Genomic DNA, 52,426 nt, shown 5'->3' with positions numbered 1-52,426 from the left:
ACACTGCACCGCTCTGCTTATGCTTGTCGTGTCTTTCAAGGCGCTTACGCTTTTCTTATGCAGTTGTGGTATATATTTCATTAAGGGAGTGGTGTTGATGATAATTGGGGTTCCTCGGGAGATAAAAAACAATGAACGACGGGTAGCGCTTACTCCATCAGGTGTTACAGCTTTTGTAAATGCTGGGCATAAGGTCTTGGTAGAGAGTTTAGCAGGAAATGAAAGCGGTTTCCTTAATGAGGATTATCAACTTTCGGGAGCTGAAATCGTTTCAACCGCTAAGGAAGTCTGGTCGGCTGAGATGGTGGTGAAGGTGAAAGAGCCACAGCCAGAAGAGTATACCTTTTTTCGTGAGGGGTTAATTTTGTTTACGTATTTGCACCTGGCTGCAGAGCCTGGGCTAACGGTTGCACTCGTGGAGAAAAAAGTTACCGCTATTGCCTATGAAACGATTCAGAATACTGATGGATCATTGCCGATTCTTGCTCCAATGAGTGAAGTTGCTGGGCGCATGGCTGTGCAAATTGGTGCTCAATTTTTGGAAAATGCAAAAGGTGGTAAAGGGATTTTATTAGGGGGCGTACCGGGGGTTCAGCCTGGAAATGTTGTCATTATAGGTGGCGGTGTTGTCGGAACGAACGCGGCTAAAATCGGACTGGGACTCAGAGCAAATGTGACAATTATTGATAATAATGCAAAGCGCTTACGTGAATTGGATGATTTGTTTGGCGGAGCTGTTACAACAGTAATGTCTAATCCATTGAACATTCAAGAAGCGGTTAAACAGGCTGATTTATTAATTGGCGCTGTTTTGATACCTGGTGCTAAAGCACCGCAACTGGTTACTGAAGATATGGTGAAAGGAATGATGCCAGGTTCGGTCATCATTGATGTTGCAGTAGACCAAGGGGGATCTATTGAAACAATCAACAGGATTACCACACACGATGACCCTGTTTATATGAAACATGGTGTACTTCATTATGCCGTTGCAAATATGCCTGGTACAGTAGCTCGAACATCTACATTATCACTAACAAACAACACTAGTCAGTATGGCGTTTTTCTTGCGAATGAGGGACTACAAAAGGCAGTTGAATTAAATGATACGTTGGCAAAAGGCGTGAATACTCATGCTGGAACTATAACGCACGAAAAAATTGCTAATGCACACAACATGTCTTTCAAACCTTTAGCATCCGTATTAAGTAATCCAGTTTCTGCTTATTAGGCTTTACAGTTTTACAATCATTTTACGAAATGGAATGGAGGCCAAAATGATGAAGACGGAGGCAGATATGGGAAATGTAGTGGAAAAAACAACATCCCATTTATGGAATGCAATGCACCGGTTTAATCCGGATGCAGAACAAGTCGTAGCATCCTCAGGACATGGATCATGGTTCACTGACGAAACTGGCAATCGGTTTCTTGATGGTGTATCAGGCTTGTGGTGTTTGAATCTGGGACATGGTCAGCAGGAAATCGTGGATGCAGCAGCAGAACAAATGAAAAAACTTTCTTATTCTCCTTTAACGATGAGTCATGAGCCAGCAATTAAACTAGCAGGTAAAATTAGTGAACTTCTAGGAGCAAACTATCAGACTTTTTTTTCAAACAGTGGTTCTGAAGCTAATGAAACAGCTTTTAAAATTGTGCGACAGTATCATAACCAAACTGGAAATCCGGGGAAATTCAAGTTCATTTCCCGTTATCGTGCTTATCATGGTTCAACACTTGGTGCATTAAGCGCAACTGCCCAAGCGAATCGACGAGTGAAATATGATCCAGGTGTTCCAGGATTTTTGCATGTATATCCACCATACAGCTATCGATCTATTTTTGGCGGTGAACCCGAGGAATCCGATTTAAAGGCTGCTCAATTACTTGAAGAAATGATTATTTGGGAAGGCGAGGAAACAGTTGCTGCATTTATTATGGAGCCGTTTATATCAGGTGGCGGGGTGATTATTCCTTCGCCAAAATACATTCAGCGTGTGGAAGAAATATGCAAAAAATATAATGTACTGCTGATTATGGATGAGGTTGTTTCTGGTTATGGACGAACAGGAGAAATGTTTGGCTTTAAGCATGCAGATGGGGTTCAGCCTGACATTGTAACAATGGCTAAAGGATTGACTAGTGGCTATTTACCACTCGGTGCCACAGCAGTTAAATCTGAAATTTACGAAGCTTTTAAAGAAGCTGGTAAAGATAATCATTTCCGCCATGTATCCACATATGGGGGTCATCCTGCAGCATGTGCGGTAGCCCTTAAAAATATTGAGATTATCGAAAGAGAAAATATTGTTGATAGGGTACGAGAGCTCGGGAAATCAAAATTAGGTAAACTTCACCAGTTAATCGATCATGAAAATGTTGGTGAGGTTCGACAAATCGGATTCCTACTGGGACTGGAAATGGTAACAACTAAACAATTCAAAGTGCCACTTGACGACGTAAAGATGGCTGAAATAATCGGGGCATGTAAGGAAAAAGGGCTGATCATCGGTAAAAACGGTGATACTGTGCCGGGTCAGAACAACGTCATTATTGTTGCACCACCATTAACTAGTACGGAAGAAGATTTGGATTTTCTTGTGGAAACGGTAGATTCAGTGATACGAAGTCTATAGGGTTCAATGCGGTTAATTTGGAGGAAGTTTTAGGGGGGATAGGCATGAATTATGAAAGGTTAAAAACGTTTATTGCAGTCGCTGAAAAAAAGAGTTTTTCAGATGCTGCAAAAATATTATTTGTTACCCAACCTACGATTACCTCTCAGATTAAAGCATTAGAAGAAGAATTGAATACCAAATTATTTGAGCGAACGACTAAGAAAGTAGAGATGACTGATTCGGCGGCCATTTTATATAAATACGCTAGGGAAATTATTCGATTAAGTGATTCCGCACAGAAAGAAATACTGAAAATCGAGGACATCATGCATGGCGATTTAAGTATGGGGTGCAGTCTTACAATTGGGGAATACATTCTCCCTTTGTATTTAAAGAGATTCAAGGATTTGTATCCGTTGATTCGAATGAATGTGGATATTTCCAACTCAAATAAAATCGTTGCCAATCTTAAAGATCAGTTAATCGATGTTGGATTAATCGAAACACCAATAGACGATCCGCAAATCATAGTCGAACCCTTTCTTGCGGATGAGTTAATTTTAATTGCCGCACCAAATTACTTTTCTACTAAGGAAATAAAAGTATCTATGGATCAGTTAAAGCATACACCTCTTATTATGCGGGAAAAAGGTTCCGGCACCCGGGCCGTTGTAGAAGAGTATTTGAACCAGGCGGGTATGTCAATTGATGAGTTGAACGTAGTAATGGAACTTGGCAGCACGGAGGCGATTAAAGCTACAGTTGAATCTGGTTTAGGAGTTTCTATTATTTCTAAAAATGCGATTATAAAAGAGGAACAGCTGCAATTATTGACAGCTTATCAGGTCAAGGGGCTATCTTTTTACCGTTATTTCTATATTGCCTTTCGAAAGGAACAGATTTTAAAATCAACAACAGAGTTATTTATTGATGAGTTAAGAAAAATGACATGTACACAAGAAATAGAAGTTTCTTAATAGGAAAGCAGTTTTTGGCGTTTATCTGTCTAGCTCTAGCGCCTAGACACTCGAGACATCACACTGCACCGCTCTGCTTATGCTTGTCGTGTCTTTCAAGGCGCCCTGGAGTTTTCTTAATAGATTCATATAAAATTTTTATTATAGGAGGAATTTTAAATGGCAAAGCAACAAGTTGAAGTAAAAGAAGCAATATCTCAAAAGGTGAAAATGACTCCAAGTGAAGCAATTGTGGAAACTCTAGTCGCGGAAAATATAAAGGAAGTCTATGGTATTGTCGGCTCTGCCTTTATGGATATGCTCGATTTATTCCCAACAGCCGGAATTCGGTTTTTGCCAGTTCGCCATGAACAAAGTGCGGGACATATGGCAGACGCATATACACGCGTTTCTGGTGTGGCAGGCGTTATCATTGGGCAAAACGGGCCCGGGATTACGAATATGGTAACATCTGTCGCGGCAGCGAATCAGGCACATACGCCGATGGTTGTTATATCACCATCAGCAGGGACTCCTACCATTGGATGGGATGGATTTCAGGAGGCGAACCAAGTATCTATTTTTGAAGATATTACAAAAGAAACAGTACGAGTAACACATAAAAGCCGAGTAGCGGACTGCTTACGAACTGCCTTCCGTATTGCCTATGCTGAGCGTGGACCAGTATTATACGATATACCACGTGATCTATTTTATGGAGAGCTTGAGGACCAAATTCTAAAGCCAAATCAGTATCGTGTGGATGCAAGAGGAAGCGGCGATCCAGCATCGATTGAGAAAGGTGTGGAACTATTAAAAGACGCAGAATACCCTGTTATCATCTCGGGTCGTGGAGCTGTCGATGCAGATGGCGTTGATACTGTTGGCAAAATAGCTGAGCATTTAACAGCACCTGTTGCCGTATCTTATATGCATAATGATGCTTTTCCTGCTGATCATCCGCTTGCAGTTGGCCCAATTGGATACATGGGGTCGAAAGCAGCGATGCACACTTTGAAAAAGGCAGATGTGGTATTAGCTATTGGTACACGATTATCTGTTTTCGGAACGTTACCATGCTATGATATCGATTACTTTCCGAAAAACGCCAAAATCATTCAAGTGGACATAAATCCGCGTCAAATTGGGAGAACACACCCGGTTGAAGTAGGATTGATTGGAGATGCAAAAGCAGCGAGTGATGAAATATATAAACAATTAAAAGCGGCATTGCCTTCACCAAAACGACAGTCAAATCGTCTCGAAGAATTGAGTAAAGTAAAGGAGGACTGGGAACAGGAATTGGTCGATCTAGCTATGGAAGATGGAAGTCCAATTAACCCACGACGCGCATTACTTGAACTAACGAAAACATTACCAGAAAACACGATTATTTCATCCGATATTGGAAACGTTTCGTCAACTGCAAACGCATACTTGAAGTTCAATCAAACAAGGCGTCATATCGCAGCATTAACCTTTGGGAATACTGGATTTGCTTATCCAGCAGCACTTGGCGCACAGCTTGCAGAACCGAATTCACCGGTTGTAGCAATCATTGGTGATGGTGCATGGGGCATGAGCCTGCATGAAGTAAGTACGGCTGTTGAACAAAACATTCCTGTTATTGCTTGTGTATTTAATAATAAATCATGGGCAGCGGAGAAGAAGAATCAAGTAGATTATTACGACAACCGTTTTATTGGTTCCGATATCGAAGCTCCTGATTTCGCTGAAGTAGCTAAATCGATGGGTGCACTAGGATATACAATTGACAAACCAGAAGATATTGCTCCAGTTGTAAAAGAAGTTTTGGAGAAAAGACAGCCGGCTGTTCTCAACATTTATGTGGATGGTACACAACTCGCTCCACCATTTCGTAGAGACGCATTACAAATGCCTACACGTTTCTTAGATAAATACAAACACTTGGATCATGGGGTTTGGGGCAAGTAGAGAAATAATCGAAATAACCATAAAATCTCCGTACCAGTTTTTAACTGGTACGGAGATTTTATTTGGAGTCAAAGAGAAGAGCTATAGATGCGCTTAAATAGTTCCGATACTGTGGATAAAATGTAAAAAAGGTTGGAAATCACAACTGAATATAGAAGGATAAATAACAATATAAGTAGCACACAAAAACGCATGGATACTATTAAAATCCCTGGGTTTTAAATTTACTTGTCTTATTAATAAAAAACCTAAAATTTGCTGAATAAAGCCAAAGAGAGTAACGGATCCATTGCTAAGAATAGAGAAGGGAACAGGAAACTGCTCACTTTCCGCGGCCCAGTGGATATTTTAAGAGCAAAGAAAGTATAAAATTTTGGCGAAAATCTGTCTAGCTCCAGCGCCCATTGCCTAGTGCCCTTCAGGCGCCTCCTTACGATAAGGTCAACATCGAATCGCTTATGCTCTTCGTGTTTCCTTTATCTTATACGGAGCCTTCCAGGGCATACGGCAATTAACGGGCGCTTGCGCTTTTCTTAACTGTCTAGCTCCAGCGCCTAGACACTCGAGACATAAGCAGTTCGCTTACGCGCGGGCAAAGCACCCACACTGCACCGCTCTGCTTATGCTTGTCGTGTCTTTCAAGGCGCATGCGCTTTTCTTATCTTATTTACTTGCAGTGTGTGCAGCAGGGTCCGACGCAGTTTCTTTATCTACATAATCTCCTAAAACTAAGTAATCCAACTCGGCTTTAGGTATGGCCCGAAAGGTTTTATGTCGAGTAAGGAAGAAAATAGCACCAATACCGATCCAAACGAATAAAGCAATCCAGGATGGTTTTCCTAGAAATCCAGGAGAACCTGGTACGACAAGTAATAGGAAGAAGGCTACACTGCTAATTACCCCTAGTAAGGAGCAAAACTTTCTTCCAGGTGAGACAATCGATACCTCAGTGTCACCTTTAACTGTATGGTCGGACCATCTAAAGAGCTTATATGCAACATAACATGCATAAAAGTAAGCGATTGTAACGCCAAGTGCAGACATATCTACGACCCATAATAATGCTTCACGGCCAAAAAAGGGAGCTGAAACTGTTACTGCCATCGTGAATAGAATGCCTATGTGCGGTGTTTTATGCTTGGTATGCAGTTTTCCAAAAGCGCTTGGAATTGCCTTGGCTCTTCCCATTGCAAATAATAAGCGGCTCGTAGACATATAAAATCCATTTAATCCAGTAAATACTCCCATCATTAATGCAAAAGATAACAAAATGATCCCAAATGCTCCATAAGCATTTTCAACGATCATTCCTGTTCCCCAAACTGATCCAGTTGCCACTGCACCCATCCATGATTGTCCGACTCCTGTAGCAATAATGGTCATGGAATACGTAAATCCAGCACAAAGGAGTGCGAGAACAATTATTTTAAATGACTTTTTAGGAGAAAAGTCAAATTCCTCTGCCGCTTGTGGAATATTGTCAAAGCCGACATACGCCCACGGTGCTATCGCGACTATGGCCAAAATAGCTGATATCGATCCTATCCCCGGTTTGAAGGCAGGCTGCAAGTTTGAAAATGAGCTAGAAGGATGGAGTATCATTGCAATTGTTAGTAAAATTACCCCCGCAATTAAAAATAAACAAAAGACAAACTGCGTAAAACCGGATAAACCTGCTCCACGTATATTCAAAAATGCGAAAACAACCAGTGCCACACCTGCAATGATAACTTCACCGGCATAAACTTCCCATCCAGCGATGTTGTACATAAAACCTTGTTTTATAACGGATGGTAATACAAATTTACCTAAAAGTGCAAGTGCAGATGCATTTAAGGCTACGATTGACATATAGCCTAAGGTTAAAAACCAGCCACATAGGAAGGCGTGGTATCTGCCTAACCCATAGTAAGCATAAGCAAATTCTCCCCCAGATACAGGAAGCTTCTCAACAAGAAAACCATAGCTTACACCAATGATTATCATCAATGCTGCCCCAATCAAAAATCCGATAATAACTCCAAGCGGTCCAGCCATTGACATCCAATCAACGGGTAAAACAAATGCCCCCCAACCTACTGCTGAACCAAAAGCAATTGCCCAAACCCAATGTGGTTTCAACGACTTTCCTAATTGTTCACGCTGTTCCATATTCTCATAATCCCCATTTCCTCTCTGATTTTTTTGAAAGCGCTATTAAAAGCGATTTTAACGTCAACCTACATAAAGTAAACCATTTGTAGGTTGACAAATCAATTGTTTCAGAAATTTCAATCATTTAAATGAGTGATAGTATTTATGGGGAAATTTTATAAGCTTTATGGGGACTCCAAATTGATTAGTTGGCATCTTAAGACAATCCTCTTTTTAAACCAAAAAACACGGATTATCTGATGTAAGATAATCCGTGTTTTGCAGACTTTATCGCAGTTTGACGGGCAGTAAAACCCCCACGTCAAAAATTGAGGTTAGACCGGGAATTTTAAGTGGGGATAACTGCCCGTCAAGCCCGATTGGTTCAATATGAAGTTTCACTTTATGTAGTGACAGATTCGAGTTCAATTATTTTTGCGGCAACCGCTTCAGTTAAGTCCCTTGTGGTTTTTGGAACGAAAGATTTAAGAAAAGAGTTTACCATTGGTCCCATCATACCTTTTGCAGAGATTGCAATGTAGCCTGTTATTTTGGTTTTTCTCCCATTAATTGCTTCAGCTTCGAAATAGCCATCCCCTTTGAAGTTTTCATTCAATCCAGTTAAGTCAAAGGTTACTTTTGTTGGTTCCTGCCATTCCGTAATGTCTATTTTGAGACTAACTGTTTTTTGTATAATCCCGACTTCTCCTTTGAACTTCCATGTGGATTGTCTGTCACTTACAATTTTATGATCCATATAGCCTGGAACCAAGGGAGCCCAGTTGTTCATATCACTAACGAAAGACCAGACATTTTTAATTGGAATATCCAATTCTAGTTGATAAATCCCGTTTGGCATTACGATATCCTCCTTGACTAGCTTTTTCATACAGTGTTACCGATTTCAATTATTATCAAACACCAATGTGAGAAATAATAAATGTATAGAAGAAAGAGGGATACGTAATTGAAATCTACATAATAATCATTTTGTAACTGTTTATCGTATGTTTACACCGTTTCATTTAGACCACTTTTTCGTAATTTTGCAGATTAGCTCGTGCGTTTTAATGTAAATTGATTGTTTTTAAAATCGTCAATTGGGTAATAGTATAAATAGGATTGATTGGAAGAAAGGGTGAGGAAAGCATGCAAAAGATTGAGGCGTACTATACGACAGAAAATAACGCGGAAAGTGCAAAGGCTAAGCTTGAAACACTTAAAGTTGATAAGGTGTTTGTTGAGCGAATAACAGATTCTTCAAGAAATGGGTTAGTGGAAATTATGAAAAATATGTTTACTGATAATGAGAAAGTTACGCATGACCCACAGATTCTGAATGCTGAAGTTGCGGATGAGGATTATGAAGAAGCCAACAAGATCGTTCAGGAAAGTAACGGCTACATGCCAAAAGAATAATCGTATCTTTACTAACCATCCGGGATAACGGGTGGTTATTTTTTTCGTGGAAGTCTGCACCCTTTTACCTTTTCCTGAATTTCCCTCCATTCACTTTACTTATCGGAACGTATGTTCTATAATAATGTAAATTACTAATAAAGCAGGATTGCTTGAACATTTAAGTAGAAAGTGTTGCTTACATACAGGAGGATAATGATGAGCAAAAATAAAAATTTTGAAAAAACGTGCAAACAGAATCGGTTTCGAATTCGTAATCAGATCTATAAATTAAACCTGAAGGAACAAGAATTTCATATGGAAGGTTTTGTTGCAATGTGGAATGTGTATGAAACCTGCCGGCCAGATAAAGGTTTACTTGCAACGTACTTCACCTACATGATCCGTGATCGGATGATTGACCTGCTGAGAAAACAACAAGGAGAGCAGGAACAGGAAACACGGCTTGAAGATAGTGACCTCTATATGAAAAGCGAAGCATCCTATCCAATTATGCGGGTTGCAGAGAGCCCTTTGGGTGATACTGGTTTATGGGAAAAACTTAAACCTCAGTTAACTGAAAACCAATCGAAGTGGATGCAGTACTATATTATTGAGGAAATGTCGGTAAAGGAAATTGCTGAACGGGAGAAGGTTTCCATTAATGTCGTGCAGGATTGGGGGCGTTGTGTAAGAAGGAAGCTGCAGGTTGCCGTTGTTGAGCGAAGAGGGCTTCAGGTGCCTTCGTAATACTTTTTTAGAACACACGATAAAAATGGTACGACCTACTTTATGGGTACGTACTATTTTTTTTGGAATAAATTGGGCTAGTAGCTAAGTCTACAGCCTCTACATGAGTAAACTTTATAATAATAAATCGTCCAACCCCCTCATACATATAATTAGAGAGACGCAGACATGGTCGTTTTTAAGAAAGCCAAGATCATTTAACTAATGAAACGTACGATGGGGAGGAATTAATTTGAAAAATTTGATTGAGTTAGACAAAAAGCATTTTATCCATCCTACTTCTTCTATACAACAGCAACAAGAATATGGAGCAAAGGCAATTTTTGAAGAGGGAAATGGTATTTATTTAAAAGATGTTGAAGGAAACACCTACATTGACGCCATGTCGTCTCTTTGGAATGTGAATATTGGACATGGCAGAAAAGAAATTGCGAAAGTAGCTTTTCAACAGATGAAGAAAATGGCGTATAGTTCCGCGTTTGCAACGTTTAGTCATGAACCTGCTATCGTTTTGGCTGAAAAAATTGCTGATATTGCGCCTGGAGATCTCAATGCTGTTTTTTTTACTTCAGGTGGTTCGGAATCGAATGATACGGCAATAAAATTGGTGCGTCACTATTGGAAAATACAAGGTCAATCTGAACGCAGGAAAATCATTTCCCTTAAACGTGGCTATCATGGAGTTGCCATTGCCTCGACAAGTGCAACGGGGATTCCTGAATTTTGGGAGATGGCAGGGCATAGAGAGATTGACTTTCTCCATGCTGATACACCATACGAAGTAAGCACTACCGAGGCAGTCAATTCGATTCGGAAATTGGTTGAAGAAGAAGGTTCAGAGACGATTGCAGCATTTTTGGTGGAACCAGTGCAAGGATCTGGTGGTGTATTAATTCCCCCAGGGGACTATTTTGAAGAAGTCCGTAAACTCTGCGATGAATACGGAATTCTATTTATTGCTGACGAGGTGATTACTGGATTTGGCAGAACGGGAAAAATGTTTGGACTTGAAAATTGGGGAGTTCTTCCGGATATGATGACTTTTGCTAAAGGGGTTACGAGTGGTTATTTTCCTCTTGGTGGAGTAGTTGTGTCAGATAAGATACATGAGGTTTTGAAGGAAAAATCGGTGGGTACTTTGTTCCATGGATTTACGTATAGTGGCCATCCAACTGCTGCTGCTGTGGCGTTGAAAAATATTGAACTGATTGAAGAGGAGGGGTTGGTAGAAAACGCCAGGATAATGGGGGAGGAACTGTTAAACGGTTTCAGGGAGATGAAAGAGGATCTATCGATTGTCGGAGATATAAGAACTATTGGTCTCCTGGGAGCAGTAGAACTCGTTCAGGATCCCGGAGCAAACAAGCGTTTCTCGCCAGATCTGCGGGTGGCACTAAGAGTGATTGATGCATTACATGAAAGAGGCGTAATTTGTCGGTCTGTTTCATATGGCGGCACAGATATTATTTGTTTTGCACCACCTTTAATCATTAGCCAGACACAGGTTAATACCATAGTTGAAAAACTTCATGACGCAATATCGTTTGTTCAAAAGCAACTGTAGGGTAAGGGGGAGACTTTTTGGAAGTTTATCTGTCTAGCTGCGGCTCCTAACCAGTCTCCTACGCTTTTCTTATGAGGGGGAGAATTAATGAGCGAACAGAGATTAATGAAAATTCTGGGGAGAAAGGATGTTCTTGCTCTAGCGTTTGGAGCAATGATTGGTTGGGGATGGGTAGTAACAACTGGACTTTGGATAACGGAAGCGGGTTCTCTTGGTGCCATATTTGCTTTTGCAATTGGTGGTATGTTGGTTATATTTGTCGGTCTCACTTATGCAGAATTAGCTTCAGCTATACCACTTGCTGGTGGGGAACATGCGTATAGTTATTTGGCAATGGGAAGGCTCGCCTCATTTATCACGACTTGGGCAATCATCCTTGGTTATGTTTCTGTAGTAGCTTTTGAGGCAGTTGCCCTTCCAACGGTATTTGAGTATTTAATTCCGGGGTATAGCATGGGCCATTTATACACAATTGCAGGTTGGGACGTCACGATTACTTGGGCAGGTGTTGGTATATTAGGATCTGTTCTTATAGCCTGGATCAATTATCGTGGGATTAAGCTCACTACTGCCATAACGTTTATTCTGACACTGCTGCTTATTATAGCGGGGTTACTATTAATCACAGGAAGTACAGCTGCAGGAAATGTCCAAAATATGCAGCCATTGTTTGAAACAGGGATAGCTGGAATATTAACGGTGGTGATTATGACGCCCTTTATGTTTGTCGGGTTTGACGTCATACCTCAGGCTGCAGAAGAAATCAATTTACCTCGGAAAAAAATAGGTCAATTTTTAATTATCTCAGTGGTACTCGCAGTATTCTGGTATATTGCAGTTATCTTTGGTGTATCAAGAGTATTAAGTCCCGCTGAGATCAGTGAATCAAGTTTAGTAACAGCTGACGCTATGGCGAAAGCCTTTGGAGATAGCCGTATGATGGGTAACATTCTTGTCCTAGGTGGTATTGGGGGCATATTGACAAGTTGGATTGGCTTTTATGTAGGTGGAAGTCGAGCAATTTATGCACTTGCCAGGGCTGGTATGTTACCTAAATCGTTGGGAGAGCTCCATCCAAAGTATAATACGCCACATAAAGCAATCTTATTGATCGGTGTATTATCGACTATCGCACCATTATTCGGTCGTCCTGCGCTTGTCTGGTTAGTTGATGCTGGTGGTCTTGGATTAGTTGTTGCATGGTTAATGGTAGCTATATCTTTCATTATTTTACGTAAAAAACGTCCAAATATGGATCGTCCGTTTCGTCTACGGGGTGGTACAACAATTGGATGGATTGCGGTTGTCATGGCTGGCGGAATAACGTTGCTTTACATGCCAGGGATGCCTTCAGCACTTATTTGGCCATATGAATGGATTATTGTTTTAGTATGGGTTGTGTTAGGTACGGTTTTGTATAAAGTATCGATGGCTAAATATGGAACAAAGAATTCGGATAATCATATGGAAAGTGAAACTAATCGCGTTATTAAGAACAAATAAGTTAGGAAAGAGCTCAACTTTTGGTTTTCGTGTCATTATGACAGTGCCAAAGTTGAGCTTTTTTAACGAAGCAATTATCATAGTAATAATAAAGAATGGGAGGTTATCAAGTGGTTATACATAATATTGCAGTGATTCCAGGTGACGGTGTTGGAAAGGAGGTTGTCCCTGAATCAATAAGAGTTTTAGAGAAACTAGCTGAAATTCATGGTGGTATCAAATTTAAGTTTACCGAATTCCCATGGGGTTGTGACTATTATCTGGAGAATGGATTGATGATGCCTGAACATGGAATGGATGATCTTAAAGGATTCGAACAGATTATCTTAGGTGCTGTCGGTAATCCTGAATTAGTTCCTGACCACATATCGTTATGGGGGTTATTGATAAAAATTCGCCGGGAATGTGAGCAGGTTATTAATCTTCGCCCAGCTAAATTTATAAAAGGGGTCGAGTCTCCACTTGCAAATCCGAAAGACTTTGACTTTATCGTTGTTAGGGAAAACAGTGAGGGAGAATATAGCGAAGTAGGGGGAACTATTCATCAGGGCGCGGATGAAATTGCTATTCAAAATGCTGTTTTTACGAGGAAAGCTATCGAGCGGACTGTCCGCTATGCTTTTAAACTAGCGGAGTCTCGAAATAAAAAGATTACAAGTGCAACCAAATCAAATGGAATTGTTTATAGTATGCCTTTTTGGGACAGGGTCTTCCATGATGTTGGACAAGAATTTACCGAAGTAAATACAGATACAAACCATATCGATGCACTATCTTCCTTCTTGGTGACAAAACCGGCGAGCTTTGACGTTATCGTTGGCAGCAATCTTTTCGGAGATATATTAACGGATATCGGAGCGGCGATAATGGGTAGCATTGGCATAGCACCAGCCGCAAACATTAATATAGAAGGTAAGTTCCCTTCTATGTTTGAACCTGTTCATGGATCAGCCCCGGACATCGCAGGAAAAGGGGTAGCCAATCCAATTGGTCAATTATGGACGGCAAAAATGATGCTGGATCATATGGGTTATGATGAACTAGGATCACTGTTATTAAATACAATAGAAGAGACAATAGGTGCGGGGATTAAAACACGCGATTTGGGTGGAACGTCTTCTACTAAAGAAGTAGTTGATGAGGTAATGGAGAGGTTGAACCAGTAAAAAAATAAAGGAATGTACATACCTTTGCCGAATAATGAGATAGGGTATTTTTTAAGGAGGAATAAACATATGAAACAATTAATTAAAAATATAGAATCTATCATAGATCAGGCAGGTGGGACGTGGGGGATTGCACTTGAAGATCTTGACACACAGGAAACTTGGACAAGTAATGGAGATGAAATCTTTTATGCTGCCAGTGTTATTAAAGTACCTATTTTAATCGCAGCATTTTCTGCATTCGATCAAAGGGCATTTTCATTGAGTGATACAGTGGAATTAAGAAAGGAAGATTTAGTAGGCGGATCTGGTGTGCTGCAATACATGACGCCTGGAACTCATCTATCAATTTATGACCTATTAACGTTAATGATCATTCAAAGTGATAATACTGCCACCAATATGGCCATTGATCTAGTTGGCACAGAAAAAATTCAACAGACAATGAAAGATTTGAACTTAAATAAAAGTGAGTTTTACAATAAGGTGATGGTTGTACCAGCCAATCTTGAAGGTCGTAACCAAATTACAGCATCGGATATGACCTCGATGCTAAAGCAAATGGTAATGGGAAAAGTTGTGTCGATGCATGCCTGTGAACAAATGATAGATATAATGAAAAAACAACAATTACAAAACTGTTTGCCTGCTAAACTTCCAGAACAAGATTCAGAGATCATAGGTTCTCCAAATGAATGGCAGTTAGCGCATAAGACGGGGTCTATTTCTCGGGTTTGTCATGATATTGGTATTTTTTATGTTGGGAAACGGTCCATGGTAGTTTCGGTTCTATCGAAAGGGGTAGAGGACCTAACAACCCCCAAAGTTATGGCGGATATTGGAGGGGAAGTTTACTACTATTTGAAGAATGGTAATCGCAAATAGGATAAAAGTCCTGCTTGTATAATTGACTGAAAAATAATATAATTAAAACAATAAGTTTAATGTAAGCATTATGGTAGGTTAGTTATTAACAAGGGGGATTATTACAGATGAAATTATCAAAATTTTCATTACTTTTGGTGCTAGGTTTGCTTCTTAGTCTATTTATAGCTGGGTGCTCCAATGATGAGAGTACTAGTGCAGGCGACGATGACTCGAACGAGGCGGCAGAAGAATCTAGCGATGTAGAGCAAGTATTTAATTTAGCTGCATCAGACGTTATCCCAACAATGGATTCTTCATTGGCAACGGATTTATTAGCATTCCAAGCCTTGAGTAGTACAACAGAAGGTTTATATCGTCTAGGCGAGGATGCGGAAATTGTTGAGGGAATTGCAACAGAACATACGGTTAGTGAAGATGCACTTACCTGGACGTTTACCTTGCGTGAAGATGCGGTTTGGTCAAATGGTGAACCTGTAACTGCACATGACTTTGTGTACGCGTGGCAGCGTGCGGTAGACCCTGCAACTGGTTCTGAATATGGACCATATATGATGGGTGGCGTACTTAAGAATGCAACTGCAATAAGTGCAGGCGAAGAGCCGGTTGACTCCTTGGGTGTTAAAGCAGAAGGTGATTATACTTTGGTTGTTACTTTAGAAAAACCAATTCCATACTTTGAGTCACTAACAACTTTCGGTACATATTACCCATTAAATCAAAAGTTTGTTGAAGAACAAGGCGCTGATTACGCAACAAATTCTGATGCTTTATTATCGAATGGACCTTTTAAATTAACAGATTGGGAAAGTACTTCTCAGTCCTGGACTTTTGAAAAAAATGAAGATTACTGGGACGCGGAAACAGTTACATTAGAAAAAATGACGTATGATGTTGTGAAAGATCTGCAAGTCGGGGTGGATTTATATGAAAAAGAAGAACTCGACCGTACTGATTTAGCTTCAGAACTAGTAGATGTATACTCTACGAATGAGGATTATGAGGTTACACTTGGAACGGGCGTCTATTATCTTAAAATGAATCAAACCACATCGGATGCACTTGCAAATGAAAATATTCGTAAAGCAATTAGCCAGGCATTTAATAAGCAGGCTTTAGTTGATGAAATTTTGAATGATGGATCCATTGTCGCAAAAGGATTCGTTCCTAAAAATTTCGTATCGCTGCCTGAATCTGGTGAAGACTTCCGCGAAGCTAGTGGAGAACTATCGACTTTTGATGCGGAGGCAGCTAAAGAACTTTGGCAAAAAGGTCTAGAAGAACTGGGTCAAGATACAATAGAAATTGAATTTTTATCCAGTGACAGCGAAACATCAAAAGACATGGGTGTATTCATTGAAAGTCAGCTAGAGGAGAATCTTGCTGGTTTAGAAATCACGTTGAAACAAGTACCATTTGAACAACGGTTGGCGCTGGATGATGAAATGGACTATCAGATTCAATTTGCATCCTGGTTCCCTGATTACTTGGATCCGTATACATTCTTGAATCTATTTATAACAGATGGTGGTAACAACAAAATGGGATATTCTAATCCTGAATATGATGAATTACTTGCAAAAACGGCAGGAGAACTAGCGCTTAAACCTGTTGAACGTTATGAGGCGTTTTTAGAAGCAGAAAAAATTCTATTTGAAGATGCTGCAATTGCACCGGTTTATCAAAGTGCTCGAGCACAATTGATTTCTCCTAAGATGCAAGGCGTTGTAAATAATACATTTGGCGCACTTTATGAATACAAGTGGGCTTCAGTAGCAGAATAATTCCTTTTTTATAGGAATATAATAGCCGTTAGTTGTCATGTGGAGTTCTTCTGCATAAGAACTAACGGCTTTGTTTTTCGAGAAATTTAGGAGGCAGGCAAATGAAAGCGATGATAGGAGTTACTTCTTCAATGGATATAAACGAAGAAGAATATATGGTTGCATCGGAAAATGTCAATGGGATTGTTCAGGCTGGCGGGGTACCAATCATGTTACCTAATCTGGTTGATGAAGCAACTATTACACAGATTGCAAATTCAATCGATGGCCTATATGCGACAGGTGGTGGTGACATTGATCCAACATTATTTGGAGAGGAGCCGCACCCAAATCTCGGAATTATTATACCTTCAAGGGACATATTTGAGATTTTATTGATGAAAAAAATGCTTGAAATGGGGAAACCGATATTAGCAATATGTCGTGGCTGTCAGATCTTAAATATTGCTGTTGGTGGCGATATGTACCAGGATATTTATTCGCAGATTGATCGTGATTTATTACAGCACCAGCAGAAGGCACCAAAAGGACATGGATCTCATTATGTAACTGTATTGGAAGGAAGTCTTTTGCATCGTCTAACTGGTGTAGATACGTTAAAGGTGAACACAATGCATCATCAGGCAAATCGAAAGGTGATTGCCCCTTTTGTTGTTAGTGGGAAAGCGAATGACGGGATTATCGAAGCGATTGAAAGTGACGCACATGGATTTGCGCTTGGACTGCAATGGCACCCCGAAAGGATGGCAGCTTTTGGTGATGAGACTTCAATGAAGATTTTTCGAGGATTTATGGAGGCGTGCCGATTATAAGTAGATAGTCACGTGTGAGAGATGAGCCACCAGCGAATTAGCGCTGGCGGCCTTTTTTTAGAGCAAATAAAGTATAAAATCTTGGCGATTATCTGTCTAGCTCCGGCGCCTAGACACTCGAGACATAAGCAGTTCGTTTCCGCGCGAGCAAAGCACTCACACTGCACCGCTCTACTTATGCTTGTCGTGTCTTTCAAGGCGCCCTGAGCTTTTCTTTATGCATCTTGTTTGTCATTTCCCGGGAAATATCGACTTAGAGCGACAATAAGTCTTTCACGAAGATACAAATTTATATGTGTTATACGGTTTATGAACAGCGAAATACGATCCTTAGCAGGTAAAATAATCTAGTATAATTAATTGTTTGTTTGATTGGAACTACAATACCCAGAAATTTGGAACGATAGAGAAGCTTTATAAATAAGATATAACTAAATTGATATATGAATGAATTTTTTTTTGGCCATTTTTTTTGAGGGGTGTATGTATGCCAGCTATAACTGGAAATGACTATATTAATCGAATTGATAAGTTGAAAAATAATGTATGGGTTGATGGGAAACAGGTAACCGGGGATATTTCTGAACATCCTGCATTTAAGGGTGTAATGAAAAGTCAAGCAGCTTTATATGACTTGCAACATGATGAAATGATGAAGGATGTTATGACATATCTGTCACCGTTGACAGGGAAAAAAATAGGGATTTCGTATTTACAGCCAAAGACTCAGGAGGATCTAGTTAAAAGACGAGCGATGGTTCAGCAATGGGCTAAGTTAAACAATGGAATGATGGGGAGAAGTCCTGACTATATGAACACTGTTTTAATGGCGTTTGCTTCTTCAGCGAAGTTGTTAGAGGGAAAAGAAAATTGCTTTCCTGAGAACATAACAAAGTTCTATGAATACGCACGCGAAAAAGACTTATCCATGACACATACTTTTATTGATCCACAAGTAAATAGAACGCAATTTTATTTTGAAGACTCTGAAGAACCAATTGCGGCAAAGGTTGTTCAAAGGACTGAGAAGGGAATCGTGGTTAAAGGTGCCCGACTTCTGGCGACGCAAGGCGGAATAACGGACGAAATATTAGTCTTTTCAGCTGGAGGAGTTGTTGATAAAGCGAATGGATTTGCCTTTTCTATACCTAGTAATAGTGAAGGACTTCGGTTCGTTTGCAGGGAATCATTTGTGGGAGGCGTCTCTGCCTTTAATTACCCATTAAGCTCCCGGTTTGAGGAAATGGATACGATTGTTGTATTCGACAATGTATTAGTACCATGGGATCGTGTATTTTACTATGACAACATGGAAGTTTCGAATTCATTTATGGGAGCAAGTTCGTTTCAGCCTTTTACATTGCATCAAGCTGTTTCCAGACAGATTATCAAAACGGAATTCGTATTAGGAGTTGTACAATCTATTATCGACACGATTAACATCAGTGAATATCAGCATGTTCAGGAGAAAGTATCTGAAATCATTGTAGCGTTGGAAACGATGAAGGCTTTGGTGGTAAAGTCAGAAGTTGATGCGCGCATAGATAATTGGGGATTTATGCGACCAGACCGAACCACGCTGCAAATTGCGATTAATACATTTCCACGTGTCTATCCACGGTTTACTGAGATCATACAATTATTGGGGGCAAGTGGGTTAATGTCGATTCCTACTGAAGATACATTTAAATCTGGTGTGCGTGCGGATTTGGATCAATATTTACAGTCGAAGTCTCGTAATGCAGAGGATCGCGTACGGATTTTTCGATTAGCTTGGGATTTAACAATGAGCTCATTTGGTACGCGCGAAACATTATATGAACGGTATTTCTTTGGCGATCCTGTTAAGCTAGCGAGTCAACTGTATTTTTCCTATGATAAGAGTAAGTATGTGAAGCGCGTAGAGGATTTTTTGCAATAACGTGTGGTGCATTATCGGGCGATTCCTGGTCACAGTCGATATGTTGACAAAAAAAGGATAGGACACATATTTGTGTTACCTATCCGTATTTTTTTGCCTTGCGATGGAAGTTGTGGCTAGTTGCACGATGGTCATATCGTCCATTGGCGGGTTGTGTAATCCAGCACGGACGTCTCGATAATAGCGTTGCAACGGGTTTTGTTTGGATAAACTGCGGGCGCCAGCAATACGCATGGCTAAATCCACTGTTTCTACAGCTTGATTTACGACTGAAAGTTTAACCGCTCCAAGTTCTGGCTTCATCGCCTGACGGATTTCATCGCTGCTTTCATCCCATTTCTTTGCTACGGAATAAAGGAAATGCTGTGATTGCATGACTTTTAATTCCATTTCACCAATTTTTTGCTTAACATTAGGCAGGTCAGAAATAGTCCCCTCAATACTGTTTGGCGAATAGCTTGTAGCAAATTCTATCGCGTATTCCTGTGCTGCGCGAGCTATTCCAAGATAGCATGCTGGTATATGCAACAGCCAACCAGTAGCTGGTTTATTGCCAGGTGTCAAGTATTGCACAAGGTCGTCTTCATTTACATGGACTTCTTTCAATACAAGGTCATGACTACCAGTCCCACGCATCGCTATAGAGTCCCATGTCTCATCTATTTCGATGCCTTCTCTATTTCGTTTGATTAAAAAGTTTGCCACTTTGTCGGACCCATCAATAGAGGCGCTAACAACAAAGTAATCTAAAATTGGGGCAAGTGTTGTGAAGGTTTTTCTCCCATTAATCACCCATTCATCGCCAACTTTTTTAGCAACTGTTTCAGGCTTCCCACCTCTAGTAGGACTCCCGGTAGCTGGTTCTGTTGCAGCGTTATTTAAAAGGGCTCCAGTCTCCATAACATCCTTCGCAAACGCCTGATACTTTTCCTCAACCCAAATATGATGTTCACCCAGATATTTAGTGATCCCCATATGCCAGCCTATAGAAAGTGCTGTGGAACCGTCTGCTTTTGCTAGGGTTTCTTGAAGACGGAGCATTTCATATAGTGAAATACCTAAACCGCCATATTCTTTTGGAACGGTTAATGCTGGATAACCAATATTTTTTAAGTCGTCAAAGTTTTCAAATGGAAATGAACCATCTTCATCGTATGTTTGGGCTCTATCTGTAAAAGGTTTTATTTTCTTCTCTAATGCTTCTATTCGCTCTTTAGTTGTATTAAGGTCAGTCAACTTCATTAGTAAACCTCCTAGTTTTATTCCTACAATATTAGTCGGATTTATAGGTTATATTATTTCATTAACCTAATTCAAGTGTAAAGGAATAAACACTGTTTCGGAAATTTGGGCTAATTCGGTTAAAGTCAGATGCTGCAAAAGTTCAGGCTACTGAAAAAGTGGTGGATTTTAAAAAATCAACTGGTCACCTTAACTTAGCATCTCGAATATACGGAGACTCCTGCGGGAAGCAAGGGATCGGTGAGACCCCGCAGGACGGCAGTCCGAAGAGGCTCGACACTCGCCCGCGGAAAGCGTAGTATATTCGAAGTTGCGATGGCAAATCCATATATTTTGTACTATATTTAACTTTTTCAGTGGCCTCGCTAAAGTTAGGGGTTCTTTTTCCTTTAATTTCCCTTTAGTTGTTAATTTTTTATATTTAATACCGATATAGTTTATATGAATGTAGTTGAAATCGGGGGTTAGATAGTGGACAAGGCATCGATCATTGGCGTGATATTAGCAACCATTGCTATTGGAGTTGGGATGACTTTAAAAGGGGTCAGCCCAGTTGCATTAATAAATCCAGCAGCACTTTTGATTATATTTGGAGGGACTGCCGCATCCGTTTTTATTGCATTTCCAATGCGTACACTCAAAAAAGTGCCAACACTTTTTAAAATTATTTTTAAACAAGGTAAAAACAAAAGCATAGAAGAAGTCATTGACATGTTTACGGAATGGGCAGAGCTTAGCCGCAGGGAGGGTGTTTTGTCACTAGAAGGTAAACTAGAGGAGACAGATGATACGTTTCTATGCTCTGGAATGCAATTAGTGGTAGATGGTCAATCTCCTGACTTCATTCGGGATGTTATGTTGGAAAAGATTGATGCGATGGAGGAAAGGCACCAGGAAGGCGCATCGATTTTCACACAAGCAGGTACATATGCCCCTACTTTAGGTGTGCTTGGTGCCGTAATTGGCTTGATTGCAGCACTAGGGAATATGCAGGATACAGATGCGTTAGGTCACGCAATTTCCGCAGCCTTTGTTGCAACACTACTGGGCATTTTTACAGGTTATGTATTGTGGCATCCGTTTGCAAATAAATTACGAGAAAAGTCCAAGAATGAAGCGAAGATTAAATATGTAGTGGTGGAAGGGATATTATCGATAGCAAATGGCGAATCTCCACAAATCATTAAAGATAAATTAGGTTCCTATCTCTCACCAAAAGAATTAATGAAAATTAAACAGGAGGAAACCAATGCGCAAAAAGAAACAGCGTAAAGAGACGCATATAGATGAGTCATGGTTAATCCCATATGCAGACCTTTTAACCCTGCTACTTGCATTATTTATCGTTTTATTTGCCATGAGCAGTATCGATGCACAAAAATTCGAGGAGCTTGCGCGTGTTTTTAGCGGTGAATTTTCAGGTGGGAATGGTGTGCTTGAGTACAACGATAGTCCCGTAAATAATCAAAATGAAGTTCCGATTGAGACAGAAACAGAAAAAGAGGAAGAAAAAGAAATGGCAGTAAGCGATAAGGAAAAAGAAATAAATGAATTAAAAGATCTTGAAAAAAAAATTAAAGCATATATTATTTCTAATAACTTATCAGATGTGTTAGAAACGCAACTGGGTGACGAAGGCTTACTGATCACCATTTTGAATGATGTATTTTTTGATTCTGGAAGTGCTGAAGTTAAAGAAGCGGGAACTAAAATTGCAACAGAGGTCTCTAACTTCTTAGTTACTGATCCACCGAGAAATATTGTAGTTAGTGGGTACACGGATAATCGTCCAATGCATAATGATGAGTTTGATTCTAATTGGGAGCTAAGTGCTATACGAGCTGTTCACTTTATGCGTTTATTGCTTGAAAATGCAGAACTTGATCCTGAAAAGTTTAGTGCAAAGGGTTTTGGGGAATACCATCCAATCGTGCCTAATACCAGTGAAGTTAATAAGGCCAGAAATAGGCGTGTAGAAGTACTGATACTGCCAAATTATGAATAAGATACATCTGACTAGAACAATTTTTCTGTAAATAAAAATCGTAGGTACTTGAGTAGTTAGCGCTACTGGGTACCTTTTTTTCTGGCATCGAATATGGTAACGGAACTATTCAATACTGCTTTACCTAATTCTAATTATTGATTTTTTATCTGTGTCACTCTAGCATATAGATTAATAAGCTAACAAGAAGGGGCTATTAAATGAAAATTATTGATACACATTGTGATGCGTTACTGAAAATGCAACTTGCTAAACGAGGTAAATTTATTAAAGTCGGTACACTTGATTATTTGGCTTCGAAACACTTGAATAATAACCTAACCAATTTAAGGGCCGGACAATCAATGGCACAGTTTTTTGCCATATTTATTCACCCGGATGTCCCAGCTAACGAAAAGTGGCAGCATGCCTTAGAACAAATTGATTTATTTTACACAGAGGTTCTTGAAAATAATCCGGATATGAAACACATTAAGTCGTGGAAAGATCTTGACGCATTACAAGAAAATGAAATTGGTGCTGTTCTAACATTAGAAGGTGCAGATGCTTTTGGTAATGATTTGAGTAAGCTACGTCATTTATATCGTCTGGGCGTTTTGTCAGTAGGTTTAACTTGGAATAACGCAAACCTTTGTGCCGATGGAGCAGAAGAGCCGCGTGGCGGAGGGTTAACACTTCTCGGGAAAGAAGTAGTGAAACTCAATAATGAAAATTATGTATATACCGATGTTTCCCATTTAACGGTTAAGGGATTTTGGGATATCATGGAGTTAGCAAAATACCCAATTGCCAGCCATTCAAACGCTCGAGCAGTTTGTGACCATGTTCGAAATCTTGATGATGACCAAGTCAAAGCAATGTTTGCAAAAAATGGTACGATTCATGTTGTTTTTAATCCACCGTTTATTAATTTTGAAAAAGATACTGCGACGATACCTGATTTACTAAAACATATCGATCATTTATGTTCACTTGGTGGAGTGAAGCATGTTGGTTTTGGTTCTGATTTTGACGGGATCACATCATTCGTTACGGGCTTGGAAGATGCTGCAAACTACCAAAATCTAATTAATGAGCTACTTAAACACTACTCTGAGGATCAGGTTAAAGGATTTGCTTATCGAAATTTCTTGGATAATCGACCTGGACTGTAAATTAACAAAAACCCCCGAATATGAACGCATTCGTAAGCGTCTATATTCGGGGGTTAGCATTGTTTGACTAGAGGCAACCCAATTATTCAACAGGGGCGACTTTTGCCCACTTGAATTCATAGGTAGCCCCGGCAGGATTGGTAATCACCCCTTCAATCTTAGGTGAAATTAATTGTGCACGGGCGCTCTGGTATAGTGGTGCAACTGCGGCGTCTTCAGCCAATAGTTTCTCAGCTTCTAAGAACGCCTCAAAACGTTTTGCCGGATTAAGCGCTAATTTATTTACGGTACTTTGGATTAACTGATCATATTCTGGATTTGAATACCCCATATTGTTGTTTGCCCCATCAGTTAACCAAACGTTTAGAAATGTGTATGGGTCAAGGTAAGCTGGGGACCATCCCCCGAGTAAAATATCATAATTTTTACTCGTACCTAGTTCAATACGCTGCTCAAACGGTACTTGTTTTAATGTGATTGATAGTCCTGGTAGATTGGTTTCTAACTGATTAGCAAGATATTCGGTCATCGTTTTTGTCGTGGCACTGTCACTACTTACAATCTCGATTTCAACCTTTTCCTTGCCGATTTCCTCAAGACCCTTTTTCCATAATTTTTGCGCCTTTTCTTTATTATAGGTTACTAGATCTCCATTAATTTCACGGAAACCTTTGTCAGTTTCGGGGTGTTTTACAAAACCTTTTGGAATGAATCCATTGGAAACCGTCGATCCATTATTTAGTATCTCGTTTACTAAATTTTGTTTGTTAATTGCTGTACTCATTGCTTTACGAATTTTTTTGTTCGCAAGTGCTTCAGAGCTGGTTTGATTGAACTTTAGATAAAATAGCCCTGCTTCTGGTGTGACGGTGAAATCTTCATGTGACGAATATCTATCTACTAAATCAGAAGAAATTGCAGCACGGTCTACTTCACCTTTTTCATATAAATCTACTGCCGTTTGTGGGTCCTTTACAACATCATAGGTTAGTTTTTCGAGTGACACCGTTTCAGCATCCCAGTAATCAGGATTCTTCTCTAAATTCCAGGAAGTCGATGTGCTTTTCCACTCTGTTAGTTTAAATGGTCCATTGAACAACAACGTTTCGGTGCTTGTACCGTATTTACCATTTTGTGCTTCAACGAATTCTTGATTTAACGGTAAGAAAGTACCGAAAGCTGTAAGAGATTCGAAATATGGTATCGGCTTTTGAAGCGTTACTACTAACGTGTAATCACCCTTAGCCTTTACACCTAATTCTTCGATTGGCATTTCTCCCTGGTTGATGGTCTTTGCATTTTTAATAACATCACCCATCATGTAAGGACCATATTCAGAGCCAGTTTTTGGGTTCACAACACGCCTCCAAGCATATACGAAGTCATGTGCTGTGACAGGGTCTCCGTTTGACCATTCAGCATCTTCGCGTAGGGTGAACGTCCACGTTAGGCCGTCCTTGCTTATTGTGTGATCCTTCGCGATTCCTGGCTTAAGTTCCGCGTCTTCACCTAAACGATATAAACCTTCCATACTGGCATTTAAAAATTGCATTGCATATACATCAGAGGCAAGTGCAGAGTCCATTGTGGGAATGGTGTCTCCATTTATTAAATTAAGAACCTGTTCAACTTCTTCGCTTCCTTTTGATGATTCTGCTGACTTTTCTTCTGGGTTGTTAGACGATTTCTCGTTGTCATAAGTCGAGCATGCTGCCATAAAGACACTTAGCAAAAGTCCTAACGTTACAAGTAGACCGAATTTTAATCGTTTCATGGGTTATCGTCCTCTCTCTTTATAGTTTGTCTTAGTAAAATAGGAAGTCTGATTTCCGATTGTCATTTTTTATGAAGGCGGTCAAAAGTTCTTTAACGGACTCCAAGTCATTAAGATCAATCACCTCAACTGGAGAATGAGCGTTTCTTGAAGGAATCGATAACACTCCCGTTGGAACACCTTTATTTGCTAAGGTAACTGCACCTGCATCCGTTCCAATTCCAGTAAATATTTCGAGTTGATACTGTATCTTTTCTGCTTTTGCTAATTCAACGAGTTTGTCCTTGACTGCAGGATGGGAGATTAAGCTGCTATCCATGATTTTTATGCCTACCCCGCCGCCAATTTGAAGGGAATTATCCATTACATCTTCTGGTGTATCACTGACGGCGGTCGTATCAAGCGCTATCGCTATATCAAATTCAAGGTTAGCAAGCGCGACCTTTGCACCTCTCAAACCAACCTCTTCCTGGACAGCAAAAAGTGCGATAACTTCACCGCAAAAGTCTTTATCTTGAAGATCTTCCAGTAATTGAATTAAAACGGCACAACCCGCTCGATCATCAAACCCTTTACCAACAATTTTTCCATTTTGTTCATCCCCTAAATACGCAACCTGGGAATCCCAAGTAATCGGATCGCCAACTTCTATTCCCATTTTTTCCACATCAGATAACGAACTAGCGCCAACATCTACATATAGTTGCCGGTAATCTCGTACCTTTTGGTTATTGTCAAATTTTTGATAGTGAGCGGAAATGGTACCGATTATTCCAAGCTTTGGTCCGTTTTTACTTCGGACCGTTACTTTTTGGGCAAGTAGGATTCGATCATCGTGTCCACCAAGTTTTTCAAATCGAATTAATCCATTTTTTTCTACCTTTTTAACGATGAAACCAACTTCATCCATATGGGCGGTTACAAGAACCTTTGGCCCTGGTTTATTTCCTTTAAATTTAACAATGACGTTGCCAATTGCATCAACCTTTACTTCGTCACATAATGGAGTAGTTTTTTCTTTGATGTAAGATGTGACAGGCTGTTCAAACCCACTAGGGCCTTGAAGTTCTGTTAACTGTTTTAGAATTTTAAACATGTGGTTAACCTCCTGGTAGAATGAATATTCCGATTTTTTATTATAAAAGGTTTTTATTTTTAAATGAAATCAAATGTATTTTTAAAAACCTCTGTTTGTAGAAGTACATTTGTTGAACTAATACTGGGTATTTGTTGGACAGCCTTTATGGTTTCGTTTAGCTCATCGTTGTCACGAACATTTAACTGTACCAATAATTGATAATCGCCAGTTGTTGCTGAAACATATCGAATCACACTGATTTTGTTCAAATTCTCAATCACCTGATCTATTTTTTGTGGAATTACTTTTAATTGGATGATTGATCCAACCCGAATCCCTAACTCAATCGGATTTACGACACCAATTACTTTGATAATGTTATCTTCAACCATATTATTGTATCTGCTTCGAACTGTCTTTTCGGTTACATTTAAATGAGTAGCTATTTCATTAAATGACATTCTACCATTGGCAGATAGAAATTTGATGATATCTTTATCTAGTTCATCGATTACTTCTTTGTGATCACCTTGTCCCAATTCAATCCTCTCCTTTCCGTAATTAATTAACAGTTTTATACCATATTCGGTATGAAAATAATTATATAATACTGCTTAGGGTAGTTTATTTGGATTTTTCTATCAATAAAGTAATTTTTAACAGTATAAATGTTCAGTAAACTTTATGCAAGAGTTTTTAGAAAAAAATCATTTATACTAAGAGCAAAGAAAGTATACTATTTTGGCGATTAACTTCCTAGCTCCAGCGCCTAGACACTCGAGACATAAGCAGTTCGCTTCCGCGCGAGCAAAGCACGCACACTGCACCGCTCTGCTTATGCTTGTCGTGACTTTCAAGGCGCCCTGAGCTTTTGATAACAAAAGTGACAGTTACCCAACTGGTTGCATAAAATGTCCATGGAGAAGAAGTTTACCGTGGGAGGATGAACTATTGTGTGTGGCATAACTGGGATTATTAATTGGCAGAAGGACGTTCGATCTGAGCAATCTATAGTAAAGAGAATGACAGAAACACTGACGTTAAGAGGTCCAGACGACTCACAGCTATGGATGAGCCAACATGCTGCGTTTGGTCACAAAAGACTCGCGGTTGTCGATCTTGAAGGTGGAAAACAGCCGATGAGTAAGGACTATAAAGGTGTTACTTACACACTTGTATATAATGGAGAATTGTACAATACGGAAGAATTACGGACTGATTTGCGTAATAAAGGATACCAATTTCACACAACATCAGATACGGAAGTTTTACTAACCGCTTATATCGAGTGGAAAGAGGACTGTGTTCGATACTTAAATGGTATCTATGCCTTTGGGGTTTGGGACCCGGATAAAGAGCAGCTATTTATGGCGCGGGATCGGCTTGGTGTTAAACCGCTGTTTTTTCTAGAAGCTAATGGACGTTTTCTGTTTGGATCGGAATTAAAAGCGATCTTAGCACATGATGACGTGGATGCAGAAGTGGACCACACGGGCTTGTCGGAAATCTTTGGACTTGGTCCGTCAAGAACACCTGGTCACGGGTTATTTAAAGGGTTTAAGGAACTAAGGCCGGGTCATTCGTTAACTTTTTCGAAGGATGGATTAAGCGTTTGGCGGTATTGGAATATGGAAAGTCATGAACACACGGATAACGTAGAGGAAACTTCTAAAAAAGTTAGAGATTTATTTGTCGATGCTGTCGAGCGTCAATTGGTTGCGGATGTTCCAGTATCTACCTTTCTATCAGGTGGTCTAGATTCGAGCGCAATCACTGCTATTGCCTCTGACTACTTTGAAAAAAATGGGAGGGGGCCATTGTCAACCTTTTCGGTGGATTATGAAGGGAATGATCAGCATTTTAAGGCAAGTAAATTTCAGCCTTCGAGCGACCAGCCCTGGATTGATAAAGTAGTCGATCATTTTTCAACAGATCACCATGATGAGGTGATTTCTGGCTTTGACTTGGCGGATTTATTAAAAGAAGCGGTTACGTTACGTGATCAACCTGGTATGGCTGATATTGATTCATCGTTATTATGGTTCTGTCGGCGAATCAAGCAGCATACGACGGTTAGTTTGTCTGGAGAATGTGCAGATGAAATTTTCGGTGGATATCCTTGGTTCCATGACCCCACCAGCGCACAGGGGGATGGCTTTCCTTGGATGAAGTCCTTGGATTCAAGGATCGACCTACTTCACCCTGAATGGCAAACGAAATTAAATCTAAAATCCTATGTCATGGATCGTTACCAAGACACAATCAATGAAACACCCCACTTAGATGGAGAAAGTGAAGAGGATACGCGGCGCCGTGAGCTTTTTTACCTGAATATGCATTGGTTTATGGCCCAGCTGTTAGATCGTAAGGACCGGATGAGTATGGGGGCGAGTCTTGAGGTTAGAGTTCCTTTTGCAGATCATAAACTAGTTGAATATGTATGGAATATTCCATGGGATATAAAAATATTGGATGGAAGAGAAAAGGGGATTTTGCGAAAGGCTTTGGAAGGTCTGTTACCAGAAGATGTATTGTACCGAAAAAAGAGCCCGTATCCTAAAACGTTTCAACCAGAGTATACCCGGCAAGTAATAAACTGGATGAAAGAAATTCTGGCAGATTCTAGTTCGCCGTTATTCAATTATGTGAGACGGGATCGTATAGAAGCCATTGTCAATAGTGAAGGAAAAGAGTTTACTGAACCATGGTATGGTCAATTAATGAAAGGCCCGCAGTTGATTGCTCACTTGTGTCAGATTGACTATTGGTTACGAACGTATGGTGTTAAGGTAAGTAACTAATTAATAATTATAAATTCAGAAAAAAGGAATGGCCGTTCAAATTCGGTCATTCTTTGGTTTATAAATTGCATTTTCAGGTAAGAAACTCTACCATATAGCATAAGATTATTATTTTGTTGAAATATGGAGGGTTATTATGTCAGAGAACAAAGGCTACAAAGATAAACTAGCGAAATTTGACCCTGTTAAAGCAATTAAAGGGAGTCAGAAATATTTTTCAGAAAATAAATTTGGTGCTAAAATGCTTTATTATGCGAAGGTTTTAGGAACAAAAATAGCGTATTATAGCTTGTTATTGTTTTATACGTTTAAAAGTCCGAATACACCCAAATCTGCTAAGTTAACGATTGCGGGTGCGCTCGGCTATTTAATTTTGCCTATTGATTTAATACCAGATTTTATACCACTAATTGGGTTAACCGATGATAGTGCAGTAATTGTTTATGCAGTATATCAAATATTTTCACATATTGATGAGCCCATAAAACAAGAAGCTAATGCGAAAATGAAAAAGTTTTTTGGTGAAAACTATGATAAAAAGGATATAGATGAAAATTTGGTTGTTGATCATAAAGAAAAAAATGAGTAAGAGCGGTTCAGTACTCTGAATAGTCAGTGAGGTATAAAACTTTCTCGCCGTTTAGCATTACGGATCAGGATAGAGCTTCGGTTATTCTTTTAACGTTTAATACTGCCTGTTAACGGCAACATATTATATATACGATTTTTATAGAAGAGGGAGTAGATATATAATGAAAGTATTGGTAGCTGGAGCAAATGGTCATACAGGTCGTTTACTTATTCAGTATTTGAAACAGGATGGACACGAACCTCATGCGATGATTCGGAATGAGGAACAGAAGCCGGAGATGGAAAAATTAGGTGGAATTTCGGTAGTTGCTGACCTTGAAGGTGATGTTGGTCATGCTGTAAGAGGCATGGATGTTGTCATGTTTGCAGCAGGTTCTGGTAGTAAAACGGGACCAGATAAAACAACCTCAGTCGACAGAGATGGTGCTATTAATCTGATGAAAGCAACCGAAAAAACAGGCATTAAGAAATTTATTATTTTGAGTAGCATTGGTGCTGGAAGAGAGCTTGGAGAGCCTGAAAAAGGAAAAGAAGCAATGCATCATTATCTGAAAATGAAAAAAGAAGCGGACGAATATCTACAAGGCACGGAATTGGATTACACAATCGTGCGTCCGGGTGGTCTTACGAACGATGAAAGCACAAGTAAAATCAAGGTTGGGGAAACAGTTGAACGTGATTCAATTCCACGTGCAGACGTAGCTAAAACCATGATTGCTGCAATCCATGAGCCTAATGCCTATCATAAAGCATTTGAAATGGTTACCGGTGATGTGCAGATTGAAGAAGCGTTGAAGAGCTTGTAAAGAGCAGAATTTGAACACGTAATAAAAATAAGAAATCCATGACTTAGATATTCTAGGTTATGGTTTTTTTTATGAATTAATAGAAAGGATCCTTTTTGTTAGTATATAGTGTGCTTTATAATTATACTGTCATTTAAGTAAATGATGATGGTGTTGACAAAAATTGCCTGTAAGAATAAGATTATATGTAATCGTTTTCAAAAATACGTTGGAAGTAGGGGATCTCACGTGGCAAACATTCAAGAAGTGGCTCAAAGGGCTGGGGTTTCCGTTGCGACAGTGTCACGGGTGTTTAATAATAGTAGTACAGTTGCAAAAAAGACAAGATTGAAAGTGGAACAGGCAATAGAGGAATTGAACTATGAGCCGAGTGTACTTGGACGTAATTTGAGAAACTCCGAAAGCAGGTTGCTTCTTGTCTTAATCCCGAGTATTTCAAACCCCTTTTATTCAGATATTATTAATGGCATTGAAGACACCGCGATAAACCTCGGATACAATATTCTTTTATGTGAAACAGATTCGAATCCGGACAGGGAGTCAATTTATTTTAATTTAATACGAAATCGTTTGGCAGACGGGATAATTTCCATGGACCCTTCAGTAAATAAGAACAAGTTGATAGAGCTTGCTAGCCAATATCCAATTGTTCAATGTAGTGAGTTTGATGAGGATGCGAGCATTTCGTATGTCACGATTAATAATGAATTGGCCGCGTATCACGCTGTAAAGCATTTGATTAAAATTGGTCAGAAAAAAATTGCACTTATCAATTCAGATGAAAAATTTTTATATGCACGTGAACGGCGTCGTGGCTATGAAAAAGCAATGAATGAGTTTGGCTTAGATATTGAAGCTGACTGGATTTGTAATACAGAATCATTGGATTTCGAGGATGGTAAGCGTGCGATGAGACGTTTACTGGATTTGCATGATCGGCCGACAGCCGTATTTGCTGTTTCTGATATTTTGGCGATTGGTGCACTAAAAGAAATCAACTTCTCAGGCTTACGGGTTCCACAAGACATGGCATTAGTTGGATTTGATAAAATTGCTTTTTCAAATATGACACATCCAACATTAACGACTATTTCACAGCCAATGTATAAAATGGGTTGTATTTCTGCAAACATGGTTATTAATAAAATTCAGGGCAAGCAAGTTGAAAGTATTATTTTGGACCACGAACTAGTTATTCGTGAGTCTACATAAGGAGATGATTATTTGTGCAGGAAAAAATTGCAGTCGTAACGGGCGTGAGTCATGCACATGGTATTGGTGCAGCTACATGCCGCAAGCTTGCTGCTAATGGGTGTGCTATATTCTTCACCTATTGGGAAGCGGCAGCTGAATGGTCGACAACATTTCAAAAAGAAATGCTTGAATTAGGCGTTCGCTGTGCAGGGTTTGAAATTGACTTATCTGATTCACATGCCCCATTTGAATTGTTGGATACGGTTGAGTCTAAGTTGGGATTGCCAACAATTTTGGTGAACAATGCTGCCTATTCAACGAGGGATGGATACCAGGAACTTGATGGTCAAACACTTGATAACCATTATGCAGTCAACATGCGCGCTGCTTTTTTGATGTGCGTGGAGTTTGCACGACGATTCAAGAAAGCTGAGGGTTCAGCGGGTCGGATTATTAATATGACCTCTGGCCAGGCACAAGGTCCGATGCTTGAAGAGCTAGCTTATGGCGCAACGAAAGCTGCTATATCAGGATTTACGTTATCATTGTCGGCCGAGGTCGCCCACCTTGGTATTACGGTAAACGCGGTGAACCCTGGGCCGACAGATACTGGTTGGATGACTGCTGATAGCAGGCAGGAACTCTCATCACAATTTTTAACGGGAAGAATGGGAATGCCTGAAGATGCCGCTCGTTTAATCGGATTTTTGGCAGGCGATGAGGCAGAATGGATCACGGGACAAGTGATTAATTCAGAAGGTGGATTCTTGCGGAAGTAGACTCACAAACATGGCGGGGAGTCGACTGAATTGCTTGCTTCCCAAGAAAAAGTGCGGGTGTTATCTAGTATTCAGAAAATAATTTCAGAAATTATTGACATCCGACTAACTTATTGTATAATTGGAACCAGGATGTAATCGATTTCATTTTTTTGAAAATTGAGTTTGAAAGATTTCAAAACAGTGAAATCAAACCAATAAAGGAGGAACCATTTTGAAGATCTGGAAAAAGAGTTTGGGTAGTCTATGGATAATTGTTTTAGTCATCTTATTAGTAGCTTGTAATAATGCAGATACGGAAAGTAAGGAAGAATCTGGTGATACTTCGAATAATGATACATCTACTGAAGCGGATGCAGCTTCTGATGAAGAAGTAACGATTGTTTATGCTCGTGGTGTAGATACAACTGGTGCAAATGAAAAATTAGTTGCTGCTTTTGAAGAATCTCATCCGAATATTAATGTGGAATACCGCGAAATGCCTGCTGACACAGGGCAGCAACATGATCAATATGTAACCGCTTTCAGTGCGCAAAGTGCTGAAATTGACGTTTTTGATGCTGATGTTATCTGGCCAGCCGAATTTGCTCAAGCGGATTATGCATTAGAATTGGATCGTTTTATTGAAAAAGATGGGATTGATATGGATGCATATTTCGAAGGAACTGTAGCATCTGGTAAATTTAACGGGAAACAATGGGCAATGCCAAAGTTCACGGATGCTGGTGTGCTTTACTACCGTTCCGATATCGTTGAGAATCCACCAGAAACTTGGGATGAGCTAATCGAACAGGCTAGCGCATTACAGGGTGAAGCAGGAACAGAATTTGGTTACCTCATGCAAGCAGCTCAATATGAGGGATTAATTACTAACGCGATTGAGTTTATTGCATCTTACGGTGGACAAATTGTTGACGAAGAAAACAACGTAGTAGCGAATAGCCCTGAAACGGTAAAAGCTATCGAAAAAATGCAAGAAATAGTAGGTTCAGACTTTGTTCCAGACAACATTTTAAATTTTATGGAAATAGAAACAGAAACAGCATTTATTCAAGGGAAATCAGTATTCGCTCGTAACTGGCCATACATGCAAGCATCTGCAGCTGATGAGTCTCGCTCAAAAGTTGCTGGTAATGTAGAAATTACGACCCTACCAGCAGGTGATGCAGGTAGTGCGTCTACTTTAGGTGGATGGATGACAATGATTAATCGTTATTCTGAACATCCTGAGGCAGCTTGGGAGTTTGTGAAATTCATGACTGGAGCTGAAGGTCAAAAGATTACGGCAATTGAAGGTGGATCTGCGCCAACATTAAAAGCTCTTTACGAAGATGCAGATGTAAAAGAAGCTAGTCCATTATTTGCAAATCCAGAGTTCGTTAAAGTATTGGAAAGCGCTGTTCCAAGACCGATAACGCCAATTTACCCAGAAATCTCTGACATTATGCAAATCGAACTATCAAAAGCTTTAGCTGGAGAACAAACCGCTGAAGAAGCTGCAAGTAACATGCAAACCAAAATAGAAGAAGCAGTTAGTGAGTAAAGACAGGTAATGCAAGAGGAGAGAGAACGCCTAGACGCTGGAATTAATAAAGGGGGAAATGTTTTGGGTTTTGTAAATAAAGGATTAGGTATTTTGTGGATAGTTGTTTTGGCCACCTTATTAGTAGCATGTAGTAATTCAGATTCTGGTAGTGAGACTGGATCTGAAGATACTTCGAATAATGATACATCAACTGAAGCAGATGAAGCAACTGATGAAGAAGTTACGATTGTTTATGCCCGTAACGTTGATTCGACAGGTGCTATTGATCTAGTAATTGAAGCATTTGAGGAAAAGTTTCCAAATATTAATGTGGAATATCGTGAAATGCCAGCTGATAGCGGACAGACACATGATCAATATGTAACTGCCTTCAGTGCACAAAGCACTGAAATTGATGTTTTCAATGCAGATGTGATCTGGCCTGCTGAGTTTGGACAAGCAGATTATGCATTAGAACTAGATCGTTTTATTGAAAAAGATGGAATTGATATGGATGCCTATTTCCCAGGAACAGTAGCATCAGGTAAATATAATGGGAAACAATGGGCAATGCCAAACTATACAGATGCGGGTGTTCTTTTTTACAGATCTGATATTGTTGAAACACCTCCAAAAACATGGGACGAGTTAATGGAAATGGCTGCAAAATATCAAGGTGAAAAAGGAACAGATTTTGGTTATATCATGCAAGCAGCTCAATATGAGGGCTTAATAACTAACGCAATTGAGTATATTGCATCTTACGGTGGACAAATTATTGATGAAAACAACAACGTCGTAGCTGATAGCGCTGAAACGGTTAAGGCTATTAAGAAAATGCAAGATGTTGTAAACTCAGATTTTGTACCTGATAACATTTTAAACTTTAAAGAAGTGGAAACAGAAACTGCATATATTGAAGGCAAATCTGTATTTGCACGAAACTGGCCGTACATGCAAGCATCTGCAGCTGACGAGGAACGCTCGAAAATTGTTGGTAACTCAAAAATCACAACTTTACCGGCAGGTGATGCAGGTAGTGCGTCTAGTCTAGGTGGATGGATGGCAATGATTAACCGTTATTCTGAACATCCTGAGGCAGCATGGGAATTTGTGAAATTTTTGACTGGTACAGAAGGGCAAAAAATCACAGCAATCCATGGAGGACGTGCACCTACGCTTAAAGCGCTGTATGACGATCCAGAAGTGAAAGAGGCAAGTCCATTATTTGCAAATCCAGAGTTTACAAAAGTATTGGAAAGTGCTGTATCAAGACCAGTAACGCCAATTTATCCAAAAATTTCTGACATTATGCAAATTGAATTATCAAAGGCCTTAACTGGAGACCAAACTGCAGAAGAGACTGCAAAAAATATGCAGGCAAAAATTACAGAAGCGGTTAATGAGTAAGAAGGATAGCCACCAGGCACTGAAATACTGTTAGACAATAAAATAAGGCGGGATAGGGTAACCTATCTTGCCTTTCTATCAATCTATCATTAAATACATATTATTCGTTCTATAGGTAAGGGGGTTTTATAAATGGCAAACAGGAAAAAACCACGATTTCAACTCAATGAAAAACAGCTTGGCTATACGATGGTGATCCCATCATTGATTCTCGTAATTGTAGTTGTTCTTTGGCCGGTTGCTCAATCGTTTTGGAATAGTATGTTCGATTACAGGCTAAATGATCCTGCACGATCAGAGACATTACTGGGTTCGAATATCGATCTTGAAAACTATCTTGATAATTACTTTTATATTGAGGGCCAACTGGAGGATTTAGAAGGTTCTGCTGAAAAGCCTGAGGTAAAAGAAACGATTACGAATATTGAGGAAGGGATCAATGAGTTTCACAGTAATTTGCTAAGTGATGATGCAGTGAAGCAGAAGGTTGATAAAATCAATCAGATGCTGATGAACTATGAGCCTGTTACTAACGAAGAGCTTAAGTATATAGAGATAGAAAATGATTTTGCTGAATCCTATCGATCAGCTCTAGACAGCTATCAAACAGATTTGATGAAAATTGCTGACTCTGCCAGTGACGATAAGCTAAGTGAGCAGTTTAAACAAACTGCTGGGTTAATAGGCAGTACTAGTGAAACTATCCTGAAATCAAATTTCGTTGGCCTGGATAATTACGTTAATTATTTTCAAGATCAACGAATGTGGAAATCGTTGTGGAATACAACGTTTTTTACAATAATATCAGTTGTCTTTGAATTGGTTTTAGGTTTAGCGATTGCACTTCTCATCAATAGGGCCTTTAAGGGGAGAGGTATTATCCGGGCATCTGTCTTGATTCCATGGGCAATTCCAACAGCCGTTGCTGCCATGATGTGGGGCTTTTTGTATGATGGACAATCTGGTATTGTCGCCCACTATTTACAGGTTTTTCATATTATTCCTGATGCATCCTGGCTATTATCGACTTCTAATGGTGGTATGTTCTCGGTAATCCTGGCCGATGTCTGGAAAACAACACCATATATGGCTTTACTGCTTTTAGCAGGTCTCCAAACGATACCAGCATCTTTATATGAAGCTTCAAACGTGGATGGCGCTAATAAATTCCAGCAATTCTGGGGCATTACATTGCCGTTATTAAAATCGTCTATCTTAGTTGCGTTACTGTTTAGAACGCTAGACGCATTTCGTGTATTCGATCTAATTTACGTTTTAACTGGCGGAGGACCAGCCAATGCAACGGAATCGATATCGATTTACGCCTATAAAACATTATTTGCCCAACAGAACTTTGGGGAAGGTTCTACACTTTCCGTTATCGTATTCTTATGTGTGGCAATCATTAGTTTTATCTATGTAAAACTAATCGGGTCGGAACTATTCGCAGGTCGTTCGAGATAAGGGGGGAGAAAATGAATAAAAAAGCAGGAATTGGGTTTTATATTTTTTTAGTGGTATTTGTGTTCCTTGTCATGTTTCCATTTATTTGGGTATTTTTAACGTCAATTAAACCACCAGGTGAAATTTTTTCATCATTTAAATGGTTTACGAGTAACCCATCGCTTGAATCGTATACCGCGGCATTAACGAGTCGACCGTTACTGCGTTATATGTTAAATAGTTTTGTTGTGGCGTCGTTAACGACAATTTTGTCATTAACATTTGCTTCTTTTACAGCTTACGCGGTGACAAGGTTGCCAATTAAAGGAAAAGGACTGATATTAGGTGTCGTACTTGCGGCTTCGATGTTTCCGCAGATTGCGATTATTTCACCAATGTTTAACCTGATCACCGGACTTGGTCTCCGTAACAGTTACCTGGGACTGGTGATTCCATATATAACAATTAGTTTACCGTTATCGATTTGGATCTTGTCAACCTTCTTCCAAAAGATTCCATTTGAGCTCGAGGAGTCTGCTAAACTAGATGGAGCAAGCCCATTTCAAACATTTCGTAAAGTTATCTTACCACTAGCAACACCAGGTATATTTACTACTGGAATTCTCGTGTTTATTGCTGCTTGGAATGAATATTTGTTTGCATTAACAATTAACACTGCAGATGTATGGCGCACGGTTCCAGTTGGGATTTCGTTATATCAAAGTCAATTTTCTGTTCCGTGGGGAGATATCTCTGCAGCGACAGTTATTGTTACCATTCCAATCGTAATTTTGGTGCTATTTTTCCAAAAAAGAATTGTCTCCGGTTTAACGTCCGGATCTGTAAAAGAATAATTATGAATAAAAGGATGATGAAATGATGAAAAAATTAAAAGTTGCTATTATTGGGTGTGGAGGTATTGCAAACGGCAAACACCTTCCCAGTCTCCAGAAAGTAAAGCAGGTAGAACTTGTGGCGTTTTGTGATAGTGAAGTAGAAAAAGCACAGGTTGCAGCGGATAAGTATGGAATGTCTGGCGCCAAGGTATACGAAGAGTATAAAGAATTATTACAGGATGCAACGATTGACGTGGTACATGTTTGTACACCAAATATTTCACATGCAGAAATTTCTATTGCCGCAATGAAAGCTGGAAAACACGTGATGTGTGAAAAACCAATGGCCAAAACGTCTGAAGAAGCAAAACGCATGATTGAAGCAGCAGAGGAAACTGGTCAAAAGCTGACAATTGGCTATAACAACCGCTTTAGACAAGATAGTCAATATTTACGTAAAGTGTCCGAGCGAGGAGATTTGGGTGAAGTTTATTTTGCCAAAGCACATGCGATTCGTCGCCGTGCAGTACCAACATGGGGTGTATTTTTAGATGAAGAAAAACAAGGCGGTGGCCCACTAATTGATATTGGGACACATGCACTTGATTTAACGTTATGGATGATGGATAACTACAAGCCGAAGTCTGTGATGGGATCGACGTTTCATAAATTAGGAAAACAGAAGGATGCCGCCAATGCATGGGGCCCTTGGAATCCAGAAAAATTCACGGTAGAGGATTCGGCGTTCGGGTTTATCACGATGGAAAATGGTGCAACAATTGTACTTGAGTCAAGCTGGGCTCTGAATTCACTCGAGGTTGATGAAGCGAAGTGCTCGTTAAGCGGAACTAAAGGTGGCGCAGACATGAAGGACGGATTGCGCATTAATGGGGAAGAATTTGGTAAGCTTTACACGACTAATGTTGAGTTGAATAATAGTGGTGTTGCTTTTTATGACGGTGAAGCGGAGAGTGATGCAGACCTAGAGGCTCGGCTTTGGATTGAAAGTCTTTTGAATGAAACAGAACAAACTGTAAAACCGAAAGAAGCTCTTGTTGTTACACAAATTTTAGAGGCAATCTATGAATCTGCGAGAACAGGAAAGGCAGTCTATTTCGATTAAGGAGTGTGTACGAATATGAAGGTAGCGTTGTTAAGTAGGTGGCACGTACATGCGGATGATTATGCCCGCGCGGTACATGAAAATGATCAGTTAACGGTTGAACTTGTTTGGGATGAAGATAGTGAACGCGGAAAAAAATGGGCCGATGAACTGGGTGTTCCATTTGAAAAAGAATTAGAAGTGGTTTTGTCTGATCCGGAAATAGACGCTGTTATCGTGAGTACCCCGACAAATTTGCATAAAGAAATTATTTTGGCAGCAGCAGCGCATAAGAAGCATGTTTTTACGGAAAAAGTGTTGGCTTTTACTGCCGAGGAATGTGATAACATCTATGATGCTGCTGCAGAGCACGATGTTGAATTAATGGTATCGTTACCGCGATTAACAGAAAAAGAGTTTTTGTATGCAGAAAAAGCTTTAGATGAAGGCTGGCTCGGAACGTTAACGATGATTCGTTGCCGACTTGCACATAATGGTGCTGTGGTACCAGAAGGGGAAACACAAGGATGGTTACCGGCACGTTTCTTTGATAAAGAGCAGACCGGTGGTGGATCGTTAATTGATCTAGGCGCACATCCGATTTATTTGACTAACCGCTTAGCTGGCCAGGCTGAGGCTGTTTATTCTCGCCTACAACAAGGCGCTGGAAAAAAGGTAGATGATAGTGCAGCAGTTATCGTGGAGTATGCATCTGGTGCCCTTGGTATAATCGAGACAAGCTTCGTGTCGAATGGAAGTCCGTTTCAGTTGGAACTATACGGAACGGAAGGGACATTGCTTTGTACAGATGGAACAGTTCAGCTGAAAAGCATTCACCATGGTGACGGAAATTGGTTTACTTTAGAGGAACAATTGTCGTCTGTACCATTGCCATTAGAGCAATGGGTAGCTAAAATCAGCAATGGCATAGAGCCATCTATCACAAAAAAAGACGTTATTAATTTAACCAAAATAAATGATGCAGCCGCTTTGTCACATTTAGAAGGGCGCCGCGTTATTCTGAAAAATAATCTTATCAGTCATGGAATCTTAAGTAGAGGAGAATGACGTATGGGAAACATTGGATTACAGTTATATTCTGTACGCGTGGCGGCGGAAAAGGATTTTTTGGGAACTGTGCGTAAGGTCGCTGATATGGGATATGATGCTGTACAGTTTGCTGGCTTTTTTGAAACGCCCGCAAATCAAGTGAAAAACGTGTTGGAGGAGAAGGGAATTCGTGTGGCGGGTAGCCATACGGCTCTTGATCTATTAAAAGGTGATAAGCTTAAAGAAGTGATTCTATATAACCATGAAATTGATAACGATTTAATCATCTGTCCGTATTTGCCGGAAGAAAAACGAAATACAGGTGACAGCTATAAACGGACTGCCGAGGAACTAAATGCCATCGGTCATATTTGTAAAGAAAATGGAATGGCATTTGGGTACCACAACCATAATTTTGAGTTCAAAAATTTTGACGAAACCACAGGATTTGATCTGCTTTTTGGAAATACAGATCCTGATCTTGTTAAAATGGAATTGGATTGCTTTTGGGCTATTCATGCTGGCTATAATGCGAAAACTATTATTGAAAAGTATGGAGAACGCATTGTTTCGTTGCACATGAAAGATATGACAGAAGTAAGTGGACAAAAGAAAAGCATTGAAATTGGTAAGGGAATGCTTGATATGAAAGACCTACTATCCGTAGCAAAAAATCAGCACATTGACTGGCTTGTTGTGGAACAAGAAGATTTTGATCAGGATCCAATGACTAGCGCAAAAACTAATCGAGATAATTTAATCGATCTTTTAAAATAAAAAACACACGAGGTGAAGTGGAATGAACGTTACAATATGGAATGAGAACCGTCATGAACAGAAAAATCCAAAGGTTACAGAAATTTACCCAACTGGAATTCATGGGGCAATAGCGGACTTTTTACAGGAAGAAGGATTTAATACACAGACTGCAACATTAGATGAAGCAGAACATGGACTGACCGAAGAAGTGTTGGATAAGACGGATGTTCTTGTTTGGTGGGGACATTTGGCACATGAGGAAGTTACCGAGGAGGTTGCCGAAAAGGTAAAGCAGCGCGTACTCGACGGAATGGGTTTAGTAGTATTGCACTCAGCTCATTTTTCCAAGGTATTTAAAAAACTTATGGGCACTGGTTGTGATTTGAAATGGCGCGAGGCGGATGAGAAAGAACGTCTCTGGGTTGTTGATCCGAGTCATCCGATTACAGAAGGTCTTGGCCAATATATCGAGCTAGAAAAAGAAGAAATGTATGGGGAGCATTTTGATATTCCGGCACCCGATCAGTTAGTTTTTGTTAGTTGGTTTGAAGGTGGTGAGGTGTTCCGCAGTGGAGCAACGTTTACGCGTGGAAGAGGGAAGATATTTTATTTTAGACCAGGTCATGAAACATATCCTACCTATCACAATAAGGAAATTCAACAGGTAATCAAAAATGGCGTAAAATGGGCAAAGAATACAAATACACCTAAACATGAATACGGAAATGCGAAACCGTTAGAGGTAATAAAAAATTAGTGATTTTACATGAAAGAAAGGATTCTACTATGACGAAATTAAGAATGGGAATCATTGGTGCAGGCGGTATTGCACAGGATCGGCATCTACCTGCTTACCTGAAATTGCAGGATAAAGTGGAAATCACTGCGGTACAGGATTTGAATATCGAACGCGCTCAGGAAGTAGCGGATAAGTTTGGCATTCCGCTTGTTTTTCAAGATTACACAGAATTGTTTGAAACGGTGGATGCAGTAACAATTTGTACACCAAATAAATTTCACCCAGAAATTGCGATTCGTGCATTAGAAGCAGGCGTGCATGTTTTGTGTGAAAAACCTATGGCAATCACGACAAAAGAGTGCGAGGAAATGATTGTTGCTTCTAAGAAAACAAATACACGTTTATCGATTGCCTACCATTATCGCCATACAAAGGAAGCGCGCGTTGCTAAGCAAGCAATTTTGAATAACGAAATTGGTGATCCGTTGGTTACGCGCGTGCAGGCAATGAGACAACGGAAGGTTCCAGGTTGGGGTGTCTTCACCAATAAAGATTTGCAAGGTGGGGGCAGTTTAATAGATTGGGGCTGCCATTTTCTTGATTTAGCCATTTGGCTGCTAGGGGATCCAAAGCCTGCCTGGGTAATGGGAACGACGTACAATCGATTAAGTAAAACACCAAATCAGTTGAACGAATGGGGTGCTTTTGACCATGAAACATTCAATGTAGATGACCATGTGACGGCGTATATTACCTTTGAAAATGGTGTTTCCTTAATGCTTGAGTGTTCATGGGCAGCGAATATCAAAGAGGATGTTACAAGTCTTAGTATTTCTGGTGCAGATGGTGGATTGAACGTATATCCGTTTGAACTTTATCAAGCCAAATATGGAACTTTCTTTAGTGGTGAGGCAAAGTTCGCGCAGGCTGAAAATAATGCCGGGCTTTTGCAGGCTGAAAATTTTGTTTCCAGTTGTTTAGGAGAAGCGGAACTAATCGTGAAGCCAGAGCAGGCCTTACAAGTAACAAGAATAATGGAAGCAATTTATAAGAGTAGTGAAACAGGAGAAAGTGTAAGGCTGGGATAACGATATAAAAATTTAGGATGAAGGTGATACATATGAAATTAGGCGTATTTTGCGTGTTATTTTCAGAGAAGTCCTTTGAAGAGATGCTTGATCATGTAAAGGATTCTGGCTTGCAGGCAGTTGAAATCGGAACAGGTGGTCATCCTGGAAATGCACATTGTAATGTAGATGAATTATTGGAGAGTGCAGAAAAGCGTGCGGACTATTTGGAGAAGGTTCACACGCGTGGGTTAACGATTAGTGCATTTAGTTGTCATGGAAATCCGATTTCTCCGGATAAACAGATTGCGGATGAATCACATGAAGCTTTTGTCAAGACAGTCAAATTGGCTGAATTAATGGATGTACCAGTTGTTAATACATTTTCTGGAACACCTGGCGACCACGAGGAGGCAAAATATCCAAATTGGCCAGTAACCCCGTGGCCAAGCGAGTACTCGGATATTTTGAAGTGGCAATGGGAAGAAAAACTGATTCCATATTGGAAAGAGCAAGGACAGTTTGCAAAAGATCATGGGGTTAAGGTTGGATTGGAACTTCATGCCGGGTTCCTGGTTCACACACCATATACCATGCTGAAATTGAGAGAAGCAACGTGTGATGCAATTGGTGCGAACCTTGATCCAAGCCATTTATGGTGGCAAGGTATTGATCCAGTAGCTGCAATTAAAATTTTAGGTAAGGAAAATGCAATCCATCATTTCCATGCAAAAGATACGTATATTGATCAGGAAAATGTTAACATGTACGGTCTGACGGATATGCAGCCATATGGTAATGTTCAATCGCGTGCATGGAGTTTTCGTTCGGTAGGATATGGTCATGGAGTTCAGGAGTGGTCGAATATTATTAGTGCGCTGCGAACATATGGTTACGATTATGTTGTCAGTATCGAACATGAAGATCCGATTATGTCCATTGACGAAGGCTTCAGCAAGGCAGTTGCAAACTTAAAAAGTGTTAATATAGCAGAAAAGCCCGCCGATATGTGGTGGGCATAAATGGAGAGCCCGAGCAGAGATGCTTGGGCTCTTACCTATTATTCGACAAGTGACAGTTATAGTAAGATTCCTGCTGTTTGCAGGTCGTTGCAGGCAGCGTCAATCTTTTCTTTTGAATCGGCTTCCAAGGTGTGCATGTGAACACCTTCTGTCAGGATTGAGAGATAGGCAGCTTTTGTGTCTTGAATTCTATTAATAAATTGCTCTACTTCATGCCGGTTACTGACCATGAGCGAAGCGGTCAAATCACCGTATACTGGATGCTCAACAGTGACATCTTTTACGGTAACACCGTGGTCTACGATAATAGTCAACTCTTTTTGCGTTTGGATTGGACTGTGCTTACAGGCTACAATAAGCTGGTGTGCTGCATCATGGGTAGGCTTTTTAATATACATATAGCCTTGGCTTGTAGCAATAATTGGTTTATTCTTCGCTTTTAAAATTGATACATCCTGCACAATCACCTGTCTGCTGACATTCGTTGTCTTTGCGAATTCACTTCCAGTAATAGGTGATTGTGCTTCTTTTAAGCTTCTTACTATTAGCTCTTGCCTCTTGGTGGATGTGAACTTTTCCGAATTACTCATTTGTACCTCGCCTTCCTTAGTTAAGATAGAGTTTTTCAATGATTTTTTTAAAGGTATCAGCCGTTATATCAATATCTTGCACCGTAGTATGTTTACCAAACGACAACCGAATAAACTGGTTTGCCTCGGCATTTGATCGTCCCAATGCTTTCATTGTTCGTGATGGCTTTTGACTTCCAGCTTGGCATGCACTGCCTGTAGAAATGGCAATACCGTAACGATTGCATTCCAACATGACGTACTGTCCTTGAATTCCATCGATTCGTAGCCCAAGAATATGTGGTGAAAAATCAGAAGGATGTCCTTCGATATGGACGTTGACTGGTAACTGGTTTAGTTTGGTGATTAACGCTTCTCGCAGCCCATTCACCCTTTTGTGTTCCTCTATTCTATCATCACATACAGCTTTTGCGGAAGTAACAAAGGCTGCAATTCCAGGGACGTTAACTGTTCCTGGCCGTAATCCTTTTTCGTGTGTTGTGTTTGGCACTTGTGCATTCCATCTCAGTCGAGGATTGATGTAAACAGCGCCAACGCCTTTTGGACCATATATTTTATGGCTTGCAATCGATAGACTATCAATTTTGGCAGTATGCAAGTTGATTGGAGCTTTTCCAAACGTTTGAACGGCATCACAATGAAATAAAATTTGATGCTTATGGAGTAGGTTTCCAATGGATTTTATTGGTTGAAGCGTGCCGATTTCTCCGTTCCCGTGATGGATGGACGCCAGAATAGTTGTTTGGCGAATGACACTTTTAACATCCTCTATGCGAATCTGTCCGTGCTCATCCAATGGTAAATAGGTAACATCAAATCCGACTTTTTCCATTTGGTTAAAAAAATTATAGACTGAAGAATGCTCAGCGACAGTTGTGATAAGGTGGTTCCCCTTTTCTTTGTGTGCATCTATGAGTGAAGTCAATGCCAGAATAGTTGAGTCAGATCCGCCACTCGTGAAAAAAATTCCTTCTGAAGAGCAATCTAACAGTTCTGCTAGTTCTTCGCGGCAGGTTTCTAGTAACTGTGAGGCGCTTGACCCGAAATCATGCATACTAGTGGGATTTCCAAAAAAGGACCTGGAAACCTGGTTGAAAATATCTAAGGATTCCTCAGAAATAGGGGTTGTAGCGGCATAATCTAAATAAATCATAGAAACACTCCTCATTAAAAAATAAAAAACTCTTGTCAATAGTGTAATCTTGTGTAAATATAGGTGTCAAGACATATAAATATACACATAACGAATGAGGCGATAAAACATGGCTTTTGATGACGTTATTATAATTGGAAGCGGAATTGCAGCGTTAGCAGCAGCCGAAAGGTTAGCAATGGATAGAGATGTGATTATATTCACAAAGTCTACTAAAACAGTTAGTAATTCTTATCATGCACAGGGTGGAATTGCGGCGGCCGTTCATCCTGATGATCACTGGGAAGATCACTTTCAAGACACGATGGTTGCTGGATGTCAGCATAGTGATTTAGTAAATCTTCAAATGCTCATTCAAAATGGTCCCCCTCATCTATATGAATTAGCTGAAAAGGGATTGAAATTTGATCTGAATGATGATGGCGAATGGAATTTAGGTAGAGAAGGTGGTCATTTAAAAAGAAGGATTCTACATGCTGGTGGGGACGTAACTGGAAAAGCACTGATGACATTTATGCTTCAGCAAATAAAGCATAAGGTTACGATCATTGAAGATACAATGGCAGTTGATTTGATTGTCCAGGATCAGCGGTGCACGGGGGTAACGACAAAGAATACTTCTGGGGAAATTGTTAATTATTTTGCAGGTTCAACTATTCTCGCTACTGGTGGTTGTGGGGATCTATATGCTTATACATCAAACGATTCAACCGTGACTGGGGACGGAATTGCGATGGCATATCGTGCAGGTGCTAAGTTAACAGATATGGAATTCGTCCAGTTTCATCCAACCTTACTTTTTGATGGCAAAAAGACGCTAGGACTTGTTTCAGAGGCAGTAAGAGGGGAAGGTGCCTTTTTAGTAAATAGTGATGGGCGGTTAATTATGGAAGGCGTTCATAACCTGAAGGATTTAGCGCCAAGAGATATAGTTGCACGAGCAATTTTCAATGAACTTGATGCGGGAAAAAGCGTTTTCCTTAATATAACTAATGTGAAAAATTTTTCTTACCGGTTTCCAAGTATATTTAAACTGTGTATGGAAAGTGGGATTGATTTGAATGGAAACCTTTTACCTGTCACGCCCGGTGCTCATTTTATGATGGGCGGGGTCAAGGCAACCCATACTGGACAAACATCGGTCGATGGCTTCTATGCAGTTGGGGAAGTTGCATGTACTGGTGTTCATGGGGCAAACAGGGTCGCAAGTAACTCTTTGTTAGAGGGTATTGTATTTGGAAACATGACTGCAGACGCCATATTATCCAAAAAGTATAAAGAGAATGGGCAAAATCCCTATTCTGTAAAAAATAGATTAATAGATGTAATTCTTCCAACAAAAGAAATGATAAAAAGAAGAATGACGCGTGATGTTGGCATAGTACGAAATGAACAAGGGTTAAAAAGAATGATGGATTGGATTGCCCAATTTAATTTTTCACCATGTGAGTTGGGTAGTTTATCAGTAGAAAGAATTGAGATTGTAAATATGCTAACGACTGCTGAACTTATTACAACCGCTGCATTGGAACGAATGGAAAGTAGAGGGGCTCACTATCGGTCAGACTATCCTACTTCAAGTGGTATAGAAACAAGGCAGGAAGTAATGCACCAGAAAGAAATTAAGCTGAGCGAGGAGGTTGGAAGATGAACCAATTAAAATTACGTTCGCTTCTGCAATCCTTCTTAGTAGAAGATATTGGAGACCGTGATCTCACAAGTAGTGCAATTTTCCCACCCGATGAACTTGGAAGAGGCGTATTTCTTGCAAAGGCAGATGGCATTATTTCCGGATTGCAACTTATTCACGAGGCGTATCAACTGTTAGATAGTAGCGTTACAATCGAATGTTTTTACCGGGACGGGGATCTAGTCAAAAGCGGCGATACCATTGCTGAAGTACATGGTCGAATCGTCTCAATACTTGGTGGAGAACGAGTAATCCTAAACCTTGTCCAGCGAATGAGTGGCATTGCTAGCATGACAAGGCAATCTGTGATAGCGCTAAATGATGCTGCTATTAACATTTGTGATACACGAAAAACAACCCCGGGCCTACGTATGCTAGAAAAGTATGCAGTCGTGACAGGCGGTGGCAAAAACCATCGTTTCGGACTTTATGATGGCGTCATGATAAAGGATAATCATATCTCGTTTTGCGGATCGATAACGAAGGCGGTCGCAGCCGTTCGTCAAAATTGTGGCCATATGGTTAAGGTTGAGGTCGAAACGGAATCAAAGAAAGAGGTTCTAGAGGCAGTTCGAGCTGGAGCGGATGTAATTATGTTTGATAACCGGAAACCAAGTGAAGTACGGGAATTTGCAACCCTTGTTCCAAAGCATATCATGACAGAGGCGTCTGGTGGGATAACGCTTGCAAATATAGCTGGATATGCGGACACTGGAGTTGATTTTATATCACTAGGTTTTCTCACACATTCCGTAACATCATTAGATATTAGCTTGTTAGTTCGATAGGAGGAAAAACATGAGTTTATTAGATATGATTCAGAATAGCGGTGGACAGATGCTTCCAGATCATTATAAGTCATTATCGGTTGAAAAGATGGAGACGCGTGTTTGGGAGATAAAGAAAAAACTAGGGAGTAAAGTGTTTATCCCTGGTCACCATTATCAAAAGGATGAAGTCATTCAATTCGCAGATGTTACAGGTGACTCCTTGCAACTAGCACAAGTTTCGGCCACTAATTCTATGGCTGAATATATCGTGTTTTGTGGTGTTCATTTTATGGCAGAAACAGCGGATATTTTAACGGGTGATGAACAGAAAGTGATCCTGCCAGATATGCGTGCAGGATGCTCGATGGCTGACATGGCAAACATTAATCAAACAGAACGTGGCTGGACAGAAATGCAGCAGACCTTTGGTGATACGATTATTCCGTTAACCTATGTGAATTCTACTGCAGCTATCAAAAGCTTTGTAGGAAAAAATGGTGGGGCAACGGTGACATCTTCAAATGCTAAGAAAATGCTGGAATGGGCATTTACACAAAAAGAACGTATTTTGTTTTTACCCGATCAGCATTTAGGCCGTAATACTGCTTATGATCTTGGGATTCCATTGGATCAAATGGCGGTTTGGGATCCAATATTGGAACGCTTTGAGTATGATGGTGATTTAAGTCGGGTTCGAGTTATTTTATGGAAAGGACATTGCTCGGTTCATGAAAACTTTACGGTGGATAATATTGAAGATATTCGGGCCAGGGATCCAGAAGTGTCTATTATTGTACATCCAGAGTGTAGGCGTGAAGTGGTTGCGTTATCTGATTATGCAGGATCCACAAAGTATATTATTGATAAGATTAGCAATGCTGAGGTGGGGACAAAATGGGCAGTTGGAACGGAAATGAATCTCGTAAACCGTCTAACGAAGCAGCATGCTAATAAGGAAGTATTTTCATTGAACCCGCAAATGTGCCCATGTTTAACGATGAACCGAATTGATCTGCCCCACCTGTTATGGATAATGGAGACCATTGAGAAAGGGAAAATAAGGAACCAAATTAAAGTAGAAGAAACCATTGCCAAATGGGCAGAAGTAGCACTGGAAAGGATGTTAGAAAGAGTGTAATAATTCACTTCGGGTGGTGCACTGACACCACCTGAAGTTGTTAGCCTAGCCTATAAAGGTTGCCAGTTCATAGTTGAATTTATCCATCTCACAGTAAAAAAGACCATGTCCGCTGTTCATAAAGGGAATGAGCTCTGATCCGTTTATTCCATTGTGCATTGCTTGTGCTAATGTAAAGGGACAGATTTCATCGTGTATTCCATGAAAAATACCGGTTGGAACTCGGATCATGGCCATATCGTGCCATAATTCTTCGTCTCGAAGCGAGACTGCAGTCTTTGCTGTCGCATTGCCAGAAGCTTCAAGAGCTAAGCTTTGGACCCAATCGTTGAAGCTATCCGTTATTGGTTGGTAGAAAAACATTTTCCCGAATTCTTTTATCATTTCAGGCCTATCCGTGTATGTTTGTTCAATTAATTTGTTCACATCATCTTTTGTAAGATCTGTAAGTCCATATGGATGACCAGGGCGTTTGGTGAAAACTGGTGCCGCAGCCGCTAGTAGTGCAAGTTTACATACTTTATAGCTCATATGCCGAGCCATGTATCGTATCGCAATTGCTCCTCCCATCGAGTGTCCTGCAAGCGTGACATTATCTACCCTCAAATTTTCCAGAATAATTCTTATATCATCTGCCAAACGATCGTATGAGTAGCCTGACCAGGGCTTATCCGATTTACCGAACCCACGTAAGTCGATGCCGATGCAACGGTAACCCAATTTTGGGAGTTGATTAAATTGGTATTCAAATATTTTATTGCTTTGTGGCCATCCATGTATAAAAAGTATTGGCTTACCGTCTCTTGGGCCAACATCATTCACATAAATATCAACATTCCGTTCAACTGTAATATAATATACCATGATAAAACCTCCACATTTAACCTTTATTTCTATCGTATGCGGAAGAAATTAGGTAAGTGCCCGACTTTTGCCTAATACCACAAGAATAGGTCAAATTCACCTTAACGTATCATCCATAAAAAGGTACCATTATTAATAGGTAGATCAATCTTGGAGGTGTGAGTGTGACACAAAAAATTGCGGTTGCTTTTTTGCATGGGGCAGGAACACCAGATGTAGATTTTGCGGAAGAAATGATACAGAAAATCAGAGAAGGATTCGCTGGAAAGTTAGGCATTAATGATGCAGATGCGAGCAAGGAAATTGTTTTTGAAGCGGTATTTTGGTCATCGGTTTTTGAGAAGGAAGAAAAGAAACTATTAAAACGCCTGCAAAAAAATACGGATTTAGACTACCTGCTGCTACGTCGCTTTGTTGTGGAATTTTTGGCAGATGCTGTCGCATACCAACCAACAAAGCAAGGGAGCCAAAATTATGATCGTGTGAATGCCTTCTTAGCAGAATCGATTCGAAACTTGAAGCAGAAAGCTGGGCAATACGCACCACTGTGCATTGTGAGCCATAGTTTAGGTTCGGTGGTCGCGAGTAACTATTTCTATGACTTGCAATTTAAACAGGAAAATATTGGACCGAAGACAAGGAAGATTAAGTCTGACACACCCATCGAAAAAGCCCAGACGTTAGCACTATTCTATACAATGGGTAGCCCGCTAGCATTATGGTCGATGCGATATCCTGACTTTGGTATGCCGATTCACGTGCCCTCTCCTGGTTTAGATAAAATTTACGCTCATGTGCAGGGTGAATGGATAAACTTTTATGACAAAGATGATGCATTGTCATTTCCATTAAAAGGATTAAACGATTATTACGAAGCCGCCATAACGAAGGATGTCGAGGTGAATGCTGGTGGATGGATAACTAGCTGGACGCCGCTTTCACATAGTAAATACAACACGGACACGGAGGTCATTGGCCCAATTGTAGAAGGACTAGTCCGAACGTGGAGAGAAGTGAATGGGAAAACTGGTAAAAATACCTAGCACCACCTGGAGTTTTTCAAAAAATAAAGTTGACATCTTTTCTTTTCGTTTATATAATAAGTCGAGTGTAATGGAGATTATCATATCCGTTAAATTACGGGAGAGGTTCTTAGCTATTAACCCTCTATAAAAAACTAAGGACAGATGATGTTATTTCAAAACCATGTGCCCTAGGCCATGGTTTTTTTTACGCTTAAACGAATAGACGAGGAGGTACATATATGAAAGGAAGAAAAGACGCGGACTTAACAGATTTAACGCTTTTAGGCAGTCAGGGAACAACTTATCAATTTGACTACACACCAGAGGTTTTGGAAGCATTTGAGAATAAACACCCAAAAAGAGATTACTTTGTAAAACTTAATTGCCCTGAATTCACAACATTATGTCCAAAAACGGGACAGCCGGATTTTGGTGCAGTTTATATCAGCTATATACCTGATATAAAAATGGTGGAAAGCAAGTCTTTAAAGCTCTATTTGTTTAGTTTCAGAAATCATGGTGATTTTCATGAAGACAGTATGAACATTATCATGAATGATTTAATAGAACTGATGGATCCGCGTTATATTGAAGTATGGGGTAAATTCACACCACGGGGTGGCATTTCCATTGACCCTTATTGTAATTATGGAAAGTCAGGCACTAAGTTTGAGCAAATGGCAGAACACCGAATGTTGAATCATGATCTCTATCCTGAGAAGATAGACAATCGTTAGTTACCACTATTTCTTATGAGGGTTGCTTTGATCCTTCCTGACACAAAAAGGAAGAGGATCTTATGTTTGTTTATCTAAATGCATTGTTTGTTGGACTTTTACTTATTTCCAATATTTTAGGAGTCAAATTATTCAGTATCGGAGAATTTATATTACCAGCAGCGGTAGTTGTCTATGTGGCAACCTATTTAGTTACAGATGTTATTGGGGAAGTATATGGAGCAGATGCTGCAAGAAAAACCGTTCATGCTGGTTTTTTTACACAAGTCGTTGCGTTGGTATTTATCTATATCGCGATTCAGCTTCCGGCCGCACCCATTTTCGAGTCACAATCTGAGTTTGAAACCATTTTGGGCGGTAGTTTTAGAGTGATAGTGGCAAGTCTTATTTCGTACATTGCTAGTCAAAACTTAGATGTCACCATTTTCCATCGGTTGAAGGCGAAACATGGTGACAGGAAACTTTGGTTGCGGAACAATCTATCAACGATGACAAGTCAGCTGGTCGATACTACTCTATTTATCACAATTGCATTTTGGGGAATTGTCCCTACAAATATTTTGTTAGGTATGATAGCCACGCAATATGTTTTTAAACTTTGTATTGCCATAGTCGATACTCCTTTTGCCTATTTGT

The 52,426-nt window shown here is 40.0% G+C and carries 46 protein-coding genes and 1 riboswitch (1 of these 47 running past the window's edge); of the genes, 37 read left to right on the top strand and 9 right to left on the bottom strand.

Going from position 1 to position 52,426, the window contains the following annotated elements; genetic code table 11:
* The first annotated feature begins 97 nt into the window (after nt 1–97).
* The 4 genes from ald (at nt 98) to xsc (ending at nt 5,530) form a co-directional block, all read left to right on the top strand.
* On the top strand, nt 98–1,231 hold the full coding sequence (ald, locus tag AC3G7N_RS02640; protein ID WP_489420583.1) for an alanine dehydrogenase: 1,134 nt from the start codon (nt 98–100) through the stop codon (nt 1,229–1,231).
* Between the two features lie 49 nt (nt 1,232–1,280).
* Complete coding sequence (locus AC3G7N_RS02635; protein ID WP_489420595.1) at nt 1,281–2,636, top strand: aminotransferase; 1,356 nt, start codon at nt 1,281–1,283, stop codon at nt 2,634–2,636.
* Nucleotides 2,637–2,680: 44 nt separating this feature from the next.
* Entirely contained in the window at nt 2,681–3,595 is a 915-nt protein-coding gene (locus AC3G7N_RS02630; protein ID WP_489420582.1) for a selenium metabolism-associated LysR family transcriptional regulator, read from the top strand.
* A 159-nt stretch (nt 3,596–3,754) separates the two neighbouring features.
* Entirely contained in the window at nt 3,755–5,530 is a 1,776-nt protein-coding gene (xsc, locus tag AC3G7N_RS02625; RefSeq protein WP_489420581.1) for a sulfoacetaldehyde acetyltransferase, read from the top strand.
* Nucleotides 5,531–6,193: 663 nt separating this feature from the next.
* Here xsc and AC3G7N_RS02620 read toward each other — a convergent pair.
* Nucleotides 6,194–7,681, bottom strand: a complete 1,488-nt coding sequence (locus AC3G7N_RS02620) for an APC family permease (protein WP_489420580.1) — start codon at nt 7,679–7,681, stop codon at nt 6,194–6,196.
* A 385-nt stretch (nt 7,682–8,066) separates the two neighbouring features.
* A complete protein-coding gene (locus tag AC3G7N_RS02615; RefSeq protein WP_489420579.1) occupies nt 8,067–8,522 on the bottom strand; it encodes an SRPBCC family protein in 456 nt (151 codons plus the stop codon).
* 290 nt (nt 8,523–8,812) lie between these two features.
* Between AC3G7N_RS02615 and AC3G7N_RS02610 the strand changes: the two genes are divergently transcribed.
* The 9 genes from AC3G7N_RS02610 (at nt 8,813) to hpaB (ending at nt 19,446) form a co-directional block, all read left to right on the top strand.
* A complete protein-coding gene (locus tag AC3G7N_RS02610) occupies nt 8,813–9,082 on the top strand; it encodes a hypothetical protein (RefSeq protein ID WP_489420578.1) in 270 nt (89 codons plus the stop codon).
* Between the two features lie 198 nt (nt 9,083–9,280).
* A complete protein-coding gene (locus tag AC3G7N_RS02605) occupies nt 9,281–9,811 on the top strand; it encodes a sigma-70 family RNA polymerase sigma factor (RefSeq protein WP_489420577.1) in 531 nt (176 codons plus the stop codon).
* Nucleotides 9,812–10,043: 232 nt separating this feature from the next.
* Nucleotides 10,044–11,375: an aminotransferase family protein gene (locus AC3G7N_RS02600; protein WP_489420576.1), complete on the top strand. Its 1,332-nt coding sequence runs from the start codon at nt 10,044–10,046 to the stop codon at nt 11,373–11,375.
* Between the two features lie 87 nt (nt 11,376–11,462).
* A complete protein-coding gene (locus AC3G7N_RS02595; protein ID WP_489420575.1) occupies nt 11,463–12,878 on the top strand; it encodes an APC family permease in 1,416 nt (471 codons plus the stop codon).
* Between the two features lie 95 nt (nt 12,879–12,973).
* Complete coding sequence (locus AC3G7N_RS02590; protein ID WP_489420574.1) at nt 12,974–14,044, top strand: tartrate dehydrogenase; 1,071 nt, start codon at nt 12,974–12,976, stop codon at nt 14,042–14,044.
* 69 nt (nt 14,045–14,113) lie between these two features.
* The gene (locus AC3G7N_RS02585; RefSeq protein WP_489420573.1) at nt 14,114–14,929 is read left to right on the top strand and encodes a serine hydrolase; all 816 of its coding nucleotides are present in this window, start codon (nt 14,114–14,116) and stop codon (nt 14,927–14,929) included.
* A gap of 107 nt (nt 14,930–15,036) precedes the next feature.
* Nucleotides 15,037–16,713, top strand: coding sequence for a peptide ABC transporter substrate-binding protein (locus AC3G7N_RS02580; RefSeq protein WP_489420572.1), 1,677 nt, complete (start codon nt 15,037–15,039; stop codon nt 16,711–16,713).
* Nucleotides 16,714–16,814: 101 nt separating this feature from the next.
* A complete protein-coding gene (locus tag AC3G7N_RS02575; protein WP_489420571.1) occupies nt 16,815–17,525 on the top strand; it encodes a gamma-glutamyl-gamma-aminobutyrate hydrolase family protein in 711 nt (236 codons plus the stop codon).
* Nucleotides 17,526–18,012: 487 nt separating this feature from the next.
* On the top strand, nt 18,013–19,446 hold the full coding sequence (gene hpaB / locus AC3G7N_RS02570; RefSeq protein WP_489420570.1) for a 4-hydroxyphenylacetate 3-monooxygenase, oxygenase component: 1,434 nt from the start codon (nt 18,013–18,015) through the stop codon (nt 19,444–19,446).
* 75 nt (nt 19,447–19,521) lie between these two features.
* On the opposite strand, the gene AC3G7N_RS02565 is transcribed toward hpaB, so the two are convergent.
* Nucleotides 19,522–20,688 (bottom strand): acyl-CoA dehydrogenase family protein, encoded by a 1,167-nt coding sequence (locus tag AC3G7N_RS02565; protein ID WP_489420569.1) that lies wholly within the window; start codon nt 20,686–20,688, stop codon nt 19,522–19,524.
* Between the two features lie 471 nt (nt 20,689–21,159).
* Here AC3G7N_RS02565 and motA point away from each other — a divergent pair, with 471 nt between their 5' ends.
* The 3 genes from motA to AC3G7N_RS02550 all read left to right on the top strand — a co-directional run bounded on the left by motA (nt 21,160) and on the right by AC3G7N_RS02550 (nt 23,847).
* Nucleotides 21,160–21,960, top strand: coding sequence for a flagellar motor stator protein MotA (gene motA / locus AC3G7N_RS02560; RefSeq protein WP_489420568.1), 801 nt, complete (start codon nt 21,160–21,162; stop codon nt 21,958–21,960).
* Nucleotides 21,938–22,693, top strand: a complete 756-nt coding sequence (gene motB, locus AC3G7N_RS02555) for a flagellar motor protein MotB (protein ID WP_489420567.1) — start codon at nt 21,938–21,940, stop codon at nt 22,691–22,693. Before motA ends, motB begins: the two co-directional genes overlap by 23 nt.
* A gap of 200 nt (nt 22,694–22,893) precedes the next feature.
* Nucleotides 22,894–23,847 carry a dipeptidase gene (locus tag AC3G7N_RS02550; RefSeq protein WP_489420566.1) on the top strand — a complete coding sequence of 318 codons (954 nt, stop codon included), beginning with the start codon at nt 22,894–22,896 and terminating at the stop codon, nt 23,845–23,847.
* Nucleotides 23,848–23,929: 82 nt separating this feature from the next.
* On the opposite strand, the gene AC3G7N_RS02545 is transcribed toward AC3G7N_RS02550, so the two are convergent.
* Genes AC3G7N_RS02545 through AC3G7N_RS02535 form a run of 3 tightly spaced genes read right to left on the bottom strand, consistent with a single transcriptional unit; the run spans nt 23,930 to nt 27,238 of the window.
* Entirely contained in the window at nt 23,930–25,621 is a 1,692-nt protein-coding gene (locus AC3G7N_RS02545) for a peptide ABC transporter substrate-binding protein (protein WP_489420565.1), read from the bottom strand.
* Nucleotides 25,622–25,652: 31 nt separating this feature from the next.
* On the bottom strand, nt 25,653–26,717 hold the full coding sequence (locus AC3G7N_RS02540; protein ID WP_489420564.1) for a M42 family metallopeptidase: 1,065 nt from the start codon (nt 26,715–26,717) through the stop codon (nt 25,653–25,655).
* Between the two features lie 59 nt (nt 26,718–26,776).
* Entirely contained in the window at nt 26,777–27,238 is a 462-nt protein-coding gene (locus AC3G7N_RS02535) for an Lrp/AsnC family transcriptional regulator (RefSeq protein WP_489420563.1), read from the bottom strand.
* 414 nt (nt 27,239–27,652) lie between these two features.
* On the opposite strand from AC3G7N_RS02535, the gene asnB reads away from it, so the two are divergent.
* From asnB to AC3G7N_RS02460, 15 genes are all read left to right on the top strand, one after another.
* Nucleotides 27,653–29,500 carry an asparagine synthase (glutamine-hydrolyzing) gene (gene asnB, locus AC3G7N_RS02530; protein ID WP_489420562.1) on the top strand — a complete coding sequence of 616 codons (1,848 nt, stop codon included), beginning with the start codon at nt 27,653–27,655 and terminating at the stop codon, nt 29,498–29,500.
* Between the two features lie 136 nt (nt 29,501–29,636).
* Nucleotides 29,637–30,089, top strand: a complete 453-nt coding sequence (locus tag AC3G7N_RS02525; protein WP_489420561.1) for a YkvA family protein — start codon at nt 29,637–29,639, stop codon at nt 30,087–30,089.
* Between the two features lie 163 nt (nt 30,090–30,252).
* Nucleotides 30,253–30,897: an SDR family oxidoreductase gene (locus AC3G7N_RS02520; protein ID WP_489420560.1), complete on the top strand. Its 645-nt coding sequence runs from the start codon at nt 30,253–30,255 to the stop codon at nt 30,895–30,897.
* Between the two features lie 228 nt (nt 30,898–31,125).
* The gene (locus tag AC3G7N_RS02515) at nt 31,126–32,109 is read left to right on the top strand and encodes a LacI family DNA-binding transcriptional regulator (RefSeq protein WP_489420559.1); all 984 of its coding nucleotides are present in this window, start codon (nt 31,126–31,128) and stop codon (nt 32,107–32,109) included.
* 14 nt (nt 32,110–32,123) lie between these two features.
* On the top strand, nt 32,124–32,870 hold the full coding sequence (locus AC3G7N_RS02510) for an SDR family oxidoreductase (protein WP_489420558.1): 747 nt from the start codon (nt 32,124–32,126) through the stop codon (nt 32,868–32,870).
* Between the two features lie 214 nt (nt 32,871–33,084).
* A complete protein-coding gene (locus tag AC3G7N_RS02505) occupies nt 33,085–34,413 on the top strand; it encodes an ABC transporter substrate-binding protein (RefSeq protein WP_489420557.1) in 1,329 nt (442 codons plus the stop codon).
* A gap of 63 nt (nt 34,414–34,476) precedes the next feature.
* Nucleotides 34,477–35,805: an ABC transporter substrate-binding protein gene (locus AC3G7N_RS02500; RefSeq protein ID WP_489420556.1), complete on the top strand. Its 1,329-nt coding sequence runs from the start codon at nt 34,477–34,479 to the stop codon at nt 35,803–35,805.
* Between the two features lie 132 nt (nt 35,806–35,937).
* Nucleotides 35,938–37,269, top strand: coding sequence for a carbohydrate ABC transporter permease (locus AC3G7N_RS02495; RefSeq protein WP_489420555.1), 1,332 nt, complete (start codon nt 35,938–35,940; stop codon nt 37,267–37,269).
* Nucleotides 37,270–37,280: 11 nt separating this feature from the next.
* Complete coding sequence (locus AC3G7N_RS02490; protein ID WP_089531451.1) at nt 37,281–38,102, top strand: carbohydrate ABC transporter permease; 822 nt, start codon at nt 37,281–37,283, stop codon at nt 38,100–38,102.
* A 25-nt stretch (nt 38,103–38,127) separates the two neighbouring features.
* On the top strand, nt 38,128–39,207 hold the full coding sequence (locus tag AC3G7N_RS02485; protein ID WP_489420554.1) for a Gfo/Idh/MocA family protein: 1,080 nt from the start codon (nt 38,128–38,130) through the stop codon (nt 39,205–39,207).
* Between the two features lie 15 nt (nt 39,208–39,222).
* On the top strand, nt 39,223–40,254 hold the full coding sequence (locus tag AC3G7N_RS02480) for a Gfo/Idh/MocA family protein (protein ID WP_489420553.1): 1,032 nt from the start codon (nt 39,223–39,225) through the stop codon (nt 40,252–40,254).
* 3 nt (nt 40,255–40,257) lie between these two features.
* Nucleotides 40,258–41,013, top strand: coding sequence for a sugar phosphate isomerase/epimerase family protein (locus tag AC3G7N_RS02475; protein ID WP_489420552.1), 756 nt, complete (start codon nt 40,258–40,260; stop codon nt 41,011–41,013).
* 22 nt (nt 41,014–41,035) lie between these two features.
* Entirely contained in the window at nt 41,036–41,752 is a 717-nt protein-coding gene (locus AC3G7N_RS02470) for a ThuA domain-containing protein (protein WP_489420551.1), read from the top strand.
* Between the two features lie 29 nt (nt 41,753–41,781).
* Nucleotides 41,782–42,822, top strand: coding sequence for a Gfo/Idh/MocA family protein (locus AC3G7N_RS02465; protein ID WP_489420550.1), 1,041 nt, complete (start codon nt 41,782–41,784; stop codon nt 42,820–42,822).
* Nucleotides 42,823–42,854: 32 nt separating this feature from the next.
* Nucleotides 42,855–43,823, top strand: coding sequence for a sugar phosphate isomerase/epimerase family protein (locus AC3G7N_RS02460; RefSeq protein WP_489420549.1), 969 nt, complete (start codon nt 42,855–42,857; stop codon nt 43,821–43,823).
* 56 nt (nt 43,824–43,879) lie between these two features.
* On the opposite strand, the gene AC3G7N_RS02455 is transcribed toward AC3G7N_RS02460, so the two are convergent.
* Both AC3G7N_RS02455 and AC3G7N_RS02450 read right to left on the bottom strand, forming a co-directional pair.
* Nucleotides 43,880–44,413, bottom strand: a complete 534-nt coding sequence (locus AC3G7N_RS02455) for a transcription repressor NadR (RefSeq protein WP_489420548.1) — start codon at nt 44,411–44,413, stop codon at nt 43,880–43,882.
* Nucleotides 44,414–44,429: 16 nt separating this feature from the next.
* Nucleotides 44,430–45,566 carry an IscS subfamily cysteine desulfurase gene (locus AC3G7N_RS02450; protein ID WP_489420547.1) on the bottom strand — a complete coding sequence of 379 codons (1,137 nt, stop codon included), beginning with the start codon at nt 45,564–45,566 and terminating at the stop codon, nt 44,430–44,432.
* Nucleotides 45,567–45,675: 109 nt separating this feature from the next.
* Here AC3G7N_RS02450 and nadB point away from each other — a divergent pair, with 109 nt between their 5' ends.
* From nadB to nadA, 3 genes are read left to right on the top strand one after another with little or no spacing between them, the layout of a single operon-like run.
* Nucleotides 45,676–47,217 (top strand): L-aspartate oxidase, encoded by a 1,542-nt coding sequence (gene nadB / locus AC3G7N_RS02445; protein WP_489420546.1) that lies wholly within the window; start codon nt 45,676–45,678, stop codon nt 47,215–47,217.
* Nucleotides 47,214–48,044, top strand: a complete 831-nt coding sequence (gene nadC / locus AC3G7N_RS02440; RefSeq protein WP_489420545.1) for a carboxylating nicotinate-nucleotide diphosphorylase — start codon at nt 47,214–47,216, stop codon at nt 48,042–48,044. Before nadB ends, nadC begins: the two co-directional genes overlap by 4 nt.
* A gap of 10 nt (nt 48,045–48,054) precedes the next feature.
* Entirely contained in the window at nt 48,055–49,164 is a 1,110-nt protein-coding gene (gene nadA, locus AC3G7N_RS02435) for a quinolinate synthase NadA (protein ID WP_489420544.1), read from the top strand.
* A gap of 45 nt (nt 49,165–49,209) precedes the next feature.
* On the opposite strand, the gene AC3G7N_RS02430 is transcribed toward nadA, so the two are convergent.
* Nucleotides 49,210–50,028 (bottom strand): alpha/beta fold hydrolase, encoded by an 819-nt coding sequence (locus tag AC3G7N_RS02430; protein WP_489420543.1) that lies wholly within the window; start codon nt 50,026–50,028, stop codon nt 49,210–49,212.
* Between the two features lie 164 nt (nt 50,029–50,192).
* On the opposite strand from AC3G7N_RS02430, the gene AC3G7N_RS02425 reads away from it, so the two are divergent.
* The 3 genes from AC3G7N_RS02425 to AC3G7N_RS02415 all read left to right on the top strand — a co-directional run.
* Complete coding sequence (locus tag AC3G7N_RS02425) at nt 50,193–51,071, top strand: chemotaxis protein (protein ID WP_489420542.1); 879 nt, start codon at nt 50,193–50,195, stop codon at nt 51,069–51,071.
* Between the two features lie 96 nt (nt 51,072–51,167).
* Nucleotides 51,168–51,215: riboswitch (PreQ1 riboswitch) on the top strand.
* Nucleotides 51,216–51,292: 77 nt separating this feature from the next.
* Nucleotides 51,293–51,790: a preQ(1) synthase gene (gene queF, locus AC3G7N_RS02420; RefSeq protein WP_489420541.1), complete on the top strand. Its 498-nt coding sequence runs from the start codon at nt 51,293–51,295 to the stop codon at nt 51,788–51,790.
* A 62-nt stretch (nt 51,791–51,852) separates the two neighbouring features.
* Nucleotides 51,853–52,426, top strand: the 5' portion of a protein-coding gene (locus tag AC3G7N_RS02415; protein WP_489420540.1) for a queuosine precursor transporter. Its footprint extends 38 nt past the window's final position; only the first 574 of its 612 coding nucleotides appear in the window; the start codon lies at nt 51,853–51,855; the stop codon falls past the right edge of the window.

This window comes from Virgibacillus carmonensis (genome assembly GCF_057836705.1).
Note: the sequence above shows the minus strand (reverse complement) of the source record. Positions and strands in the feature narration are given on the sequence as shown.

Bases quoted from the DNA above. Each gene is read 5' to 3' on its own strand.
- ald (WP_489420583.1), top strand. From the start codon at position 98: ATGATAATTGGGGTTCCTCGGGAGATAAAAAACAATGAACGACGGGTA.
- AC3G7N_RS02635 (WP_489420595.1), top strand. From the start codon at position 1,281: ATGAAGACGGAGGCAGATATGGGAAATGTAGTGGAAAAAACAACATCC.
- AC3G7N_RS02630 (WP_489420582.1), top strand. From the start codon at position 2,681: ATGAATTATGAAAGGTTAAAAACGTTTATTGCAGTCGCTGAAAAAAAG.
- xsc (WP_489420581.1), top strand. From the start codon at position 3,755: ATGGCAAAGCAACAAGTTGAAGTAAAAGAAGCAATATCTCAAAAGGTG.
- AC3G7N_RS02620 (WP_489420580.1), bottom strand. From the start codon at position 7,681: ATGGAACAGCGTGAACAATTAGGAAAGTCGTTGAAACCACATTGGGTT.
- AC3G7N_RS02615 (WP_489420579.1), bottom strand. From the start codon at position 8,522: ATGCCAAACGGGATTTATCAACTAGAATTGGATATTCCAATTAAAAAT.
- AC3G7N_RS02610 (WP_489420578.1), top strand. From the start codon at position 8,813: ATGCAAAAGATTGAGGCGTACTATACGACAGAAAATAACGCGGAAAGT.
- AC3G7N_RS02605 (WP_489420577.1), top strand. From the start codon at position 9,281: ATGAGCAAAAATAAAAATTTTGAAAAAACGTGCAAACAGAATCGGTTT.
- AC3G7N_RS02595 (WP_489420575.1), top strand. From the start codon at position 11,463: ATGAGCGAACAGAGATTAATGAAAATTCTGGGGAGAAAGGATGTTCTT.
- AC3G7N_RS02590 (WP_489420574.1), top strand. From the start codon at position 12,974: ATGGGAGGTTATCAAGTGGTTATACATAATATTGCAGTGATTCCAGGT.
- AC3G7N_RS02585 (WP_489420573.1), top strand. From the start codon at position 14,114: ATGAAACAATTAATTAAAAATATAGAATCTATCATAGATCAGGCAGGT.
- AC3G7N_RS02580 (WP_489420572.1), top strand. From the start codon at position 15,037: ATGAAATTATCAAAATTTTCATTACTTTTGGTGCTAGGTTTGCTTCTT.
- AC3G7N_RS02575 (WP_489420571.1), top strand. From the start codon at position 16,815: ATGAAAGCGATGATAGGAGTTACTTCTTCAATGGATATAAACGAAGAA.
- hpaB (WP_489420570.1), top strand. From the start codon at position 18,013: ATGCCAGCTATAACTGGAAATGACTATATTAATCGAATTGATAAGTTG.
- AC3G7N_RS02565 (WP_489420569.1), bottom strand. From the start codon at position 20,688: ATGAAGTTGACTGACCTTAATACAACTAAAGAGCGAATAGAAGCATTA.
- motB (WP_489420567.1), top strand. From the start codon at position 21,938: ATGCGCAAAAAGAAACAGCGTAAAGAGACGCATATAGATGAGTCATGG.
- AC3G7N_RS02550 (WP_489420566.1), top strand. From the start codon at position 22,894: ATGAAAATTATTGATACACATTGTGATGCGTTACTGAAAATGCAACTT.
- AC3G7N_RS02545 (WP_489420565.1), bottom strand. From the start codon at position 25,621: ATGAAACGATTAAAATTCGGTCTACTTGTAACGTTAGGACTTTTGCTA.
- AC3G7N_RS02540 (WP_489420564.1), bottom strand. From the start codon at position 26,717: ATGTTTAAAATTCTAAAACAGTTAACAGAACTTCAAGGCCCTAGTGGG.
- AC3G7N_RS02525 (WP_489420561.1), top strand. From the start codon at position 29,637: ATGTCAGAGAACAAAGGCTACAAAGATAAACTAGCGAAATTTGACCCT.
- AC3G7N_RS02520 (WP_489420560.1), top strand. From the start codon at position 30,253: ATGAAAGTATTGGTAGCTGGAGCAAATGGTCATACAGGTCGTTTACTT.
- AC3G7N_RS02495 (WP_489420555.1), top strand. From the start codon at position 35,938: ATGGCAAACAGGAAAAAACCACGATTTCAACTCAATGAAAAACAGCTT.
- AC3G7N_RS02490 (WP_089531451.1), top strand. From the start codon at position 37,281: ATGAATAAAAAAGCAGGAATTGGGTTTTATATTTTTTTAGTGGTATTT.
- AC3G7N_RS02485 (WP_489420554.1), top strand. From the start codon at position 38,128: ATGAAAAAATTAAAAGTTGCTATTATTGGGTGTGGAGGTATTGCAAAC.
- AC3G7N_RS02480 (WP_489420553.1), top strand. From the start codon at position 39,223: ATGAAGGTAGCGTTGTTAAGTAGGTGGCACGTACATGCGGATGATTAT.
- AC3G7N_RS02475 (WP_489420552.1), top strand. From the start codon at position 40,258: ATGGGAAACATTGGATTACAGTTATATTCTGTACGCGTGGCGGCGGAA.
- AC3G7N_RS02470 (WP_489420551.1), top strand. From the start codon at position 41,036: ATGAACGTTACAATATGGAATGAGAACCGTCATGAACAGAAAAATCCA.
- AC3G7N_RS02465 (WP_489420550.1), top strand. From the start codon at position 41,782: ATGACGAAATTAAGAATGGGAATCATTGGTGCAGGCGGTATTGCACAG.
- AC3G7N_RS02460 (WP_489420549.1), top strand. From the start codon at position 42,855: ATGAAATTAGGCGTATTTTGCGTGTTATTTTCAGAGAAGTCCTTTGAA.
- AC3G7N_RS02455 (WP_489420548.1), bottom strand. From the start codon at position 44,413: ATGAGTAATTCGGAAAAGTTCACATCCACCAAGAGGCAAGAGCTAATA.
- AC3G7N_RS02450 (WP_489420547.1), bottom strand. From the start codon at position 45,566: ATGATTTATTTAGATTATGCCGCTACAACCCCTATTTCTGAGGAATCC.
- nadB (WP_489420546.1), top strand. From the start codon at position 45,676: ATGGCTTTTGATGACGTTATTATAATTGGAAGCGGAATTGCAGCGTTA.
- nadC (WP_489420545.1), top strand. From the start codon at position 47,214: ATGAACCAATTAAAATTACGTTCGCTTCTGCAATCCTTCTTAGTAGAA.
- nadA (WP_489420544.1), top strand. From the start codon at position 48,055: ATGAGTTTATTAGATATGATTCAGAATAGCGGTGGACAGATGCTTCCA.
- AC3G7N_RS02430 (WP_489420543.1), bottom strand. From the start codon at position 50,028: ATGGTATATTATATTACAGTTGAACGGAATGTTGATATTTATGTGAAT.
- queF (WP_489420541.1), top strand. From the start codon at position 51,293: ATGAAAGGAAGAAAAGACGCGGACTTAACAGATTTAACGCTTTTAGGC.